The sequence below is a fragment of the Streptomyces endocoffeicus genome (assembly GCF_016741935.1).
Classification (GTDB): Bacteria; Actinomycetota; Actinomycetes; order Streptomycetales; family Streptomycetaceae; genus Streptomyces; species Streptomyces endocoffeicus.
The window spans coordinates 1-45,494 of the sequence record NZ_JAERRG010000052.1 but is presented as its reverse complement, the minus strand read 5'-3'; the positions used below and the strand labels follow the sequence as shown (position 1 = coordinate 45,494).

Below are 45,494 nucleotides of genomic sequence, written 5' to 3'. Positions count from 1 at the left end.
ACTCGCGCCGGTGCCCACCTTCCGGCTGTGGCGCCGGATGAAGCTGTGGGAGCTGCGCAGCTACGAAGAAGTCATCAGACTCGAGCAGGACCGGCTCGTCTACCAGACCCGGCTACGGGCCCGCTACGGGCGCTCCTGGCGCCGCAAGGCGCCCGTGGAGTCACTGATACCACTCCGGCTCACGCGGTACGGGGTACCACTGACCGACACCACACCCGCAGGCCTCACCGCCGCCGAACTGGAACCATCCGTGATGCCAGCAACCGCCCATTCCCCGGTCGCGAGGGACACGGCGGACGAGATGGTGGACGGGGCGGGCCTGAACAATGCGTCCCCGGGAGCGCGGCCGGACGCGTACGGCACACGAGAGACCATGCCCCAAGTCAACAGAACTGACCCCACCACCGCCCACCCTGCACCAGCCCCGCAACAGGCACCGTCGACCTCACAGCAAGACCAGCAAGCACCAGACCGGCAGGCCCAGGCGGTGCAGCCCAAACCCCAGCACCCCCAGCCGACGGAACCGATGGGGTCCGCCGGCCGGGTGCGGCCGCTCAGTGGCAAGGGCGTAGAAGGCCAGCGAGGCGCATACGTACCGAAACAGCGCGAACCCGAGAGGTACGCGTATGAGGAGCGCTCTGGGCAGCCGCTGAGCCAGATACCGGACGACGTGCCACGTGCGGAGGTCTACTACGCCACCTTCCGCCAATTCCTCGCCGACCACAACCACTACCCGTCGGCCTACCAGCTCGGCCAGCGACTGCGGGAAACCTACGGCCTGACCGACCTCAGCAACACCAAACTGACCACATACATCGAAGACTTCAAACAACGCCTGCCAGCCGGCGCCAACCCCTCTCGGACCGAATGGCACGGCATGAACGGCCACGACCACCCCATGGCCGTACCGGAACAGCGCGGGGAACCACGCACCAGCTACGGGGAGAAGCCGGGCCGGTGGGCCCCGGAGTTATCGCAACCTCGCCGACAGGATCCAGCAGGCGACGCACTGCCCGCCGGACACCACACACGCGGCGACTTCATCTCCACTCCCCCGGCCGACACAAGCACTCCTCTCCCAGGGCCGCCCCCGGGAGAGAAAGACCCGATGGCCAGCCCCGAGTCGGAGTTCGAAGAGGAGACCACCGAGCAACCCCCCGCCGTAGAGACCGTGGCCGACCGCTACTACACCGCCTGGCGCGCCTACCGCGTCCAGGAAGGTGCCCCACCCAACGGCGAACAACTCTCCTGGTGGCTCTTCCACCACGGCGTGACGGGCAGGAACGGCAACGCGATCAGCCCTAGCACGCTGCGACGCTACATCGCCTCATACCCCTGCTACGAAACCTGGGCCGAACACGCCGACAGCCACGGCCACGAGCCGACCGCAGCAGAACTGGTGAAACTGCTGGCCGACCGCGGCATCAAACGCAACAACGGCGGCACGCCATGGGAACTCACCGACCTGGAACAACTCCTCCCCCACTTCCAAAAACGACACCGACTGCACTCCCCCCACTGAGCGCTGCCCCGATCAGACAACACGCGCTGGACAGCACAGACCAGTACGGCACGGCGAACAACCCGCTCAACCCTTCACCAGGAGATGCCATGACAGACCAGAGAGGGCGACAGGAGGCTCCCGACCCGAAGACAGGCTGCCAGCCCTGCGATCAACCGGACCCATGGCGCCGCGATACGGAGGCTCCACAGCACACACAGGACCAATCCGCCGCAGTCCCGGACCGGCTCGGGCACCCTGACCCGCGCCCGACATACGCACGCGCCCTGCACATCGACCCCGATGCCACCTCCTCGCACCTCGACCTCCCCGAGGACGCCAATGCGCAACACGACATCCTCCGCAGTCTGATCGGGGACACCGTGGACCAGGCCGTATACCACCGGCAAGCACTCCTACACCTCCACGGCAACGGGGCCGGGATGCGGCTACCGGTGAATCCAGCGGCCTGGGCACTCGCCTGCGCCTGGCGCGGATTGAACCTCCCCTACCTCCTCTACGGCCCCGTCATCGTCACCGGACCAGACACCCACGGCATTCTCCAGACACTCAACGACAGCCTGCTGGGCGAAACCAAAGAGATCGCCCGCAAGGTGAAGGAACTGCGCTCGGAGTGGTCCACCCGACCCCCAATGTCCGAACCCGCCGCCCGCCAGGAACTACTCACATACACACGACGACCAACACACCCCACATGAACGCCCACCGGACACCGAAGAACACACGGGAGTGGCCGCAGCGAGCCCAGCCACACAATGGCTCACGCGCTCACCGATACCTCCACAGCCCACTACCCAACCAGCGCCCAGCCCTTGACGGTGCTCGGATCGATCCGAGCACCATCGATCTTGATGTCAGTCCGCCCACGCCAGGCGGTGATCGCAACGCACCAGGTGGTGTCCGTGTCGTTCGTCTGATCCATTCAGTCGACGATAGGGGGCTGTCGGGCAGTGCAGTCCGCTCGGGAGGAGCGGTCACTTGGACCGGGTGCAGGCTGCCTCGTCGGTCCTTCTACGCGAACGAGAGGACGACGCGGGAGTCTGTCTTTTCGATGACGTGGCCGGCCGGGAGGGCGCTGTCCGGCGTGCCCGCCGGGTAGATCGCCAGGTTGGGCGTGGCGGTGCGGTCGGCTCCCCATGCCGTGATGTGCGCGACGAGGCGCTTGGCCAGGTCGGCGCCGTCGGGGCCGAGGTGGGCGGCTCCGAGGAGCGACGGCCGTTCGGGGTCCCCGTCGTCGCGCTTGGAGATCAGGTACGCCAGGGAGCCCCCGGCAACCAGTGCGGGGCTTCGTCCGATGATCACGGGACGGCGCAGGCCGTTCTCCACAGCGGCGCGGGTGGCTTCGAGGCGGCAGACGGTGTCCTCGAACGCGGTCGCCCGCAGCCAGATTCCGTCGAACGACTCCTCCCCGCCGACTCGGACGTCCGACCACGTCTCGGCGGCCGACTGCGTGAGGGCATCGTTCAGCCGGGCGGGGTCCACGTCCTGGTCCTGGTCGTGGTGGAGGCGGACGGTGCTGTCGGCCAGGTCGAGGGTGTGCTCGCCGTCCTGGCCGACGATGGGAACGAAGCCGCACAACTCCATGTCGTGGCAGTACAGCGCCTCGCCCTGGCGGTTGAGGACGACGGAGCGGGTCTGTCCGCGCCAGCGCAGAGGGAGGACGAGCCGGCCGCCGTCGATGAGCTGGGCGCGCAGTGTGGCAGGGATGTCCCAGAAGCCCACGGTGCCGATCATGCGGGTGTAGGGGCCGTACTCGGGTGCGCCCTCCAGGCCGTCGCGCTCCATGACCCGTACGTGCTGGTATCCGGCCTTGTTGAGGGCGTCGCGGGCGTGCTGAGTGACGTCGGCGTCGATGTCGATGGTGGTGACCTCACCGTCCTCGCCGACGATCTCGGAGAGGAGAGCGGCGTTGTAGCCGGTGCCCGCGCCGATTTCCAGGATGCGGTCGCCGGACTGCGCATCGAGTTGGCCGAGCATCATCGCCACGGTAGAGGGCACGGAGGCGCAGGAGAGAGCAAGCGGCCCTTCCGGGTTCTCCTTGATGGTGATGGCCCGGTTGCTGTAGGCCACGGCCGGGTCCAGTCCGGGAAGGTGGACTTCCCTGTGAACTGTGCGCAGGGCTCGCTCGACGCGGGGAGGCAGCGGCTTCTTGGCCACAATCTGGTCAACGAGCGCATTGCGGAGGTCATCGACGGTCGGGGTGCTGTTCACGCTCAATTCCTTATCAGTTGAGGAGCAGGCATGTGGTCCACGTCGGTGAAACGCGCCGGGTGGGGCTGAGGGTGTGCAGGGTGAGGAGGGTGCCGTCCGAGCCGGTGAGCAGACCAGCTGTGTCCGTCATCGGATGCTGATCGAGGTGGGCGGCCAGCAGGCCACGCAGGAGAGGCACCTGCCCTGGGAGCGGGCTGCCGGCAGTGGCGTCGGCGGCCGCCGCGGCGACGACCAGAGCGAGCCCCGCCCAGCCGTGGCAGACAGTCGCGTCGTCCAGTGAGTCGAGTTGGCTGGAGTCGGTGAGGCAGGCGGCCAGAGCGTGTTCGGCGTGGCGTCGTCCGGAGGGGCGGTGACAGGCGAGGGCGGCCAGTTGCAGGGCGCGGGCGATGCCCGGGGTGCCGTAGCACCACGAGGGCCTACCCGGAGTCGTGGAGGACGACGGCCCCTGGTGCCACCGGTCAGCAGTGACGGTCTCGGGCCAGGCCGTGCCTCCGGCCGGGACGGAAGACGACCACTGCTCCAGCATCCGGCAGGCATACACCAACGCTTGCTGCTGGCGGGGCACCCGGAACCCGGCGCGGCTGCACAGGGCGAGGAGGGCGACGGGGCCCGCGACGCCGTGTGCGAGCCCGAAGTTGCCGTGGCCGTACGGCCACGCACGCTCGCGTTGGCCGTTGGGGCTGTCAGATGTCCACCAGCCCGGGAGCGTGCGGCCGTCGACCGTGACGGGCTGGAGGAGCAGCCGGACGATGTAGCGCAGCACGTACTCCAGCAGCTCTGGGCGCGTCCGACGGTGCAGGAGGTAGGCGCCGAACCCGGTGAGACCGCTGATCAGGTCGTACTCCCGCATCCGTGGCGGCTGACCGGCTGCCATGCGCTCGTGTGCCGCCGCGAGCTTCGTGCGGACCAGCCCGGCGACCGTCTCGTCCAGAGTTTCCAGGGCGGAGCGGTAGGCCGGGTGCCTGGCGGTGTGCAGGGCGTAGGCGAGGGCGGGTGCCCCGCGGTACAGGCTCGCTTCATCCGGGTGGGCGGTGGCGGGCTGTGTGGAGAGGTCGCGGGCGGTGCGGTGTGCCGCCTCCCACGCGCCGTCACTGTGGGCCAGCACGGCTCGACGCACAAGCGTCCCGGCCAGTCCGGTGCCCAGGTGGTGGGTGTGTGCGGTCACTGATCGGCCCTCCGTATCCACACGGTGCGGCACGCTTGGCGGGCGGCGTGACGGCATGAGGCTTCGGATTCGCGATCCAGTCCGATACACCGGTTGTGGTGCATGTGCAGAAGAGACTCCAGCACGGTGGTGATCTGCCCATCGGCGAGGTGCTTTCGGTAGCGGTGCAGGGCGCTGCGCCGTGCGGCGCTCGCGGCGTCGAGCCGTGGTGTCCAGCCGGACGGTCGTGTCTGGAGCCCGGTGCGCGTCTGCTGTGCGACGGCTCGGGTGACAGCTGGCAGGCCGATCCCTCGGGCGGGATTCGTGGCCATCCAGTGGGTGCCGTCGTGCTCGCCGAGGAGGCCGAGGGCTATGTCGATCATCCCGAGGGCGCACAGCACGCGCCGGTCGGTTCGCGGCAGGTCTGCCAGGGCGTAGCGGACGGCGCTGCTGTCGGCGGTGAAGACCTCCTCGGCGGCCGACATCGCGGCTCCGGTCCTGTACCGGCCTGTTTCAGGCCGGTAGCCGTCGAAGACGAGGCGCGAAACGAGGGCGTCGTCTTGGAGTTGCCGGGCCCAGCTCACGATGGTCTGGGTGATCGTGGCGTGGGCAGCGGAGTCAGCGGCGGCGATACGGAGCCGCAGGTGGTTCTCCTCCAGCAGCGAGCGGTAGCGGACGAACCAGATGTCGAGCTGTTCCAGGGAGTCGGGGAGGGTGCGGGCGAGGATTTGGTCCATGGCGGCGGGGGCGGTGAACAGCTTGGCCTGCACCCATGGCTGGTCGCTGCCGGGGTCGGGCAGTGTCCGGTTGGTGACCACAGGCGCGTCCTGGATGTCCGGGGCCGGCAGCGGCGGCCGGGTGGACGTAAGTGGCAGAACGATCTCGTGCGCGTGTCCGATCCAACCCAGATCCTCTTCCTCAGCGGGCTCGTACAGGTCGGCGCTCTCGTGCCGCCGTAGGTGGTCAAACAGCAGCCGCGCGTGCAGAGCCACGCGCAGGTCCAGGCGCAAGGTGCGGTCGCCTTCCCGCAGCTCGACGGACCGGGGGCACCTCCAGGTATGGGCCCAGTCGGTCAGGGCCGCGTGCCAGGCGCGGTCGAAGGATCCGGTCGGAAGGTCGCTCGCTGCCAGCCGCCAGCGGGCCGGGGTGAGCAGGGCTCTGCGGTACCGGACGCGTGGCAGGAACGGCATCCCGGCGGCGAGCGGGCCCCAGTCGAACTGGGTCCACGCGGTGGCGAAGCCCCGACCGAGTTGGGCGAGGAACCGGGCCAGTGGTGGTGCCTGTTTCTCCAGGGCGAGTGGGTGCAGGACGACGGGCTCCACGACCCGGCGGTGCGAGAGGCTGACCAGGTGCAGCCGCTTGCCGGTGGACAGCACAGCGAGGTCGTCCAGCGGGATGAGGTTTGCGCTGGGCGGGCGATGCTCACCCAACGGGATCACGTACGGCAGGACCGCCAACGTGCGCGCGACGTTCTCAGCGTGCGGGTAGACGGGGGTGAAGGACAGTTGGGCGGCGAGCGCCCCGTCGACCAGGGTGGGCAGCTTCCGGTACGCCTCGCGCAGTTCGTCATCGCGCAGGATGGCCGCGAACCGGCCGGTGAGGTTCCCGGTGCTCCACGCGGGGCGGAGGGACACGGTGAAGTCTCCGCGGTCCAGAGCCTGCTGGCTCTCGGCGTACACCCGCACGCCCATCTCGACGTGTGGCGCGATCGCTGCTTCGTCGGCGCCGCCGTGCGATGTGGGGCTCAATTCCTCGATGTCAGCGTCCGCGAGGCGGATCTCCTGCTCGCCGGTCATGGCCGCCTGCCAGGCCCGGCGCATCAGTAGCTCGTCCCGGGGCAGCGCCTTGGTCGACGGCTCGGGCCAGAGCGAGGTGGCGAAGCCGGCGGGAAGTCCCACTCCGGCGGCGATATCGATGGCGTCGCGGACGGGAACGAGGCTGCCTGCGCCGTACCGGTCCCAGAACACGCTGTGGTACGCGGCCCAGGCGGGCCGCTCGCCCTGGTGGCGGGTGAGCCGGAGCAGGGCATTGGCCGCGGCTTCGGCCTCGTCCAAGACAGGAGCGGGAATCTGAACGGTGGCATCGAGACGAAGGTCCACGCTCAGCCGCACGCGACCGGCATCGTTGATCGCGGTCATCCTGCATTCGGCCCGGTCCCGGATCTCCCGCGCTGTCGACTGGTCCCCGGCCGTGTTGTGCCTGTCCAGCAGCCGGTGTACGTCCCTGAGCTCACGCAGGACGTCAGCAGTCCCGGGCTCCAGTTGCGCCGTGACCGGCTCCAGCACTCGAAGAAGCTGGCCGAGCGGGTCCACGTCTGTGATCGGCGCGTGGAGTTGCGTGGTCAGTAACCCCGTTCCGAGTGCCGCGCCGAGGAGGCCCTCCGCCTGGGCAGCGGAACCGCCCATCGCGATAAGCCGCTCCACAACCTGCCGATACGGCACCGGCTCGGCGGCCATCTCCAGGATGACCGCCAGCGGCCGGGTGAGGCGGGCGGTCGCGGTACGGCCCCCGGGCAACGGCCGTTCGAGCGTGCTCCCTCGCCGTACTGTCAGCTCATCGGCTGCCACGATCAGGTGGGGCAGGACATCGGGGCGACACTGGAGATCGCGACGGACGTGGTCGAGCCAGAGGGTGTCCGGACGAGCTACCGGACGGTGCTCGACACCGAACCGGACCAGGGTGGGGCCGCAGTACGCCGTAGCCACCCCGGCGAAGAGGCCGAACGGAGTCGGGCGTCCGGTGGCCCGCAGCAGATAGCGGGCCGTGGCGGTGGCCGCTCTGCGGATATTCCTCGGCGGCTCCGTCGGATCATTCATAGCTTGCTCCACCGCGCGGACGAGGCGCGGCGTCGCGGCACGCACCGCGGTGGCGAACTCCGGTTCGGCCCAGACCTCGGCCAGCCACCGTCGGCAGTCAGCCGGGTCATCGGGCGAGGGCCATCGCACGTGCTGCATGTTGAAAGGAGCGACAGCGGCGCGCAGGAGGAGCACGTCGCCGCGCTGGAGAAGTCTGGTCCGCGTCATCATTGGTCCTCACTTGGCTGGGGCGGCCCCGCGGGCCGGGGAAACTCCCCCGACCCGCAGAGCACGTCAAACTGCCGGGCGTCAGATCAGTCGCTGGTGCAGGAGGAGGCGCACGACGACTCACAACCGTCGCTGGTGTCGCAGTCGTCCGTCGCCACAGGGTGCGGAGCGTCCGAAATCGACACCTCAAGCTCCCACTCCTCATCCGAGGACGGGGAGGTGGCGATGGTCGGCGCGATGGGCGGGGCGGCTTTCTCTTTCTCGGCTATCTGAACGCTCATCTCAGTGCCTCCGAGATGCTGGGCGGTACTGCTTGCGCGACGCGCGAGCAGGAGAGCACAGGGCCCCCGCATCCGGCTGCCGTCGTGCAGCATGCAGCCAGGTGCGGGAACACCGTGTTCACCGTCATCCACAGGCCGCGATGGTCCTCCTTATATGAGGTCTTCATCCCACACCTTTCGCAGTAACCTGCTATGGAAAACCGCCCCGCAGTCCATTCGGGATTTCCCTACGGGAGCGAGATAGGAATTTGGCAAGGTGAGTAAGCTGCTGAGCCTCGGTGCATTTGCCACGAGAGGGCTTCTGCCGGTAGTCGCCCCAGCCAGCCAGGGCTCGACCGGGGCGGCCAACCTGCTGGTGCCCGCCGAGTGTTAGCGGCCACCTAGCCTTTGGGGTGTCACACCGGTTCGTCCGTAATAGCAAACACCAGATGCACCGAATATCCCGGAGAGTCCGGAGTGCTCACCTCATGCTTCACCCCCTGCGGCAGGATCAGCACATCTCCAGCCCTGGTGACTATCTCCTCGGGTACACCGGTTGGCTCCGGCCAGACAAGCCAGCGTTTCGCACCGCGCATTTGGGTGATCACGCCGAGCCATTCGTCATCATGCGCGCCGAGGTTGCGGTCCCCCGCGTGTGACTCGTAGGCCGAGCAGACGACGTGACGGCGCATCATCCCAGTCAGTTGCAAAGTGACCGTGCTGAACCATCCGTCGCTGCGAACGTCCAAGCTCTCATAGACGCGTGTGCGTTGCCGCTCTTGATAAGCACGCGCAACCGCCTCCCTATGGGACCTTCGGTGGAAGTCCAGACCGTCAACGAGCGCAACTGTCTGACCTGCCGCCTTCTCCTCCGATAAGGGCAGGAAGACGCTCTCGATCCACGTAGCATCAAATACCTGCCCGACGTGTACCGGCTGGCTTGCCGTGAGCCTCGGCCAAACTGCCGGACCAAGGCCCCCGAGAAAGCTGAAAGCCACTTCCTGGTGTGCAAGAGCACCCATCGCGCCAGTACTCCTAAGTCGCGTACAGATGTCCCGTGCTGCCATTCGGCCTCGTGTACGACTTGCAGTCCCACCCAGACGAGTTGCCCGCATGGGCGATGAGCGATTCATCCAACGGATCGATGACCTGCGTTGCGTGGAGAACCTCCCCGAGACCGAGATCGGTCAGCTTGCGAGGACGAACCTCGACCACACGCTTCTCCAAATTCACATCCTGGACCAGGACCTCGTCGTCGGAGATCTCCAGCCCCGACGGCACGAACATGAGCCGGAAGGACCCGCCGATCTCATGCTTTTTGAGCACCTCGGCCAGGTGCCGCATCAGGTTCGCCTGCTGCTCCACCAGCGGTTCGGCGGCGAGAACTGTCACTTACTTCTCCTTCTGTGAGTGCCTGATCTCTTACATGAACCCAGCGCGATACGTCGTGCTCCACCTATTCCGCGCCGGGAGTGCGATACCGCTCGGGGCACCGGGACCGGTGTCGACCGGTGCCCCGAGCGGGGTCTATTCGACGGACTGTGGTCCGACTCCCCGGGCGCGCTCCTCCAGCCCCTTGACCGGACTGGTCGCTTCCCTGGTCCGGAGGCGGTTGGAGATGCGGGCGGCAGCCTCCATCGCGGCCGTGATCACCTCGCGGCCGTATGAGGCTTCGCGGCGTGTCCGCTGCAAGGGGCTGGACAGCGACAGGACAGCGGACAGGTCCCCATCGCCGCCTCCCACCGCCACCGCCAGAACCAGGCCCCCGTCGGCAACACCCTGCACCCAGCCGCGACACCGTGTCCCGGAGCACGCAGCGGCATCGCTCCACACTGCGTGGCCCTGGCTGAGCCCCCGCCATGCGAGGAAGACACGTGAGACGGGGTCTTCCCCCATCGCCACCGCCCTGGATGGATTGCGTCCACTGGCCGCCGACTTGAGTCGCTGAGCCTCGGCGATGCAGATCCGCTGATCGCCGCGACGCTGTTCAAGGCGGACGGCCCGTACGCCGGTTGTGGCCCGCAGTGCGCTGAGTTCCTGCCGCAGTTCAACGTCAGCGATCGCCCGTTGCGCCGCCATGACCAAGCGAATCAGCCTCGGCCCGACAATGAACTGCCCCTGAGGGTCGGCCTCGACCAGGCCGAGCTCCTCCATAGCGAGAACGAGTCGATGCACCGTGGAACGCTTCAGGCCGGTTTCTGAAATCACCGTGCCCAGACACGCCGGCTCCTCTTCCAGCACAGCGAGAATCGCGCAAGCCTTGTTGAGCACACCGACCCGGCTCTGCACTACACCCGGAGCAGTAATCGTCACCATCTCCCCTCGAAAGGCCAACCATTCGAATACGCGGAGCACCCCCGGTCTCATGACCGCATTGCTCTCGGCTTGCCGACGTTCTCAATCTCCAGCGGCTTTTCGCGAGGGGCGTGCTCCGCCGCGTGAGCGCAGCTTTATATTCGATTCAATGAGCAGCTTGTGAATAAACCCGAATGAGCGCCCTGTAACCTCACATATGTCCCGAATGGTCACGTCGGGGTTGCCCACATAGACGACACTGACGCTCACGCGGAAGCTTTCACGATCCTTCCCGAGAAGTATCTTCCTTCGCGGTACACGAGGGAGGTCTTCCAACTTGGCAGTCATAGCTGAATTCCTAAAATACGGAGGCTTGTGCTTAATGATGGTCGCCGAAGAGGCTCCGGCTGCGATCGTGATGTATGAACGGCTGAGGCCAGGCCTTGAGAGCCGAGGGTGAACTGCCTATGAGTAGCTGACCGGACTAGTCCCGTCCGGAGATCACCCTGAACTCCGGATAGTCGAGGGATTGGATACTTCATTCCGTGTCGGTCCGAGCAGGCCGAGCTCCCAGCCACGGCGAATGAGATGCACCGTGGTTCTGGCGTCCACCAGCGCCATCAGTGCACGCAGATCCCCACGCACGACGTCCACATGCACCCGTCTGTTCGCAGCGATCCATCCCAGATCCTGGCCGCCCGCCAAGCCGCGGAGAACCTCGTGCTGCCCCGTACTAGGCACGAGGTCCACACCGTCGTTCGTGTGCTCGGGCGGGGAGATTGCCCCCAGCAGGTAGACCCGGTGTACGGCACCCGGCCGTTCCGGCGAGTGGAGCTTGGCCGAGGCGTACCGCAGGCAGTCGTTCACCCTGGAGGTACACACACCCATCTCCGCGGCCGCTTCTGCCGGCGTCATACCGCTCGCCGTGAGCTGGAGGGCTTCCCGCTCGCGAGCGGACAGCCTCAAACGGCCCGGCGATGGGCGCGGTTGGCTGGTCACCATGACCCTTCCCGTTTCAATACGTATGGGCGTGATGGCACAGGGATGGACCGCTCAGGCGACGGTGCGTTCCCTCAGGTCCTCAAGGTCCACGGCAGTGCAGCCGTGGAGCGCGACGACTTCGCGGCAGGCGAGCGTCCAACGAAGCCGCGGGTCGCCGTACGCCACGAGCGTGAACCGCTCGCCGCGTTCGCCGGGCACCGGCCGGAGGGGCGCGGGGGCGTACACATCGCCAGCCACACCCCAGGCCGTGACCTCCTCCACCCACACCGCCACGCACTCCCTCCGCGCCGAGGGACGGCCCCACGCCTCGACGGCACAGCCATCGCATACAGGTGGCGTGGTGGTCCTCTCCCCATCTGTGACCGGCCTGCCGGTCCCCGCGTGCAGCAAGAACAGATGCCGCCCATCGGGTCGGTCGTCGGTGGGTCGGCCGCAGTACCGGCACAGCAGGTGGTTCATCGCCTGTCGCTGGCGCAGGGCGTGCACACGGTCGAGCAGTGGTGCGCCAGCCCCAGGCCTGACCGGCACCCGGATCCACAGTGCGCCCCGCCGGCGGTCGGCGATGCCGTATTCGTCCGCGTAGCCGATCCCCATACCGTCGCGGCCGTGTCGCGTCGTGATCGCGGCCGGGGGCGCGTTTTCTCCCGTCCAGGGAGCGATGTACGGCACGCGCATGGTGCCCGCGAAGTGCTGACGCGGTCGTGGACGCCGGAGGACAGCACTGGAGCAGTCCGGCAGCATCCCGCCGGCGGAGGAAAGGTGCTGGTCCCGACGCATGTTCAATCCTTCCGGGATGTGCTTTGCGAGTAGAGCCCCTCTTCGGCGGCCTTGTGACTCCGCGGGGGAACGGGAAGAAGGTGCCGAAGAGGGAGTAATGGGTCCGCATCACGCCTGGATTTGCCGCCGCCCCTCCCTTCCTGGCAGTTGGAGCAGGGGCGGCGGCCGGCCCTCCCCACCAGACGCGGGGTGGTCCAATTGACGCGACGGTCATGAAGCGACGTCGATGGGCCTGGTCCGGGGAAAGGCCCTCCGTCAGTTGCCGACTTCCTGGACGCTGACCGTCGGGGCCACCGCCATCACGGTCTGATGCCTGTCTCGCGGCGCGGGTAGAGACGCAGTGCCTCTTCCAGACAGGAGAGAAGGACGATCGCACTGGGCAGATTCAGCGGAGCTCGTTCGGTGAGGTGCCACGGCGGAGTGTCCCAGCGGACCCCGCTCGTCGGCGGCAGAGTGATCCGTGCGTCAGCGCCAGCCATGACCTGGACGCCAGCGAGCGCGGAGACGTGTACCCCGCTGCCGCGAGCAACCAGGAACGTGCCCGTCTCGCCGCACAAGAGGCATGGCAGGACCGTACTCCTACGATCGAGCCGGACCAGCGCAGATGTGGCGGCTTTGCGCGGGGTGGTCACCGCGTCGAACTCGGTGCAGGCGCCCAGCAACACGGCGCTGGAGTCGTGGGCGAAGGCGTTGTCCACCTCGCCCGGCTGCGTCAGCTCGGTGCCGATACACAAGGACCAGCCGAGAACCTCCGCGTACGCGTGCACGAGGGCAGACCTGTCGCGGGTTCTTGGCGGCCACGTAGAAGTCGTCGTCACCGGGTCCCCCAAAGGCTGTGCATTGCTCCAACGCGGAAGGCAGCGTCCGGAGCCAGTGGTTCGCCCGGGACAGCGAACTGGGGGCTGGCCTCCATCAGGTCGCGCTCGCGACGGATTCCCGGCCGGGCATCGCACTCGATCACTGAGGCGTTGACACGACGGCCCGACAAGGGATCAGCCACGTGACCAAGTCCGAGCCGCCTCGTGATCATGCATGCCGTCCACTTCACCTGATGGGCATCCATCCGTGGCTCCTCGTCACTCTTCGTGGCCTCACTCGGATACGAAGACGAACGTAGGTCTGGGTACGGCCAAGCCCCAAGAAGATTGCGCGAGTTTGCAGGACATGGATTGACTGGGTCGAACGACTCATCGAGCATCGTCATGCCGCGCAAATCTGCGCAAGACAGCGGACGGGAGAGCAACCATGCGACTACGGTTCCTTGGTAAGAACTCCACCCCGGGAGACAGCCCCACCCTGTACGCCAGCGACCAGAACAGCTACGTCGTCCAAGGCTGGAAGGTGTACGCCAACGATCTGCTCGCACAGCTCGACGTGCCGGAAGGACAGGCAATCATCGAGGTGCCAATCGAGCTGTTCGAGCATCTGACGAAGGACGGACACTCAAGCGGCAGGATCAAGGACTTCGCCGCCCCGATCATGCTCGTCACCGAACAGGGCACATGCATCTTGCAGGGCCCGGAAATGCATGACCCCGAAGCCCTGAGCCAGATGCGCATGCCCGACTATGAGACGTGCATCGAGGTCCCCAAGTCCTCGATCGTGGCCCTGTTGGAGGAACACCGTGGACCTGATCACGTCCGCCCAGCGTGACGAACTGTTCAACAGCTTCAAACGCGACGCCTTCCACCTGGAGTTGCGGGACGACTACGGATCTCCCATCGAGGACACGCCATACACCCGATGGAAGAGGGGCGAGCCGGACGATTACGTGTGGCTCGCTCCCTGGATGACCCTCATGAAGCGCATTACAGGCGAGGGGAAGACCGTCCGACGAGTCCGCGTCGTCAGTGAGCCCCATTCCCAGTACGTGGGATGGGAGCACTCACTGACCCATCTCAATATCGAGGCCGGCGAGGACGTCCGATGGCTACCGCGGCACCAGCTACCCGAAGGCATTACTTTCCCCGCGCAGGGGAACGACTGGTGGTTGTACGACGATCAGCTCCTTGCCGTGGGCCACTTCGACCGTGACGGGCGAGTGCTCGGGTCAGAGATCGTTGAGGACCCCGCCTTCGTGGCCGAGTGCGTCCGCCTGCGCGACCTCCTCTGGGCCGTCGCCATCCCCCACTTCGAGTACAAGCCCTGACCCCACCTGTGAGCACGCAAGTAGAAGAGGCACTGCATGCGCTGGGTGCCCGGCTGCGCGGCTTCCGCAAGGATGCCGGATTCGCAAGCGGCCGGGCATTCGCGCGTGCCACCGCCTGGCAGGAGTCAAAAGTCTCCCGCATCGAGAATGGCAAACAGCGCCCCACCGAGGAAGACATCCGTGTCTGGTGCGATAAAACAGGCCAGAACGACCACGTAGGCGACCTCATCGCCATCGTCCGCCACGTCGACGAACTGTGGCTGGAGTGGCGCCGCCTACTCCAGACCGGCGCAGAGCAGCGACAGAAACAGGGCCTTCAGGTCTACGCCAAGACCAAGGTCTTCCGCATCTGGCACCCTACGGTCGTGTGGGGGACTCTTCAGACGGCGGAGTACGCGTCTGAGACCTTCAAGCAGGTCGTCAGCTACTACGAGATCCCCGACGATGCGGAAGCCGCCACGGCCAAGCGGCTTGAACGTCAGCAGTATCTCTACCGGGGCGACCGGATCTTCACCGTGCTGCTCGGCGAGCAGGCGCTGTACACCAACTTCGGAGGCCCTGAGATCATGAAGGGGCAGCTTGACCGCCTCCTGGCTGTCATGAGGCTCCCCCGGCTGAGCCTGGGTATCCTCCCGAGGTCCGCGCCCACCTCCATATGGCCGGGCAACTCGTTCTCGATGTTCGATGACCGGCTGGTCCAGGTCGAGACCTATTCGGCAGAGTTCTCCGTCTCCCAACCCCGAGAGATCGAGCTCTACGCCAAGGCGTTCGCCCTCCTGAGACAGTCAGCCGTCTACGGAACCGCACTCCGGGACCTCATCCTCGCCGCAATTCAGCACTATGACCGGATGCCCACCGCCTAGGAGACTACGACCTTGACAACAAAGCCGAAGTGGCGAACCAGCTCCTACACAAAGTCCGACACTTGCGTCGAAGTATCCGACAACCAGCCCGACTTGGTACTCGTCCGAGACTCAAAAGACCCGGACCGCGGATGCCTGGCCCTTCGGCCAGCTGCCTGGTCATCCTTCTTGGACTTCCTCAGGGCAACGGAGGTACGGCCCGGCCGCGTGCGCTGATGGCTGAGACTCTCTCCGCTGTCCCCGCACGGCGGCGGCGAGCAGCGGGGCGATGCGTTTCCACTCCGCGAGTCCTGGGGTGCATCGAACCGGGTGTCCTCGAGGGCGCGTGCGACGGCGTCGGCGTCCATGCCCTTCGCACGGCGGCCGATGCGGGCGAGGTCGACCGGCTCGCGGGGCGCGGCGACGCGCGGGACGTCGGGGCGGCCAAGGCGTGGTCATCATCGGCCTCGCATTTGCGGTACGGAATCGGCGAACCCGCCTGCCGGGCAGCCAGGGAGGAACGGGACGGGCTGGCGGGCATTCCCGCCAGGTCTCCCCGACCACCGTGCTCAGTCGTCCATGGCCTCGTCGTGGAGGCGCCTAGCAAGATCGTCGACCCAGTCCCCGGCCCACGCCCGCAGAGCGGCCGTCTCTGCGGCGGTGAGACCGTAGCAGAGGGGACCGGGCGGCTGGGTATGGCCCCGTACGTCGATGCTGCGGTCGCCGAGATCCGCGTGGAGGCCCCGTCCGTCAGGACTTGTCCCCTGACCGATCATGGGTTTCGTTGCGGTGTCCTCGACGGGAGGGGCTTGATGGGGGACATGGAGATGAGCCGGGCCGAGGCGGTTGCGCTCGTGCAGCGGATCATGGATGCGGACTACGCCTCCGAAGACGAGGTGGACAGCTGGCTGGACCTGCTCGACCGGGCCCTGGGATGCCCGACTGGGCATACCAGCGGCTTGATCTTCTGGCCGCCGCCGGATGGAGAGCTCTCGGCTGATGAAGTAGTCGCTCAGGCCCTGGCGTATCGGCCGATCGCCTTGTGAGGTCCTGGTTCAGCTCCAGGCGCAGGTGACGAGGACTGCGGTGATGCCGGCGCTGGGAAGACGTAGCCGCGTTCGGCGATGGCAACGGCCATGGCCCCGGGCGGAGCTTGCGGATGGAGGGCCGATGAGCCAGTACTTCACCATGGGCGAGGAGTCGCTGTGGAATCCCTCCAACGGGGCGGCTCGGCTGTTCCTGCGGCAGACGGCCGTGTTCGAGGCAGAACTCGGTCTCCCGTCGGGCCTGGGTCCCATGGACAACGACGAGTGCCAGATCGACCCCGTTGCACTCGGTGCCTTCGCCCACGCTGTTCTGGAGTACCACCAACGCACGCCTCACGCCGTCATCCTGGCCCTGTCGGAGGGATTCACCGCCACGCTGCTGGTCCTTGCTCAGCGTGCAGGGGTAGAGGTGTGCTGGACGCCGCCCCACAGTGACCAGGACGGCCACCTGCGGGACGTGCAGGTCTCCACACGCCCGCCGGCATCCCTGGCAGCCGAGCCGAAGACACAGGGATTGAGAGTGAAGGTGCGAGAGCTGGACCAGCTCATGCCCCGGTGACAGCGCATCACCCGGACTGAGATATCGGTTTCAATCCCGCCCTGTACAGATCACACATACTGCTCTGGCCGACCTGCGTCCCACCCTCGACCCAGTTTGGGCTGACAGCACACTGGATCACCGAGGCAGCTAGAGTGAGCGGCGGAATTCTTCGAAGAAATCACCGGGGAAGATTCTTCACATGTCAGGTATCCGGCTCCGCAAGCATCAGGTGGAGACAAAATCCCGGATTCGACAGTGGGTTGGATTCCCTGCAAGGTCATCTGTTCCGGAGTGCGGTGCCCGTGCCACCGTGGTGTCGGCCACCGGGTCTGGGAAGACTTACACGGCCGCGGTCGCCGCGCTGGAGTACTTCCCCCGCGGCCGGATCCTGGTGATGGCGGACACGATCGACCTGCTGGTGCAGTCCGCCCAGGCGTGGCGCCGGGTGGGCCACAGCGGGCCCATGGTCGCGGTGTGTTCGCTGGAGAAGGACGAGGTCCTGGAGCGTCTGGGGGTTCGGGCGACCACGAATCCGATCCGGCTGGCGATGTGGGCCGGGACAGGGCCGGTGGTGGTGTTCGCTACCTACGCCTCTCTGGTGGACCGAGAGGACCCGGAGGACCTGACGAGTCAGGGACGCGTCCGCGGGCCGCTGGAGGCCGCCCTGGCGGGCGGAGAGCGGCTGTACGGACAGCGGATGGCACCGTTCGACCTCGCGGTAGTGGACGAGGCCCACGTGACCGCCGGGGACGCCGCCCGTCCCTGGGCGGCGATCCACGACAACGCGCGCATCCCGGCCGACTTCCGCCTCTACATGACCGCCACCCCTCGCATCCTCGCCTCCCCCCGGCCGCAGAAGGGCAAGGACGGCCAGGAGCCGGAGATCACGTCGATGATCTCCGATCCGGACGGCACGTACGGCGAACGGATTTTCGAGCTCGGGCTGGCGGAGGCGGTCGAGCGGAACATCCTCGCCGGCTTCGAGATCGACGTCCTGGAGATCCGCGACCCCCAGCCGGTTCTGGGGCTGTCGGAGGAGGCGCTGCGCGGGCGTCGGCTGGCGCTGCTGCAGGCCGCTCTCCTGGAGCACGCGGCCAGGTGGAACCTGAAGACGGTGATGACGTTCCACCAGCGGGTGGAGGAAGCATCGGCGTTCGCGGAGAAGCTGCCCGAGACCGCTGCCGAGCTGTACGCGACCGAGGCGTCCGGCCAAGCCCTGTCCGAGGCCGAGAAACTGCCGGAGTCGTCGATCGACGCGCAGCTGCATGAGCTGGAGGAAGGCCGTCACGTACCCCCGGACCGGGTGTGGTCGGCGTGGCTGTGCGGCGACCACTTGGTGGCCGAGCGGCGCGAGGCCATCCGCCAGTTCGCCAATGGCGTCGACGCATCCGGCCGCCGGGTGCACCGAGCGTTCCTCGCCTCCGTTCGGGTCCTGGGCCAGGGGGTCGACATCGTCGGCACACGGGGTGTGGAGGCCGTCTGCTTCGCCGACACCCGTAGCTCCCAGGTCGAGATCGTCCAGAACATCGGCCGCGCCCTCAGGCCGAACCCGGATGGCTCCACCAAGGTCGCGCGGATCATCGTGCCGGTCTTCCTCCAGCCCGGCGAGGACCCTCAGGACATGGTCGCCAGCGCCTCGTTCCGCCCCCTGGTCGCGGTGCTCCAGGGCCTGCGCTCACACTCCGAACAACTGGTCGAACAGCTCGCCTCCCGTGCCCTCACCCGGAGCCGCCAGGAGCGGCGCGTGCACATCCAGCGCGACGCACAGGGCCGGATCGTCGGGGCCGGCGGCCAGGGCGAGGACCAGGAGGACGAGGGCACCGGCGGTGCTGCCGAGTCCGCGCTGCTGCACTTCTCCAGCCCCCGCGACGCGGCCACCATCGCCGCGTTCCTGCGGACCCGGGTCTACCGGCCCGAGAGCCTGGTGTGGCTGGAAGGCCACCAGGCCAGACGGCGCTGGCGGGAAGAGAACACCATCACCGGACTCCACGCAACCCCCTACGACGCGGAAACAGCCATCGGCGGGGGCCGGTTCCCGGTGGGGCGCTGGGAAGCCCAGCAGCGCCGCACGGCCCGCGCCGGAGACCTCGACGCCTGGCGCCGCGAACTCCTGAACGAGGACGGCATGGTGTGGGAACCCGGAGAGGAGGCATGGGAGACCAAACTGGCCCTCTTCCGCTCCTACTGGCACGCCCACGGGCACCTCGCCCCCCGGCAGGACGCCATCTGGGGCGAAACCGATACCGAAACCCAGCCAATCGGCCAGCAAGCGGCCAACATCCGCAGAAAGAACAGCCTCGGCAAGAACCCCGAACGGGCCCAGACCCGCGCCGCACAGCTCACCGCGATCGACCCCGACTGGGACTGCTCCTGGCCACTGGACTGGCAACGCCACTACCGCGTCCTCGCCCAGCTCGCCGAGGACGAGCCCGGCGGCCGCCTGCCCGATATCCCACCCGGCGTGCTGTTCGAGGGTGACGACCTGGGAAAATGGCTCCTGCAGCAAGCGAACAACTGGACGGGCCTGTCCGACGAGCAGCAGCGGCGGCTGACCGCGCTGGGCGTGACGCCCGCGGAACGGCCCCGCCCCGAGGCCCACAGCGGCAGGAAGACGGCGGAGAAGCTGTCAGCGGCCTTCCAGCACAGTGTGGCAGCCCTCGCACAGTTCATCGCCCGCGAAGGACATCACCGCGTCCCCAGAAGCCACGTAGAAGAGATCACACTCGACGGCCACGACACCGCGGTGACTGTCCGGCTAGGGGTATTCATGAGCAACACCAAATCCAGACGGGACAAACTCACCGAACCGCAGCGCGCCGCTCTGACCGAACTGGGCGTGGAATGGGCCTGAGCCCGATCAGTTCGGAGGTCGGTCCACAGGGTACCGGCAGACCGTTCTCCTCGTCACCGTCCTCACCGGAGGTTGTACCGGGACCCCTGGGCGTGGACACCGGCCTCGCGCTGTCGGACGCCGCACCACGCAGTGTCCCCGGCCGGAGGCCCGGATCTGTGTCAGTGGTCACCGGGTGGTCGCCTTCATGGTGGCCATAGGAGCGGCGGCGGTCTCCGATCCGTGGTGCAGGAGCTGTCGCCTCCCGGCCGCACGGAAGTCTGGGAGCCACCATCACTGTCTCGAAGGCTTCCCGCCTGTCACCCGCCGAACGACACGGCCTTTACTTCCTCTGGTTTACGTGGACGACAGCCGGACGGTACGGCGTGCCGTTGGTGAAGTGCGGGGGGGGGGGGAACCAAGTGAACGAGGATGTGTTCCGCACGGAGGAGTTACCGCGGGCCGACCGCTTCGATGCGTGGCGTGAGCGTGCGGCTCACAGCCACGCGCCAGTGGAGATGAGCAGTGCCCGTTTCGCGCACTTCCGCGGTTTCCAGCAGGCGGTGCAACTGGGTGCCGTGCCCGTCTATGCGTCGGAGTGGCAGCCCGCGGTGGCACGCCGGACGCCGAGGCTGATTCGGCAGCCTGCCCCCGAGCGGTACCGCCTGTCGTTCATCCGGAGCGGCACCGTCGGAACAGCTGTCAACGGCCGGCACATCACCTACGGTGCGTACGGGCTGTTCAGCCACACCACCTGGGCTCCCTTTGAGCCGCGTATCGGCACCCGCGAGGACCGGGTCAAAGCCGTCAGCGTCGAGGTCCCCCGCGCGCTGCTGTCGCTGCCCGCGGCGCAGGTAGACCACGTGATCGGCCGCCCTCTGAGCGGACGGGACGGCACCGGTGCTCTGCTTGCCGCCTTTCTCAACACGCTGACCGCCGACGCCAGGTCCTGAACCACCGCCGACGCCGCCCGTTTGGAGACAGTCCTGCTCGACCTGGTCACCGCGGTCTTCGCAGCCATCTGCACCGCCTGTTCCAGCCTGAGCGGGACACCGTCGCGGCGTACATCCGGCACCAGCGGCTGGAGCGCGACTGATCGGCGTAGCGCTCCCGGGCGGGTGCGGGTGATCGCGCCGGTCACGCGTCGGCCCCCCTTTTTTCTATGTCTGGTGGGTGAGGTGAAAGGTGAGGTCGTCGTGCGTGAGGGTGAGGGTGAAATCGATCCCGCTCTCGAGGATGGTCAGGACATCGTTGTGGGCTTCGGCGGGGATCCGGGCAGCGTTCTCGCCGTTGTCGCTGATCATCAAGGGGACGGGCCGGGAGCTGTCGGCGCCGGTGATGCGGACTTCGTCCGCCCACCGTGAGGGGCCGGTGAGGGTAACCCGCAACGTGCAGGAGCCATGGTCGAGGAGGTCATTGATCAGTGACCGGCGGTGGCGCACGTACTCCAGGAGTTCGCCGATCTCATAAGGGCTGGCGCCGAAGTCGTCTCTCCAGCGTTCGATGTGGAGATCGCGCAGGTGGTCGCGCAGATCCTTGAGGCGGTAGAAGCCGCTGGCCTGGCCGATGCGGTGGGCCAGGCGGCGTGAGGTGATACCGCGGTTGAGCAGATGCAGGGCGTGGGGAGTGTCGACTCCGTGGCGTATGTGCCAGCCGAGCGCGGTGGGCAGGCGGAAGCCGGCCCCGGTCTCCTCCAGGCGGGCGTTGACGAGGTTGATGAGCGCGCCCAGCGTCCAGGCCAGGTAGTGCTCGAAGGTCACGCTGATGTTGCTGACGGTCTGTTCCAAAGCCCACTCCGACTCCAGGCCCGGCAGCCAGTCGGCGGCCAGGCGGGGGATGGAGTGTCCACCGATCCAGTCGCGTACGGCCTGGTTGACGTCGACGGTGACGGGCTCGCTTCTGCTTCCGGGCTTCTGCGTGAACCTCCAGGCGTCTTTGCCTTCGGGCTGGGTGAGCAGGAAGGGGAAAACTCCGTGGCGGGCCAGGACGTCCAAGGCGTATTCGAGGGGCCATTCGTCGGCTTGGTCGGTGCCGAAGACGGGCCCCCAGGCGTCGTCGACGATGTCCTCCCATGGGTCCGTTTCCGGCGCCCAGGGGTCCGGGGTGTCCTGCGGGGATGAGGGGCCGGCCGCGGGTGGGCTGTCCTCCCCCAGCAGTCTCCGGGCAAGGACGGCGGCGAAGGTGTCGAGGTTGCGGGCGGTGGCGATGCTGGTCCCGGGTGTCGTCCAGCGACGCCGCGCCTCGGTGTCCGTCGCGAGGTACTGGTTCGCGACGTGGTGGCCCAGTTGTTTCCACCGGGCCGCGAGCTCGGGTTTCAGCTGGCGCATGGCCAGGAGCCGGTCGAGGGCGTCGAGCGGATGGTGGTGAGTGAGGGTGGGGATGTTCTCGTAGCTGGCGAGGATGAACCACACGTAGGAGATGAAGTCGGCGGCCTGGCTCGCTGCCACTGTCAGGATCGCGTCGGCGCTGCGGGCGATGAGGTCCTCGGCCTGGGCGAGTGAGGCGAGGGCCTCTTGGGTGCCGAGGGCCGAGAGAACGGTCAGGCTGTCGGCCTTGGGGGCGAGGAGGCGGAAGTCCGCCGCCTTGGGGTTGTTGTTGCGGGCGAGGAGGACCCAGCCTTCGCTTTCGCGCCCTGCCCGGCCTGCACGGCCTATGGCGTTGAGGAGTTGAGCGGGCGACATGGGGTGCTTACCGGGGCGGGGGGTGGTGAAGCCGTCATCGACGTCCGCGTGGATGACCACCGACCGCACGGGGAGGTTGACGCCGTCGGTCAGGGTGCTGGTGCAGCAGATCACTTGCAGCTGGCCTGAGCGCAGGGCTTCTTCGACGGGGTGCAGGACCTCGGTGGGAAGCCGCGCGTGGTGGTAGGCCACACCGTGGCGAGCGCAGGCGACGAGGGGATGGTCTTCGCCGAGGGTCTGTGCCAGGAAGCCTGCCAGCGGCGCGGCGGGCGGATGCGGGTCAAGGTGCCGGGCGACATCCTCGGCCATGGCTTTGGCGTCGTTGCGGGTGCCGCAGACCACCAGGACGCTGCCGGCGTCGGCCAAGTGGGCCGCACCGTAGGCGAACAGGGCCCGGTTGGTCACGGATACAGGCAGTTTGCTGCTGATGTCGCCGGGTGTCTTCTCCCGGTAGATGCGCTCCCCCAGCGGCTCGCCGGCATCCGTCGTCATGTGGTGGAGCGTGCCGTCTGCGGTGGGGCGCACGCTGATGCGCAGGCCCATGGGGACACGGCGTTCGGTGTTGCGGGTCCGGTTGGCGCGCGGAGGCAGCACGATGCGGGTGGCCCGGTCTTCGAAGGCGTGCGGGGTCAGGACGCCGTGGAGGCGGCGCGGGCCTCGCCACTGCCGGGTGAACGCCACTTTCTCGGGTGGCTGAGTGTCGTCCAGCCAGGCGGCGAGGTGTCCGTGGTTGCCGACCGCGGCGGACAGCAGGACCAGGCGGGGCGGAGCGGGGTGGGACTGGCAGAAGGCGAGGAGGCCTTCGAGGAGGAAGCCGCGCCGGCCTTGCTGGATGTGGTGAGCTTCGTCCACCACGATCAGCCCGACGTCTTCGAGTGCCTCCGTGGGGTCCTGCCGCAGTGCGTGCGTCAGGCGTTCGGGCGTCATGATGTCCACGTCTCCGGCCGTGGGCCCGAGGAAGACGCCAGGGGCGGGAAAGTCGGGTTCTTCGGCGGCCAGAGTGCGTCCCAGCAGCCTGAGACGGGCACGCAGAGACTGCCGCATCTCACGGCCCAGGCTGCGCAGCGGGGACAGGTACAGCACGCGTTCGCCGGGGTGGGCGGCCAGGTGGCCGCAGATGATCAGCTGGGCCATGAGGGTCTTGCCCGCGCTGGTGGGGACACTGATCAGCAGTCTCCGGGTGGTGGGGTCGAGCGGGTTGAGCGTGGTGAGCAGGTCCCGCTGGGGCGGCCACAGTGTCATCACCGGCGGGTCGGAGAGGGCAAAAGCGCGGGCCAGCGCGAGCGGGCTGCCGTCCGGCAGGAGACTTTGCAGACTTCCCGCCTGAAGATCCTCGACGAGTTCGAGTAGATGGGCCGCTACCCAGCGGGCGGAGCGGTCCGAGCGGCCGGCCTCCCCGGTGATGACACTCCGCAGACGGCCCCGTGCCCGTTCCAGGGCGGCCGTGTCGGCGCGGGTGAGATACACCAGGAGGCCAGAGCAGGCGTCGACGACCGCCTCAGCCGGCCCGAACAGGGTCCCGTGCAGGCTCTCCGCGCTGGTCAGGGCCGCGATGCCTTGCAACTGCGTGCGCCATTGGCGCAGCACCCGGGAGGCGCGGCGGCGCTGCATGCCCAGGAAGGCGACGCCTGCTTCGACGGCGAGCGTGTCCAGGTGATCGGCCAGGTCCGTCTCGGTGACCAGCAGGTCATCGACCTGCCGGAAGACGGCTGTCGCATTGGGGTCCTGTTCGCAGCGGCGGTAGCCGATCTGCGCGCCGAAGGCCATGGCAAGGCGGCGGGCCCGTACGACCGGGCGCGGCTCTGCCGGGCCGGCGGTGCCGTCTTGGGCGTCAGGGGGGTCGTTGGTCTGGTGGCGGGGATCACTGAGGCCGAGCTCGAGAAGGTGCGCGCTGACGGCGAAAGCGTGGCGGCGGCGGACGGGGCCGTATTGCGGTCCGACGCGTGCTGCGGCGATCCCGTGCAGGAACCAGGCGGTGGCCAGCATCTGGTCGCCTATGTCGACGTGGCCGCGGATGCCGGCGACTTCGGCCTCGGCGATGAGTGTGGCCAGCGCCTCGGGGGTGGGCAGGATGCTGTTGTCGTGGATGCCCATGGCCTGGGCCAGGATCTGGGGGTCTACAGTGCGCTCCACACCAGCTCCTGTACGTGGCGGGCAAAGTCTTCGAAGTCGTCGATGGCGATGACGAGTCCTTCGAGCTGCCCGGAATGCTTGAGGTGGTCCAGATGCTGGTGGGCGGTGCTGAAGGCGCGCCGGGGCGGGTCGGGGACGGCGGCGGTATTGGTGGCCACGCTCACGCCGGCTCCGCTGGCCTGGTCGCCGTCGATCCACAGGTCGAGCATGGAGGCGACGAAGTCGCCCAGTTCGGGGTCGTTGGTCAGTGCTCTGTCGCCCCATCCTGAGATCGACATGACGTACAGGTCGCCGCTGGACTTCATCTGCTGGAAGGCACCGGTGACGGTGGCGGACAAGGAGTTGTCCTGGCCGGTGAACTTCTTCATCTCCCAGAGCCGGAAGACGAGTTCGGGCGTCTGTCCTGCCGTGGTGCGGTGGATGATCAGCCCGTCGGCTCCGCCGTCGTTGACGTTGACTTTGGGCACGCTCAGGTGCGCGTTCAGCCATCCCTGGGGGTGCGGGCTTTCCTCGTGCAGGAGGTACCAAAGCCATTCGCCGACGTGGCCTGCCACGCCGTGGTGTTTCTTGGCGCCGGCCGCCTGGGGTTTGAAGACAGGGGTGGCGAAGGTGGTCAGAAGCCTGCGCTGGCGGTCATCGAGTGTGGTGATCTGGCCGAGGGCGAAGCTGCGCCACAGGGCGAAGTCCTGGGTCCGCCTTCCGTAGCGGTCCCGCATGATCGCCTCTGCGACGATCCAGGCGACCGCGGCACGGGGCTCGGGGGCGAGTCCGGCCAAGGACACCAGTTCCCACGCGCACGGCTGGTCGGTTCCGCGGCGTTCCCTGGCCGTGGCGAACGCGGTGACTCTGTTGCCGTGTGCGGCGGCAAGGTCCGCCGCGGCCGGGGCCGGCGGGCGTATGGCGCGAGCGGTTGCCGTGCTCATCTGCCGGCCTTCGGAAGACCTCGGTGTCTTCGGGCTCCGGTCGGATCGCCTGTTGCCGTTGGTGACGGCTCTCGACGCCGCCCGAGATGGACGTCACGCCATCCAGGGATGCGGGCGGTGGGGGCCTGTTCCGGGTATCTGGTCAGGCTGTCGGCCAGTGTGGGGACTGGTACAGCGCCGGCCGTGTTCCAGCGGCTGCGGCGATGGCCTCGGGCACGTCCTTCGAGCTGAGCCATAGGGGTTTCCTCCCTCTTTCCTCGAAACCGCTGGGTCCTACGACAAGGAGAGACGTTCCTTTGCCGCTCGGGTGCCCGCCGGGCAGAGATCGCCGGCCACGGTCTCCCCCTCCGTGACGCGAACGGCCCTCCTGCGACGTTCATCAGGGTATGTCGCACCTCCGACACCCCACGCAGACGCCTGCGTTCGGTGGAGCGTGCGCCCCGTGTCCAGGGTCGGATCACACTGCAGACCGGTGTTCCGTCCACGCCGTGGGCAACCGCTGTGCGCCGGCAGAACGTGCAGGTCATCCCCCGTGCCCTGCCACCGACGGCATCCCGGAGCCGGCATCCGCCCGCTCCTCGGGGGGAATGTGTTCAGCGTCACGGCGCGGCACTCGCCTCCGGCGACCGCTTGGAGGGATGTGGCGGCAGGAAGACGGAGTTCTCTGCGCGGCCCGGTCCGCCCAGCTGGCCGCGGTCGGCCGGGTGTACCTGGCGAGCTGTGCCCGCTGACACCCGCATGTCCTGGGTATGCCGTGTCTCATCTGCCGTCAGTCTCCAGGCGGTAGCGGATCAGGGCTCGAGGAAGACCAGCCTCTGTGTGTCCAGGTCGAGTTCGAGGCGGCCGCCGCCGTGCTTGCGCAGCTGCCGCCAGGCCGCGTAGCCCGTCATGATGGCTTTCTCCCAGTCGGCGGCGCGCAGCACGCTGACCTCCAGGTGGGCGGTCATGTGGTCGATGGTGGTGAGCAGTTCCTGGTCGACGCGGCTGACGTCTTCGAAGTAGTGGTGGCGGCTGGCGTAGGCGAAGACCAGGGCGCTGATGCCTTCTTCGATGGCGATGGCCCGGCCGCCGTCTTCGGCTTCGTCGATGCCGGGGCGGCTGCGGCGTTTGCGGCCCAGTAGGAAGCGGCTGACGGGTGACCAGCCCAGCACGGCGGCGTGGGCGAGGTGGAAGGCGTCGTGGAAGCGGTAGCCGTCTTCGATGTGGCTGGCGCTGGTGAGTGGGTCGCCGGCTGGGGTGCCGTCTTCGCGGGTGAGGACGATGACGGTGCGGCCATCCGCCCTCGGGGTGGGGGTGAAGGTGACGGTGGTGCGGCGGGGCAGCTGCTCGTGGGGCGGGTAATCGGTGTCGAAGTGAGGGCGTTCGTCGTCGGGGGTGGCGCGTGAGCGGTCTTTGGTTTTTTCCAGGCTGGCGGCGGCGATGTCTTCGAGGTCCAGGCCGAGGAGGTGGGCGAGGGTGGCGGTGTACCACAGGACGTCGCCGAGCTCTTCGCGCAGCTGCTGTTTGGAAGGTCCGGCGCCGTCGCCGTCACGGAGGCGTTTTTTGTAGGCGGCGGCTACGGAGGCGGTCTCGCCGACCAGGCCGAGGAGGGGGATCAGGGCCGGGTCGGTGCCGTCGGCGGCAGGCTGGAGGGTCTTGAGGGCTGCTTGCTGATAGCGGGCGAGGTGCACGCACACTCCCATGAAGGATCTTCCAACAAGTCTGTCGGATTTCCCGACATCGCTCTACAGTAGGTCATACCGGGCAGCCCGTGCAGGAGTTGAGCGAGAGGACCAAAAGCGGAACATGCCGTCGCAGAGCGTCCAGGACATCGTGGACATCGTGATCGATTTCCTGGCCGAGCATCAGAACAGGCCAAGCCGGGACGTCTACGAGGAACTGGCCGCGCGAGGACAGGACTTGCAGATCGATTCCGTGTTGATCATGGAAATCCTGGTGCGCGTCGAGCAGCACTTCGAGGTATCCATTCCGGCCGACGCCAAGGCGGGACGCTCTCTGCGTTCGGTGTGGGCGTTCGCCGAGACCGTGTACGACACCATGCAGGCGAAGGAGCAACAGCGATGAACGGCAGTGCGCGGCCCGGCACCGACGCCGAGCAGCGGGTCCGCCTGGGCCAGCGGCTGAAGGCGACCCGCGAGTATCTGGGGCTGTCTCAGCAGCAGGTCGCCGAGCGCACCGGCATCGTCCGCTCGGCGGTCAGCGACATCGAGCGCGGCGTGCGCAAGGTAGAGGTGATGGAGCTGCAGAAGCTCGCCCGGCTGTACCGGCTCCCCGCGTCCTACTTCCTCGACGAGGAGGAGGCGGCCGACGCCGGCGAGCACGCGCTGGCCGGGCTTCCGCGCACCGGCCGACCGTTGAGCGAGGGTGACCGCATCGAGGTGGCGAAGTTCATCCAGTATCTGCGGGCCCGCCGCCAGGCGGAGGACGAGGAGGCGGACGGCCCGCGCCCCGCCCAGAGCCCGGGGCGGGGGGCGTGAGCTGGAACAGCGCCCACGGGGCCGCGATGATCGCTGCCGCCCAGGCGCACGAGGCATTCGGCTGCCCGGTCAGCGGCTACATCGATGTCTTCGGCACGCTGCGGCAGGCCGGTGTGGAAGTGATGGGGCAGGAGCTGGGCGGTCTGCTCGGGCTCTATGTGGCGGCCGCCGACGGCGGGCCGGCGGCCCTGGTCAACACCGGCCTGGAGGAGGTGAGCATGCGGCACACCGCCGCGCACGAACTGGGTCACCACCGCCTCGGCCACGGCACCAGCGTCGATCACCAGGAGCAGTCCAGCGGCCGCTGGGGCGAGGGGTGGCCCCAGCATGAGAAGGAGGCTGAAGCCTTCGCGTCCTGGTTCCTGATGCCCCGTCCCGCCGCCCGCACCGCCCTGGCCCGCTGCGGCCTCACACGCCCCGAATCCCCGCTGGACGTCTACCGGATGGCCCGCTGGCTGGGCACCCCGTACGCCACGACGGTACGCCACCTGGTGCGGCTGAAGATGATCGACCGGTCCACCGAGGCGGTCTGGCTCAAGCACTCCCCCGGCAGTATCAAAACGGAACTCGCCCACGGCCTCCCGCTCGGGCCCCGGGCACATGTCCACGTGCTGACGGCCGCCGCGCACGATGCCACACTGCACGTGGCAGCCGGCGACTGCCTGCTGCTGGACATTCCCGGCACCCGCTACGAGGGCCTGCCCGCGGGCCTGTCCCCCGCACCGCCGGACACGGCCGGCCAGATGCCGCTCGCGGTTCTGCCCGCCCCGCCGGAGCAGGACCGCACCGTATGGGTGAGCGAGGACCTGGCCACCGATACGACGGTCACCGCCACGGCCGACAGCACGGAGACCTTCCGCGTGCGCCTCCGGCGCACCCCCCGCCGCAAAGGCTCCGACGAGTTCTGGACTTGACGGCCCACACCACCGCACGGCGCCCTGCCCACCCGCCGATCAAGGAGCGAGCCGATGCACACGTTCACCGTCGACGCCCCTGACATCTCCCGTGCGTGGCTGGAGGCCTGCACCCGCCTCGCCGGACTGCCGGGAAACCGGGCCTTCCACACGGTCGTCCGCATCACCGATCCGCTGCAGGAGGATCCGCACCTGCGCGTCGAACTCGACCGGCTGCGCGCCGCGCGCACCAAACCGCTGCTCTACCCCGTCGACACAGTCGTCAACACCCTCTTTCCCGTCGAGCTCGCCGCGACATGTGCCACTCACCAGGAACTGACCAGCCGCTACCGGGCGCTGTATCCCCGGCTGTGTGAGGTACGGCGCAACGCGCGCGGAACCTACTTCGGACGGCTCGTCGCCTACCCGGGCACCCACGACAAGCCGGAACCGGTCGACCAGCTCGCCCGAGTCATCCGGCGGCTGGACAAGCTCCGCTCCTCGGCGAAGTGGAGCGCCGTCTACGAGGCCGGCACCGCCCATGTCACAGACGACGACGCCCCGCAGGAGGAAGAAATGGTGCCGACCAGCGCCGGCACCGAGGCCCCGATCAGGGCCGCGGCCCTGGACACCCAGACGCTGGACTTCCCCTGCCTGAGCCACTGCTCCTTCCAGTTCGACAGTGCCACCGACACCGTGCACCTGGCCGCCTACTACCGCAGCCACTACATGTTCGACCGCGCCTACGGCAACTACCTCGCCCTGGGGCACCTGTGCGCCTGGGTCGCCCGGCACACCCAGCTCACGCCGGGCACCCTGACCGTCATGGCCGGATGCGCACGCCTGGACTGCACCAAGTCCGAGCTCAGCACCCTCCAGCACACACTGACCACACCACTGTTCGACCTGGGGGCCTGACCAACCGCACCGCCGGGAACGAGCCAGACGGCCAGCGGCCGCCCGCAGTGCGATGGCACCGCGAGGGACTATGCGTTCAGGCCCCACTTCGGCGGGAACCAGGCCCGCAGCGGTGCGGCATCCAGGCGGTATGCCTGCTTGATCCGCGTGCGGCCGCTGATACCGGCGATCTCCGGGTGGGCAACTCGCGCGTACTTGTCGACCTCGCAGAACAGGTTCTGGCAATCGATCAGCTGCAACGGCCGCCCCTTCAGCCCGGCGAAGGACAGCTGCAGACGGTCGAAGTGGTCACGCTGGGAGTCGGCCATGTAGCGGATGAGGTCCGCCTCGATACCGTCAGCGGCAGAGCCGAAGCACTTCCGGATTCCATCGCGCGCACCGGGCCCGGGCACGACGAAGTCCATCTCAGAAAACGCGAGCTGCGGCGCGTAGTTGAGATCGATGGTGAACTGGTACGCCAGAAACGGGCCGATGGCCGGATAGCCGAGGAGCACCTCGTAGGCCTGGCGCATCGTCGCCGCTTGCCCAACGCGCTCCGCTGCCCCGGAGGTCATCATCATCTCCAGCAGCCGCAGATGGTTGCGGTGCTTGCGGTCCTCCCCCAACTGGGGCGGGGGCACGATGTAGGCCGCCGAGTACAGGCGTTCCCCCCGCGCGAACGCGGCTGACAGCACCCGGTCGTAGCTGCGGTAGTCGTAAGTCTCCCAGCGCACCTCCCCCATTTCGCGGGTCAGCAGCCGCCAGGTGGATTCCTTGTTGAAGATCTTGAACAGCAGGGTGCGGAAGAAGACATCCTCCCAGCCCTGGTGACCCTGGTAGATCACCTCTCCGATCACGGCCTGGCTGACCCGGTCAGCAGCGCGGTAACAGTTGGTGAACCGGTGCCCGGCCAGGATCGGATCATCGGTCCACGGCCGGCTCCGGCCCGCCAGACGGGCCTCGTATACGGCCTGCCGGGCCGAGGCGAAACGCCAATAGGTGTCGAACACCGGCGTCGGCTGCAGCACCCGGCCCGCCACCTGCACCGCGCTCGGCACGGACTCGAGGACGGTGGATGCCTGACGGTCTTGCAGCAGCCTCACCATACGCGCAATATATATTCGTTATGGGTAACTGTCACCGAGGGGGCGCCATGGAATTGCTGTGCCACCAAAAGCGCCGCACGACCTCGGTGACCTGGCCCGGGGACGTCGACCGCAGGCTGAACATCCTGGTCCGTGCCTGTGCGGCAGCCGGTGAACGCACCTCCCGCGCGGAACTGCTGGCCGCGCTGGTAGCCACAACCGTCGTCGAGCCCGAACGGCTGGCCGCCCTCCTGCACCGCTACCGCCGCCTGCCGGCCGACGCACTCGCCGACGACGAGGACCGCGACGACCTCCCCGTCGTCCGCCTTCCAGGCCCACGCCGCACTACCTCGCCCTAACGAACCATCGCCGCAGAAGTCACCAGGGCCGGCCACGCAGGTCACCGGAGCCGTCGCGCCGCCTGTGGCCAAGGGCAGCGGGCGCGTGCCCGCGGCGATGCGGCCAGACGTCGACCGCGCGAGCTCCGGCCACCTTGGGTCGCGGCCAGCGCCGGCCCGAGCGTTGCCTCCACAGGCAGTTCCTCCCGTCCACGCTCGCTCATCCGGCGAGGCCGTCGTCAGCAGACACATCACGCAGCGGGCTGACTCGAACGCGGCTGGGTCCCTGGACATCCCCGTTCCCCGCACCAGGCATAGGCCGCTTCAGGTGGCTGGGCATGATCTCCTGGTGGTCTGCTCGGCCCGGTGCGGCCGAAACGCAGGTGGCGGAGTGGCCATTCTCGATCTGCGGAGCAGGAGAGGCAGTCCCAGCCGCCCTGGTCGGCGATCACGGTGCCGCCCCTGTCCTTGGTACGCGCGAGGGAGGCCAGGCCGACACGAAGGGAGCACCCGGTCCAGGAACGGCGCCTCAAGGCCGAGCCGAGATCCGTTTGATGGCGCGGGTCGCGGAGTCGAGCAATGCTCGGAACCTGTGGATCGGTGCCGGAAGGAACGCGGAGGGCGTACCTTCCCGAATGATCCCTTGAAGGTCTCCGAGTAGGCCCGCGTTACAGCGCGGGTCGGGAAGGTACGCCCGTGCTCAGCGTAGTCACCGACGACGGCTCCACCCAGTCTGGCTCCCTGATCGACGAGATCGTCCGTGAAGGCGCCCGCCGCATGCTCGCCGCCGCTCTGGAGGTGGAAGTCAACCAGTACATAGCCGAGTTGGCCGCCGAGACCGACGAGCACGGGCGGCGCCTGGTCGTCCGCAACGGCCACCATCGGCCCCGCACCGTCGTCACTGCGGCCGGGCCGGTCGAGGTCACCGCGCCGCGCGTCAACGACCGCCGCGTTGACGAGGCCACCGGCGAGCGCAAGCGGTTCTCCCCCAAGATCCTCGCGCCGTGGTGCCGCAAGTCACCGAAGATCTCGGAGGTGCTGCCGCTGCTCTACCTGCACGGACTGTCGTCCGGGGACTTCGTCCCGGCGCTGGAGCAGTTCCTCGGCGGCACCGCCGGGCTCTCGCCCGCGACGGTGACCCGGCTGACGAAGCAGCGGTGCGACGACCACGCCGCCTTCCAGGACCGCGACCTGTCCGACCGCGACTTCGTCTACATCTGGGCCGACGGGGCCCACCCCAAGGTGCGGCTCGGGCAAGCGCACTCGTGCGTCCTGGTCCTGCTCGGCGTCCGCCTGGACGGCACCAAGGAACTGATAGCTCTGGCCGAGGGCCTGCGGGAGTCCACCGAGTCCTGGGCCGACCTGCTGCGCGACTGCCGCCACCGCGGCATGCGCGACCCCGAGCTGGTGGTCGGCGACGGCGCGATGGGCCTGTGGAAAGCGCTGGTTGAGGTGTTCCCGGCCGCACGGCACCAGCGCTACTGGGTCCACAAAGCCCGGAATGTCGCGAACTGTCTTCCGAAGTCCGCACAGCCGGGCGCGACGAAGGCGATGCAGGAGATGTACAACGCGGAGGACAGCGCTCACGCCGAGAAGGCGATCAAGGCGTTCGCCCGCACCTACGGCACGAAGTGGCCCAAGGCCGTCGCGAAGATCACCGAGGACCGGGACGAACTGCTGGCGTTCTACGACTTCCCGGCCGAGCACTGGGTCCACCTGCGGACCACGAATCCCATCGAGTCGACATTCTCAACCGTCAAGCTACGCACGAAGGTCACCCGAGGCGCCGGCAGCCCGGCAGCCGCGCTCGCGATGGTGTTCAGGCTCGTCGAATCCGCCCAGTCCCGCTGGCGCGCGATCACCGGAGCCCACCTGGTGTCCCTGGTCCGCGCCGGCGCACGATTCAAGAACGGCGTCCTGGTCGAACGCGAGGAGCAGGCCGCATGAACGTCCACGTTGTCTTATGTGGTGAGCGCGCCTACATGGGCGGCGTGAGACCGTAGTACGGCAGGGTCCTGACCGGGCGAAAGCCGAGCTTGGTTGCGAGGGCGACCGAGGCGTGGTTGCCCTCCCGGCAGGACCAGACGGGCATGACGCCCTGCGCCAGGAGGTCCTCGATCATGCGAGCCGCGGCGGCGGTGGCGAGACCTTGTCCCCGCGCATCGGGGTGGGTCTCGATCCCGAGTTCCAGCTCGTCGTCGAAGCGAAACGCTGCAAAGGCAAGGGCGCCCCGCAAACCGTCGTTCTCGACCCGCCAGCCGCCGCCGCGCTCGAGGAAGTCCTCAGCGTCGTCCCAGAACTCCGCCGGTACGACCGACCCCGGCCGCGCGAAGTCCGACGCGTCGGCCGGCACGACTGACCAGCCGTCCGGAACCGCGATGCGGTCTCGACCCGCCCGGAACAGGTTGGGATCGAATTCGAAGTTGACTCGCCGGTGGATGCTGACAGCGGATCTTCCGCCGGAAGCGGTGAGCTTCTCCTCCCAGGGCAGCGACACCCACCGCGGGTCGATCTGAAGCCACTCGTCGCGGGTGCGATACCGGCCCTCTCGCAAATGGGCGTTGATCTCGTCGAACGCGCGATCAACCCCGTCGCCCCAGATCAGCGACATGCCGTACGGATGCACGACGTAAAGTGCCGCGCTCCCCTCGGATTCCGACGTCCAGACCTGCCCGCCGACCAAGCCCTCGACCACCGCGCGCGCGAAGCCCACGTTCGCGTCGACCTGCAGGAGCTCACCCGCCAGCACTGAGCCGCTTTCCGCCAGCATCTGGGTTCCCGATCGCATCACCGGATACTAACGCCGTGCTCTGCAGGTTCGTAACAGGATCTTGCTGAGGCGCCCCGATCGGGCATGACCCTTGTGAGGCCTGATCGTTCGGCGGGTGTGGCGACTCGGTCGTGGAATGGGCCGAGGCCACCGTGGCCCGATCATGGATCGGGCGATCCACAACTCTTGACAATTGCCCCCGGAGTCGGGGCCCATGGCACTTGGCCGTGCCGGTGTCCAGCGGCTGACCGCTCTCGTCCTTGCAACGGCTGTGTGAGGGCACAGCCGTACTGGCAGGTGCCAGCACGTGCGACCGGCCGGGGATCGACAACCCGGACAACCCTTCATACAAACAGTTCAGAGCTGGCAGCTGCTCCTCTGCACTTCCGCCTTATGCAGGCCGCGGCTCACGAGACACCGGCGAGCGCCGGAGTGATGTCACAGAAGGTCAACCGTCGTCCTCAGCCGGCGGCCCATTGGCTTGCACACGTCGGGGCTGCTCTTCCGAGATGGCGAATCCGTAGTGCACGAAGGCCGTCCGGGCGCGCTCTGCGGCTGATAGGTGCAAAGAGCGCCCCAGCTGCTTTCCTGACCCGCTTTCCGCGCCCCCGCGCCGACCTCTGACCTGCTGGCTTGTCAAGCGATCTTTCGGATCTGCCTCCGATTTAGCTCTTTCCGGGGGTGGCGACGGCCGCGCCCGAAATCGGGCAGCTGTTCGTCAAGATCCCTCATTCCGGGGATTAGTCATCGCTGCATATCGGAATGCTGCGCGATCAACCGCTTATATGGCGGAAGATGGCATTGAGGGATTACGGTCCCTTGACACGAGGAACCCCGGGCGGGCTGACAACCAACACCGGGGCTCCCCATATGCCCTAGCCAAGAAAGGCAAACAAGTACCCATGCCTGACCGGTTTTCTGTCGCCGCTGCGCCGCAGTCGGCAACTTGCGACGACGTTAACATTCCGCGCCCCGGACCGAGTGAAACGCGCATCATGAGTGCGCGGACTGTCACGGCACAAGCCAGCGCGTTCCTGGCGATGCCAGTGCTCCTCGTCATCCTCATCAGTAGCTCCTGGACGGCTCCCGCCACAAGCAGTGTGGTGGCGCTGCTGCTTGCCACACGCAAGTCGTACTGCCGTTACCTGCGGATCCGCCTGAACTGACCGCCTCGTGCTGCCCGGGGGTGGTGACGGTTCCGTCACCGCCCCTGGGCGAGCCGAGCGGATCACACCAGTTGCGGTGGTACCGCATTCCTCTTCCCCGGTGCGCCAGAACCGGACGCACCCGGGGAGAAACGCGACATGCACTCATGGAGGAACGATGGGGGGCAACAGTCCCCGCTACGAAGATTGCCGCCACTGCCAGGAATCTTTTGTCCAGAAAGAGGGACCCGGGCGGAAGAAGGCCTACTGCAGCATCGCGTGCCGGCAGAAGGCGCAGCGGAAGCGGGATGGCCGGTCGACGCAGCGGGCGCGCGCCGATCACCCTCTGGGCCGGCATATTGCGGAGGAGCTCCAGGTCCTGGCCGCGTCCTTGCTCGAGGTGGAGTACGACGGGCAGCCGCTGGAGGTCTTGCTGCGCACCGCCGAGGAGGTGGCACGTGAGGTCGAGTACTACGTGGCAGCGGCAGTTCAGGATGCCCGGAGCAAGGGAGCGGGCTGGGGCAGCGTGGCAGATGCCGCGAACGTCAGCACAACGACGGCGCGGACCACGTGGGCTGAGAGCAAGGTCCGGCGGCAGCTTGAGCGCCGGGCAGCGGACCGGGCCGAGCGCCGCCCGCGCGCTGCGGCGCCTCACGCGGAAGGTCTGAGTCCTGAACAGGGCAAGGCTCTGTCACAGGCATCGGAGCGCGCATCGGCGAAGCTCGCATCAGCGCTGTTGTATCTGCACCAGGCCAGTGGGCTGACGATCAAATGCGTGGCCCAGCACACTTCGCTGTCGCCGTCCCACGTGTCGCGGCTGTTGTCGGGTGAACGGACGCCGACGTGGTCGGTGTTGTGCACGCTGGTCAGGTTGTGCGGCGGCGATCCCGCTGACCTGCGGGTGCTGTTCGAGAACGCGCACGGCCTGGTGCCGCTCACCCGGCATGCGGTTCCCGACGCGGCAGAACGGCTGTTGGCCGCGCTGCAAGGGCTGTATCTGGCTGCCGGACGCCCGGAATACGGGCGGGTCCGCCACGCGTCACACGGTGTGCTCACCACGCAGGACATCCGGGACATTCTCGAAGGGCAGATGGTTCCGACCTGGGAGGCGACCTCGGCGCTGGTCTCCGCCCTGGACGCCTGGCCTGCCGACATCCGGCCTCTGTGGGAGGCCGTTCACTACGCCTTCTTGGTGTGCCTCGATCCGGTTCCTCACGAGTCTGCGGTCCCCCGGCCTGACGGCGGCTGAGATGTGCCGGTCGCCCGACCCCGCGTACTGAGTTCAGCCGGTTGTCCAGCACCAGGAGTGACGTCATGATTCTGCCTTCACGCTGCCGCGAACAGGTCCCTGCGACGGCGTCGCGCCCGCAACCGCCCGACACTGCGCTTCCACGAGCGGTCGCTGTAGCGGTGCCGCGGGCGTACACCGCTTTTTGCCTGCTGCACCAAGATCGGTACCTCAGCTACGCACGAGAGCGGGTACAGGATGGGCGGGTGAGCCGGAAGGTGGTTGAGACGGCGCTGGGGGACCTGGCCACGATCTGGCCAGCGGTCATCAGCAGTTCTCGTCCGGCGGCTGTCGTGTGGGGGCTGCTGAATACGTTGATTTCTTCTGCGGTACACGCTCGGCAGGAAATCGCGACGATGCCGGTGGATGCGGTGCACCGGGTGCTGCCGGCCGCCCAGGCTGATTCGGTGATTCTGCTCTGCCGCCTGCGGCTGAGTGAAACGCAGGCGGCAGAGCTGATGGGCGTGGACGAGTGGGCGGTCACCAGCCATTTACGGATGGCACAGCGGAACATGCCCGGCGAGCTGACCTCGGCGCCAGCTACGTCACCGGCGCTGGCGCCTCCGCTGCTGCGGAGTGCCTGTCAGTGACACCGCTTGCGGCACGGCCCGGGTGTGCACGACTGGCCTGCGCTGGAGGAAGGGTGGGACGTTGCCGCCGCCGGCCGAGTCCAGTTCGGCGCTCTGCCGTCAGTAGCGGCGCGCGTTTTCCAGGAGGTGAAAGCTTTCTTTTGGCGATAGGGAAGCCATGCTGAGCGTGTCGAGCACGGAGCGGTAGTGTTCGACCTGTTCGGGCTTGTCCAGGTAGTCGGCGTTGCCCAGCTGTTCGAGGTAGATGATGTCGGGAAGGTCAGGGAGATCGAAACGCAGGTGCGTGATCGGGAACCCGGCAACGGCACAGCGGGGCTCGCTAAGGGGTGCGATTTGCACCCGGACATTCGGCAGGCGCGCCATGTCCACGAGGTGGCCTATTTGGGCGCGCATGACCTGCTCACCGCCGACGGGTCGGCTCAAGGCGGCTTCGTCGAGGATGGCCCACAGGTGGGGAGGTTCGCTGCGCGTGAGCAGAGCGCGCCGGTCCATCCGCAGCTCGACCCGGGCGTCTATCTCTTCCTGGGCAGCGACCGGATAGCCGAGGCGAGTCACAGCCCGGGCGTAGTCGGCGGTCTGCAGCAGCCCGGGCACCAGCTGCACCTCATAGGTGCGGATGACGGAGGCGGCCTCCTGGAGGCCGATCAGCTTGCCGAACCAGTCCGGGAGAACGCCGTCGTATCGCTGCCACCAGCCGGACCGCCGGGACAGATCGACCATTTGCGCGAAGCATGCGAGGACTTGCTCGTCGCATACACCGTACAGAGCGAGCAAGTCCATCACGTCTGGTTCCTTGCAGGCCACGTTGCCGCGTTCCAGACGGCTGATCTTGGCCTCTGAGCCACCGATGTGACGGCCCGCCGCTTCCGCCTCGATACCGGCTTGCTTACGCATCTTGCGCAGCAGATTTCCCAGCACTAGCCGCATTGCCGTGGGGCTGTGCGACGAAGCGGCGAGGTAGTGCTCCAGCGACTCTTTATCGACCGGTCTGGCAGAGACGGGCATGCGGGACTCCTGGAGAAGAACGCGATGACGAACATCAGTTTCTCAGGATGACCACCACCAAGGGCCGGAATAGACCATTCCGGCTCAGCCCTGGGTGCCGATTCGGTCAAACTCACCGTCCCTGGCCCCTGCAATGAATGCCGCGATCTCCTCCCGTGTGTACACCAGCGCAGGGCCCTGCGGGTCACGCGAGTTACGTACAGCCACCTCTCCCCCGGCCAGAGCAGCCAGCTCAACGCAGTTCCCGTCTGCAGCACTGTGCCGGCTCTTCACCCAGACCACACTCTGCAGGGCGTCTGCCGGGAGGCCGTTTACGTGTTCCAATGTACGTCTACTTTCGATTTTCCGTTCGATGCCATCGGGCTGATCGCTTGAAGCGAATCACGATAGGTACACGCGTTCCCATTCATCTCCCGGTCAGGGCAAATTCTCGATGCAATTGCATCCGGGTTGGAGCGGCGAGGATACTAGCCAGGGCAGGCAAGGGTTTCGACCCGCAACTGGACGTCTTTCGGGGGATTGAGTGCGCATACAGGCAGCAGTGGCGATCAGGGAGGCCATCGGGGTTCAGATCGCCCTCTCGTCGGCCGATACGCATCCACTCGAAATGACGACTTCCGCCCGGCCGGTGGCACCGGACTGGGGTTTGGCCCTCGGCATCAGCTCAGCCGGGTTCGCCGCCCGCGCCTTCACAGGTGATCGCCGCAGCCTGGAGGGCGTCCGCCGTTTCACACGCGAGGTTCTCAGCGCCTGGGGACTGACTGCCCTCGCCGACGACATGACGACGGTAGTCAGCGAGCTGGTCACCAACGCACTGCGGCATGCCCTCGAAGGATGCGAACAATCCCCAGGAAAAGCGTGGCTCGGCATGTTGCGCACTGGTGGGGCTCTGGTCTGCGCGGTTGCCGATCCAGACCCTTCCCCGCCGCTGCCCCAAGCTCCAGGCCCTCTCGCGGAAGATGGGTGGGGCCTGCGCATCGTCGATGCCCTCACCAGCCAGTGGGGCTACTGCGAGACCGACAGCTACGGGAAGGCCGTATGGGCGCGGATCGCTCTGCCTTCGGCGTGAAGCCATCACGCCCGGGCCCGCAGGCCCCGAGGGTATTGCCGCCTTTGCCATCCGGCCGGCGGCCAACCGCGTCCGCCCCGCCGTCGGCTGTCAGCTCCACCCAGAGGGCAGCCGGATTGCCCAGCGCTGTGGGCGCGGCCAGGAGGGCGTGTGCGAGGTGCTCCGCGGCGGCGCCGGGCGCGAGGCGTCACGCAGCGCTTTCAGGGGCTCGGCGGGGTCGAGGACAACGAGCGTCTGGCGCGGAATCCGATTCGCAAGCCCGCCCTTGGGCGCGGCCAGGGTGGCCATTGATGGTGATGCCGTCGATGCGGCTTCACTCGGGGGTGGGACCAGGGCCGGTGGACCGGCTCCCGTGACCGCGGTGATGACGGCTACCCCAAGCGGGTCTCCGCCCGCCTCGACACTCCTCTCGTCGCCCGGGTCATCGCCGCCTGCTGACGTATCTCCACCCCCGCATCACGCCCGGTACCAGCATGTGTAGGTGAGCAAGCCAGCTTGTGCTGGAAGGACTGGACACGGGTGCGAAACAGTACGCAGTCCCCGGTCCGGAGCTGCCCGCACGCGTCGTCACCGGCGCGGGGACCGGCAGCGGTCGATGGGCTCCGCGGCGAAGGTGCCGTCGTGCAACCGCACGTTGGTGAGTTCAAACCACTGTTCCTGGCCGTTGAGCGTCTGGGCGATAAGCGTCCCTACCGGACGGGTGGTGGTCACCGGTACGTTCCGTTCCCACATGTCGAGGCTGCGGTCGAAGCGCTGCGCGTTGCCGAGCTCGACCGTGACTACAGCAGGCTCCACGCGCTCGCCGACCGACTGGCGCTCCCCATCGATGGCTGGCTTGCTCCCGGCGAGCGAGAGCTCATCCGCGGCGTCGACTTCAACGCGCCGCCTGGCGCGTTCCTGCGGTTCCTGCGCGCGCAGGCCAAGAAGCGGGGGTACGCCTCAACGGCCGGGCGACCGCCGGGAGCGTGTGGGTTCGCCCGACGCTGTCGCCCGCCGAGAAGCAGAAGCGGGAGAGAGACCCCGAGCACTATCCCGGGTGGGTGGACCGCTGGACCGGGCACGTCGAACCGGAGGACGTCCTCCCCCGGCCCTGGGTGGGCGGCAGAGGCCGGGACCTCGGCCATGGCGCGACACCGGTGCAGTTCCACATCGTGAAGCCGCCGAGCGAGAACGAGTGCCCCTGCGGCATGAGCCTGCGAGAGCCCTTGGACGACGGCAGAGAGCACTCCGCCCACCACGCGGCGTGGGCGTTCGGCATCCGGGCACCCAGGAACCTGGACTGGCGGGGCGATCTCGCCGTCGTGACAGCGCAGTCGCCGATCGCGTGGCGGAAGCCGGCCTACCAGGTGGCGCGTATGCCGCAGAGGGAAAACCACGACGACCTCAACTCGTGGTCCCGCCTCGGCGAGTCTTGAGGAGACCTCGGACAACGTGCGGGCGTACCTGTTGGAGACGAACGGGTACGTCACCGGTTACCTGGCCGCCCACGACACCCGTGAGCACCGCCGCTGGGATCCGACCGGCGGGGCACTGCGCGGCGGCAAGGACAACACCCCGCGCCCCCGCATCATCCTGATCTGGGTAGCGGACGCCTGCCGCCGCCAGGGCGTCGGCGCCACGCTCGTGCAGGCACTCGCCGACGACTTCGGGTGCCAGGTCACCGATGGGTCCTGGTCCGCCCCGGTCAGTGATGCGGGCCGGCGCCTCGCGCGCCGGGTCTCACCCGCGGGCATCTGGGTCAGCTGACCCGCTGCCATCCCCCTGGCGGCTGTCCCGCATCACGGTTCTTCGCTCCCGCGGTGTTCCTGGCTTCGGGGACACAGGCAGGCGGCCGGGCATGCCTCGCATCCGCGGTAGTCGAGCAGGCCGCCGGCTTCCACGGCGGCGAACAGCTGGCGTGCGTGGTCGGGTCCGTTGACACCGTCGAGTTGCCCGAACTCCTCTGCATCGGGCTCCTCCAGGTCAGCCATCCGGCCCCGCATTCCATGGATCACCCGGGTTCTTGGGCCTTCCTGCGACGATGCGCAGCAGCGGAGTCCGCTCGTGGACCTCGACGAGCATGGCACCGCCTGCGTGCAGCCTGTGGATGGATTTCCGTACGTCCCCTGAGTCGCCGGTGCCGAGTCGGCCGGCGACTTCTTCGATGGTCAAGAGCGTGGCCGAGTCGTCTCCTGTGATCAGGCCCAGCTTGCCGGTGTCGATCGCCATGTCGAGATGACGTGCCGCCATCGGCACCCCGTAGTCGTAGAACCCGGCCGGTTTGGCCAGGCGGGTCAGCAGGTCACGTGCTTCGGTCTCCAGCCGTGGATCTGCGTGGTCGTAGGAGGTGTCCATGTCGGGTGATGTTTCGAACCACTCTTCGTCAAGTTCGCCAGGCGGATGGAGTTGCCGGAGAGTGTGATCAACGCGAGGCCGTCGCAGTCGGCGCGGCTTGCGCGGCTTGTGTCGTCCCGTACCTGGTGGCCGTGACGTTGTTCAGCGGCTCCACCATGACGACTTCACGTGGCCCCGTTGTGCGGATGTTCTGTGTATGCCGGACGTCCCGAAGTGGCCCCCGGGGGACGGCCCGGAGCGGGACCGTCAGGGATCTGGTTGTGGGGCCGTTCCGGGGTGGGGCTGAGCTGGAGCTTTGGCAGAACTCAAACCGCGGCGCCCAATCGTGCGAGATCATTCCCCGACTGCGTGCATAGTGCAATCATGCAGGCCTCCGGGCCCTCCGAAGCAGTGCCGTCCGCCGGCCTGACCGGCTGCAGCGTCATGGGTTTTGTCGTTACTCCACAGCGCGGCCGATGAGTTTGTGGCTCCCGGCCGGTCCAAGCTCGTGACACCCCAGGAAAGGACACCGCCATGCCGGAGCTTCTCGTCGACTTCATCACCTCCCTCGACGGCTACGCATCGGGAGAGGGATGGCCCGGGTTCTGGGGCCTCGAGGGCCCGGAGTACCTCGCATGGCTCGGCGGGCAGCCCGAGGCCACCTACCTGATGGGAGCGAACACCTACCGCCTGATGTCCGGCTTCGCCGCAGGCGGGGTCCCCAATGGCCAGGACGAGTTCAGGCCCGAGGAAGAGGCGTCTGTCGACGAGCTCACGCAAGCGTCCAAGGTGGTGTTCTCCTCCTCACTCCAGGAGCCGCTGACGTGGGCCAACTCCACGCTCGTCCGCGACGACGCCGTCGAGGCGGTCCGCGCCATGAAGTCGAGTGGCTCGGGACTCCTCAGCACGATCGGCAGCCTCAGCCTGTGCCGGTCCCTGCTACGAGCCGGACTCGTCGACCGCTTCCGGGTCGTGATGTTCCCGGTGATCACCGGGGCCACGGGCGAAGAACGCATCTACGACGGCTATCCGGACGTTGCCCTCGAGATGATCGGGCACCGCACCTTCGACGGCCGCATCCAGCTGGTCGAGTACAAGCCCCGCGTGCTCGAGCACCCGCCGCTCGGCGTCCCCGCATGACCTCGCCCCGGTCCGCCGGTCCGGACGGCCGCCAGGCCGGCGCCGGCGGGCGCGGAGCAAGACCTGACAGGGGGCGAACGGCCAACGTCAGGACGCCCGATCCAGGCCGTGGCCGCGTGAGGGTGTCGGCATGATGGCCGACACGCCGCCCATCGACGCTGAGGACACCCTCGACGACAAGATGTGCGCCCCGGTCGTCAACGAGGCGACTGGCGAGGTGCGGATGCTGGCCGAGCGGTGTGCGACGTGCATCTTCCGGCCGGGGAACCCATTCCGCGCCACGATTCCCGGGCTTTCCACACACCGATCCTCTCGTGCGAAAGCTGCCCAGGAGTCAGAAAGCAAGGCACTCACAGAACGTTACGGATCAGCGGGAAGCCGGACAGCTTCTCACCCGGGCATGCCTGCACGGGCTGCATGCCCGGCTGAGCGAAGACGCCGACTCGCTGCTCACGCCAAGGAGACGGACGAAGACCTTAAGGAAGAAGCCGGCCATCGTGCCCGGAAGCGCGCATTCTCGCGAGCCCGGCGAGCCCCGGCGAGCCCCGGGCGCACCTGGCGGCCGGAGGTCAACGACGTCCGCTCGTTGACTCCTCTTCGGTCGCGCGGCGCAGGCGCTCGTCGAGGCGTCGCCTGCGTGCTCCGTCTTCGTCGTGCGGGATCTGCGCAGCGGGCGGCGTCCGGTCCGCCGCCTGCCGGCGGAGGTGAGCGCCGCACCGGTCGGTCGCCTTCCACACGGTCTCGGGGACGGGCTGGTACGGCCAGGTGATGAGCAGGTAGTCCCCGACGGGCTCGTCGGTGCCCTCGTCGTACAGCAGGTCGCCTCCGCTGTTCACATTTCACGATCAGCACGCTCGGCCAGTGGCTTGTCACACAACGTTGGCCGGGTATTCGGTCCACCGCCGGGTGGGTGACTGGGGTGCGAAGCGGGTCGTCGGCTCGGCGCGGACGTTGTGCCAGCGGACAGGGGAGGCGTTTGAGCTGCCGGTTGCTTGATAGGGGCTGCCGTTGGATGGCCGCCCTCTTAATTCGAGTTCAAAGACGTGTTGCCACGCGGATCAGGTCAGCAACTGTACGAAGGCGGCTGTGCGGCGGCCAGGCGATCACCGTTGTCACGGGCGGAGCGTCCAGGACCGGCACGGCGGCGAGGTCTGGGCGCAGGCCGACGCCGGCCGACTCGGGAACGACCGCGGTGGTACGGCCGAGCGCGATCAGCTGGAAGAGCTCTGTCAGGTTCCGTACCTCTGCGCCGGGCCCTTCCGGGTAGTTGCCGCCGGGACCGGGCCAGCGGGCCATCGGGAGCTCCGGCAGTGCGGTGACGTCGGCCATCCGGACCGGGGAGCGGTCGGCGAGCGGGTGCGAGGCCGGCAGGATCGCGACCTGCCCCTCGGTGTACAGGGCTTCGGTGTCGAGCCCGGCTGCTGAGTCGCAGGGCAGGTTCAGCAGAGCCACATCGGCCTGCCCCTCGTGCAGCAACCGCTGGTGCTGGTGTGCCTCGCAGAGCAGCAGATCGACGGTGGCTGCGCCGGGTTCCGCGGCGTAGGCGTCGAGCAGTTTCGTCAGCAGCTCGCCGGCGGTGCCGGATTTGACGGCGAGGACGAGGCTGGGGTGCGCCGTCGCGGCCCGTTGCGTACGCCGCTCAGCCGCGGTTACCGCGCTGAGGATCGCGCGTCCTTCGGCCAGCAGCACGGCTCCGGCCGCGGTGAGCGTGACCTTGCGGCTGGTGCGTTCCAGCAGCGCGATGCCGAGCCGCCGTTCGAGCTGGGTGATCGTGCGCGACAGGGGCGGCTGGGCCATCCCAAGGCGCTGGGCAGCCTTGCCGAAATGCAGCTCCTCGGCGACGGCGACGAAGTACCGCAGCTCGCGTATTTCCATGAGCACAGGCTAATGACGGCCCACGGCAGATCGATACCGACCGGGTATCGCTGCACTACCGAGAGGGTGTTGGTGCCCGACCGCGGGGCGGGCATGCTCACTGTCGTGAGCGAGAAGACGATCGCGCTGGTCACCGGCGCGAACAAGGGAATCGGGTACGAGATCGCGGCCGGGCTCGGCGCGCGCGGCTGGAGTATCGGTGTCGGCGCCCGGGACGAGCAGCGCCGCCAGGACGCCGTGGCGAAGTTGCGCGCGACCGGTGCCGACGCGTTCGGCGTACCCCTGGACGTGACCGACGACGAGAGCGTGACCGCCGCGGTCCAACTGATCAAGGAGCGGGCAGGACGGCTCGACGTACTGGTCAACAACGCCGGCGCTGTCGGTAGCTGGCCGCAGGAACCCACGACCACCGACCTCGAGACCGTGCGGCGGCTGGTGGAGACCAACGTCATCGGCGTCATCAGGGTCACCAACACGATGCTTCCGCTGCTGCGCCGCTCGGCGCACCCGCGGATCGTCAACCAGTCCAGCCACGTCGGCTCCCTGACTCTGCAGACCACACCTGGTGTCGACCTCGGGGGGATCAGCGGGGGCTACGCACCGACCAAGACCTACCTCAACGCCATCACCATCCAGTACGCCAAGGAACTGAGCGGCACCAACATCTTGATCAACAATGCCTGCCCCGGTTACGTGGCCACCGACCTCAACGGATTCAGCGGGACCCGGACCCCCGAGCAGGGCGCGGCGATCGCCATCCGGCTGGCGACCCTGCCGGACGACGGCCCGACCGGCCAACTGTTCGATGACAACGGGGTCGTGCCCTGGTGACCTGACCCCTCGGATATGTCCTCGCCGATCAGGCCGCCGCCGGTCGGACCCACGCGCACTCGGCGAAGATCGCTGTCGCCGGGCTGGGCGACGTCCCATGGCTTTACGCAGCCTAGGCTGGGTATTCGGTCCAATGCCGGATGGGTGACTCAGGTACGAAGCCCGTCTTCTGCTCGGCGCGGGCGATGTGCCAGCGTATGTAGGCGGCGATGGCGGCGTTCTGCTCGTCGTGCGTGTGGTGGTCCGTGCCGTTGAGCGCGAAGTAGCGCAGCGCGGCGAACTCGGACTCGATCCAGTTCAGCCAGGAGCCGTAGGTCGGAAGGAAGACGAGCTCGATGTCGTTGTCGGCGGCCCAGGTGCGGACCTCGGCGAGCTTGCGCGGGGAGAAGTTGTCCAGCA

46 protein-coding genes and 2 pseudogenes are annotated in these 45,494 nt (G+C 67.9%); 24 read left to right on the top strand and 24 right to left on the bottom strand.

Going from position 1 to position 45,494, the window contains the following annotated elements:
* Positions 1-1,522 (top strand): annotated as a pseudogene (locus JK364_RS50715) (hypothetical protein); the annotation flags it as partial.
* 89 nt (positions 1,523-1,611) lie between these two features.
* A complete protein-coding gene (locus JK364_RS50710) occupies positions 1,612-2,220 on the top strand; it encodes a hypothetical protein (RefSeq protein ID WP_201858271.1) in 609 nt (202 codons plus the stop codon).
* A gap of 92 nt (positions 2,221-2,312) precedes the next feature.
* Here JK364_RS50710 and JK364_RS57385 read toward each other — a convergent pair whose 3' ends face one another.
* From JK364_RS57385 to JK364_RS50665, 11 genes are all read right to left on the bottom strand, one after another.
* A complete protein-coding gene (locus JK364_RS57385; RefSeq protein ID WP_269146448.1) occupies positions 2,313-2,444 on the bottom strand; it encodes a hypothetical protein in 132 nt (43 codons plus the stop codon).
* Positions 2,445-2,533: 89 nt separating this feature from the next.
* Positions 2,534-3,733, bottom strand: coding sequence for a methyltransferase, FxLD system (gene fxlM, locus JK364_RS50705; RefSeq protein WP_201858270.1), 1,200 nt, complete (start codon positions 3,731-3,733; stop codon positions 2,534-2,536).
* Between the two features lie 13 nt (positions 3,734-3,746).
* Positions 3,747-4,898 carry a lanthionine synthetase C family protein gene (locus JK364_RS50700; protein WP_201858269.1) on the bottom strand — a complete coding sequence of 384 codons (1,152 nt, stop codon included), beginning with the start codon at positions 4,896-4,898 and terminating at the stop codon, positions 3,747-3,749.
* A complete protein-coding gene (locus tag JK364_RS50695; protein ID WP_230993800.1) occupies positions 4,895-7,831 on the bottom strand; it encodes a lantibiotic dehydratase in 2,937 nt (978 codons plus the stop codon). The genes JK364_RS50700 and JK364_RS50695 overlap by 4 nt, the downstream gene beginning before the upstream one ends.
* Positions 7,832-7,986: 155 nt before the next feature.
* Positions 7,987-8,181: an FxLD family lanthipeptide gene (locus JK364_RS50690; RefSeq protein ID WP_201858267.1), complete on the bottom strand. Its 195-nt coding sequence runs from the start codon at positions 8,179-8,181 to the stop codon at positions 7,987-7,989.
* Between the two features lie 395 nt (positions 8,182-8,576).
* Positions 8,577-9,182 carry a JmjC domain-containing protein gene (locus JK364_RS50685; protein WP_201858266.1) on the bottom strand — a complete coding sequence of 202 codons (606 nt, stop codon included), beginning with the start codon at positions 9,180-9,182 and terminating at the stop codon, positions 8,577-8,579.
* Between the two features lie 13 nt (positions 9,183-9,195).
* On the bottom strand, positions 9,196-9,552 hold the full coding sequence (locus JK364_RS50680) for a hypothetical protein (protein WP_201858265.1): 357 nt from the start codon (positions 9,550-9,552) through the stop codon (positions 9,196-9,198).
* 135 nt (positions 9,553-9,687) lie between these two features.
* Positions 9,688-10,476: a helix-turn-helix domain-containing protein gene (locus JK364_RS50675; protein ID WP_201858264.1), complete on the bottom strand. Its 789-nt coding sequence runs from the start codon at positions 10,474-10,476 to the stop codon at positions 9,688-9,690.
* A gap of 81 nt (positions 10,477-10,557) precedes the next feature.
* Entirely contained in the window at positions 10,558-10,803 is a 246-nt protein-coding gene (locus JK364_RS58330; RefSeq protein ID WP_372462091.1) for a helix-turn-helix domain-containing protein, read from the bottom strand.
* Between the two features lie 705 nt (positions 10,804-11,508).
* Entirely contained in the window at positions 11,509-12,234 is a 726-nt protein-coding gene (locus JK364_RS50670) for a hypothetical protein (protein ID WP_201858263.1), read from the bottom strand.
* Between the two features lie 299 nt (positions 12,235-12,533).
* Positions 12,534-13,001 (bottom strand): hypothetical protein, encoded by a 468-nt coding sequence (locus JK364_RS50665; RefSeq protein ID WP_201858262.1) that lies wholly within the window; start codon positions 12,999-13,001, stop codon positions 12,534-12,536.
* A gap of 478 nt (positions 13,002-13,479) precedes the next feature.
* On the opposite strand from JK364_RS50665, the gene JK364_RS50660 reads away from it, so the two are divergent.
* From JK364_RS50660 to JK364_RS50625, 8 genes are all read left to right on the top strand, one after another.
* Positions 13,480-13,887 (top strand): hypothetical protein, encoded by a 408-nt coding sequence (locus JK364_RS50660; protein WP_201858261.1) that lies wholly within the window; start codon positions 13,480-13,482, stop codon positions 13,885-13,887.
* Positions 13,859-14,383 carry a DUF6879 family protein gene (locus JK364_RS50655; protein ID WP_201858260.1) on the top strand — a complete coding sequence of 175 codons (525 nt, stop codon included), beginning with the start codon at positions 13,859-13,861 and terminating at the stop codon, positions 14,381-14,383. Before JK364_RS50660 ends, JK364_RS50655 begins: the two co-directional genes overlap by 29 nt.
* Positions 14,384-14,391: 8 nt before the next feature.
* The gene (locus tag JK364_RS50650) at positions 14,392-15,246 is read left to right on the top strand and encodes a helix-turn-helix domain-containing protein (RefSeq protein ID WP_201858259.1); all 855 of its coding nucleotides are present in this window, start codon (positions 14,392-14,394) and stop codon (positions 15,244-15,246) included.
* Positions 15,247-15,258: 12 nt separating this feature from the next.
* Entirely contained in the window at positions 15,259-15,462 is a 204-nt protein-coding gene (locus JK364_RS50645; protein WP_201858258.1) for a DUF397 domain-containing protein, read from the top strand.
* 584 nt (positions 15,463-16,046) lie between these two features.
* Complete coding sequence (locus JK364_RS50640) at positions 16,047-16,271, top strand: bacteriocin immunity protein (protein ID WP_372462092.1); 225 nt, start codon at positions 16,047-16,049, stop codon at positions 16,269-16,271.
* A 124-nt stretch (positions 16,272-16,395) separates the two neighbouring features.
* On the top strand, positions 16,396-16,830 hold the full coding sequence (locus tag JK364_RS50635) for a DUF6086 family protein (RefSeq protein ID WP_201858256.1): 435 nt from the start codon (positions 16,396-16,398) through the stop codon (positions 16,828-16,830).
* 181 nt (positions 16,831-17,011) lie between these two features.
* Entirely contained in the window at positions 17,012-19,663 is a 2,652-nt protein-coding gene (locus tag JK364_RS50630) for a DEAD/DEAH box helicase (protein ID WP_201858255.1), read from the top strand.
* A 401-nt stretch (positions 19,664-20,064) separates the two neighbouring features.
* On the top strand, positions 20,065-20,595 hold the full coding sequence (locus JK364_RS50625) for an AraC-like ligand-binding domain-containing protein (RefSeq protein WP_201858254.1): 531 nt from the start codon (positions 20,065-20,067) through the stop codon (positions 20,593-20,595).
* 207 nt (positions 20,596-20,802) lie between these two features.
* Here the strand turns inward: JK364_RS50625 and JK364_RS50620 are convergent, their stop codons facing one another.
* From JK364_RS50620 to JK364_RS50610, 3 genes are all read right to left on the bottom strand, one after another.
* Positions 20,803-24,456 carry a DEAD/DEAH box helicase gene (locus JK364_RS50620; protein ID WP_201858253.1) on the bottom strand — a complete coding sequence of 1,218 codons (3,654 nt, stop codon included), beginning with the start codon at positions 24,454-24,456 and terminating at the stop codon, positions 20,803-20,805.
* The gene (locus tag JK364_RS50615) at positions 24,441-25,379 is read right to left on the bottom strand and encodes a hypothetical protein (RefSeq protein ID WP_201858252.1); all 939 of its coding nucleotides are present in this window, start codon (positions 25,377-25,379) and stop codon (positions 24,441-24,443) included. The genes JK364_RS50620 and JK364_RS50615 overlap by 16 nt, the downstream gene beginning before the upstream one ends.
* A 791-nt stretch (positions 25,380-26,170) precedes the next feature.
* A complete protein-coding gene (locus JK364_RS50610) occupies positions 26,171-27,061 on the bottom strand; it encodes a nucleoside triphosphate pyrophosphohydrolase family protein (RefSeq protein ID WP_201858251.1) in 891 nt (296 codons plus the stop codon).
* A 103-nt stretch (positions 27,062-27,164) separates the two neighbouring features.
* On the opposite strand from JK364_RS50610, the gene JK364_RS50605 reads away from it, so the two are divergent.
* Genes JK364_RS50605 through JK364_RS50590 form a run of 4 tightly spaced genes read left to right on the top strand, consistent with a single transcriptional unit; the run spans position 27,165 to position 29,667 of the window.
* Entirely contained in the window at positions 27,165-27,443 is a 279-nt protein-coding gene (locus tag JK364_RS50605) for a phosphopantetheine-binding protein (protein WP_201858250.1), read from the top strand.
* Complete coding sequence (locus tag JK364_RS50600) at positions 27,440-27,856, top strand: helix-turn-helix domain-containing protein (RefSeq protein WP_201858249.1); 417 nt, start codon at positions 27,440-27,442, stop codon at positions 27,854-27,856. The genes JK364_RS50605 and JK364_RS50600 overlap by 4 nt, the downstream gene beginning before the upstream one ends.
* Positions 27,853-28,770 (top strand): ImmA/IrrE family metallo-endopeptidase, encoded by a 918-nt coding sequence (locus JK364_RS50595; RefSeq protein WP_201858248.1) that lies wholly within the window; start codon positions 27,853-27,855, stop codon positions 28,768-28,770. Before JK364_RS50600 ends, JK364_RS50595 begins: the two co-directional genes overlap by 4 nt.
* Positions 28,771-28,824: 54 nt before the next feature.
* Positions 28,825-29,667, top strand: a complete 843-nt coding sequence (locus tag JK364_RS50590; RefSeq protein WP_201858247.1) for a thymidylate synthase family protein — start codon at positions 28,825-28,827, stop codon at positions 29,665-29,667.
* Positions 29,668-29,735: 68 nt separating this feature from the next.
* Here the strand turns inward: JK364_RS50590 and JK364_RS50585 are convergent, their stop codons facing one another.
* Positions 29,736-30,752: a nucleotide kinase domain-containing protein gene (locus JK364_RS50585; RefSeq protein ID WP_201858246.1), complete on the bottom strand. Its 1,017-nt coding sequence runs from the start codon at positions 30,750-30,752 to the stop codon at positions 29,736-29,738.
* 47 nt (positions 30,753-30,799) lie between these two features.
* On the opposite strand from JK364_RS50585, the gene JK364_RS50580 reads away from it, so the two are divergent.
* Positions 30,800-31,090, top strand: coding sequence for a hypothetical protein (locus JK364_RS50580; protein ID WP_201858245.1), 291 nt, complete (start codon positions 30,800-30,802; stop codon positions 31,088-31,090).
* Between the two features lie 675 nt (positions 31,091-31,765).
* Positions 31,766-33,016: an IS256 family transposase gene (locus tag JK364_RS50575; RefSeq protein ID WP_201858244.1), complete on the top strand. Its 1,251-nt coding sequence runs from the start codon at positions 31,766-31,768 to the stop codon at positions 33,014-33,016.
* A 31-nt stretch (positions 33,017-33,047) separates the two neighbouring features.
* On the opposite strand, the gene JK364_RS50570 is transcribed toward JK364_RS50575, so the two are convergent.
* Positions 33,048-33,857 carry a GNAT family N-acetyltransferase gene (locus JK364_RS50570; RefSeq protein WP_201858243.1) on the bottom strand — a complete coding sequence of 270 codons (810 nt, stop codon included), beginning with the start codon at positions 33,855-33,857 and terminating at the stop codon, positions 33,048-33,050.
* A gap of 884 nt (positions 33,858-34,741) precedes the next feature.
* Between JK364_RS50570 and JK364_RS50565 the strand changes: the two genes are divergently transcribed.
* From JK364_RS50565 to JK364_RS50555, 3 genes are all read left to right on the top strand, one after another.
* Positions 34,742-35,005 carry a hypothetical protein gene (locus JK364_RS50565; protein WP_201858242.1) on the top strand — a complete coding sequence of 88 codons (264 nt, stop codon included), beginning with the start codon at positions 34,742-34,744 and terminating at the stop codon, positions 35,003-35,005.
* Between the two features lie 157 nt (positions 35,006-35,162).
* Positions 35,163-36,233: a helix-turn-helix domain-containing protein gene (locus tag JK364_RS50560; protein WP_201858241.1), complete on the top strand. Its 1,071-nt coding sequence runs from the start codon at positions 35,163-35,165 to the stop codon at positions 36,231-36,233.
* A gap of 245 nt (positions 36,234-36,478) precedes the next feature.
* Positions 36,479-36,862, top strand: coding sequence for a hypothetical protein (locus tag JK364_RS50555; RefSeq protein WP_201858240.1), 384 nt, complete (start codon positions 36,479-36,481; stop codon positions 36,860-36,862).
* A gap of 99 nt (positions 36,863-36,961) precedes the next feature.
* On the opposite strand, the gene JK364_RS50550 is transcribed toward JK364_RS50555, so the two are convergent.
* Positions 36,962-37,867, bottom strand: coding sequence for a Sco1979 family transcriptional regulator (locus JK364_RS50550; protein ID WP_201858239.1), 906 nt, complete (start codon positions 37,865-37,867; stop codon positions 36,962-36,964).
* 84 nt (positions 37,868-37,951) lie between these two features.
* Positions 37,952-38,191: a DUF397 domain-containing protein gene (locus JK364_RS50545; protein WP_201858238.1), complete on the bottom strand. Its 240-nt coding sequence runs from the start codon at positions 38,189-38,191 to the stop codon at positions 37,952-37,954.
* Positions 38,192-38,408: 217 nt separating this feature from the next.
* Here JK364_RS50545 and JK364_RS50540 point away from each other — a divergent pair, with 217 nt between their 5' ends.
* The gene (locus JK364_RS50540) at positions 38,409-38,936 is read left to right on the top strand and encodes an ATP-binding protein (RefSeq protein ID WP_201858237.1); all 528 of its coding nucleotides are present in this window, start codon (positions 38,409-38,411) and stop codon (positions 38,934-38,936) included.
* Between the two features lie 567 nt (positions 38,937-39,503).
* On the opposite strand, the gene JK364_RS50535 is transcribed toward JK364_RS50540, so the two are convergent.
* Positions 39,504-39,731, bottom strand: coding sequence for a hypothetical protein (locus JK364_RS50535; protein WP_201858236.1), 228 nt, complete (start codon positions 39,729-39,731; stop codon positions 39,504-39,506).
* A gap of 170 nt (positions 39,732-39,901) precedes the next feature.
* Here JK364_RS50535 and JK364_RS50530 point away from each other — a divergent pair, with 170 nt between their 5' ends.
* The gene (locus tag JK364_RS50530; protein ID WP_201858235.1) at positions 39,902-40,351 is read left to right on the top strand and encodes a hypothetical protein; all 450 of its coding nucleotides are present in this window, start codon (positions 39,902-39,904) and stop codon (positions 40,349-40,351) included.
* Positions 40,352-40,364: 13 nt separating this feature from the next.
* Positions 40,365-40,682, top strand: a pseudogene (locus tag JK364_RS50525) (GNAT family N-acetyltransferase); the annotation flags it as partial.
* Positions 40,683-40,714: 32 nt separating this feature from the next.
* Here the strand turns inward: JK364_RS50525 and JK364_RS50520 are convergent.
* Both JK364_RS50520 and JK364_RS50515 read right to left on the bottom strand, forming a co-directional pair.
* Complete coding sequence (locus JK364_RS50520; RefSeq protein WP_201858233.1) at positions 40,715-40,906, bottom strand: hypothetical protein; 192 nt, start codon at positions 40,904-40,906, stop codon at positions 40,715-40,717.
* Positions 40,899-41,270: a hypothetical protein gene (locus JK364_RS50515; protein ID WP_201858232.1), complete on the bottom strand. Its 372-nt coding sequence runs from the start codon at positions 41,268-41,270 to the stop codon at positions 40,899-40,901. The genes JK364_RS50520 and JK364_RS50515 overlap by 8 nt, the downstream gene beginning before the upstream one ends.
* A 513-nt stretch (positions 41,271-41,783) precedes the next feature.
* Between JK364_RS50515 and JK364_RS50510 the strand changes: the two genes are divergently transcribed.
* Positions 41,784-42,389: a dihydrofolate reductase family protein gene (locus JK364_RS50510; protein ID WP_201858231.1), complete on the top strand. Its 606-nt coding sequence runs from the start codon at positions 41,784-41,786 to the stop codon at positions 42,387-42,389.
* Between the two features lie 569 nt (positions 42,390-42,958).
* Here the strand turns inward: JK364_RS50510 and JK364_RS50505 are convergent.
* Both JK364_RS50505 and JK364_RS50500 read right to left on the bottom strand, forming a co-directional pair.
* The gene (locus JK364_RS50505; RefSeq protein ID WP_201858230.1) at positions 42,959-43,225 is read right to left on the bottom strand and encodes a hypothetical protein; all 267 of its coding nucleotides are present in this window, start codon (positions 43,223-43,225) and stop codon (positions 42,959-42,961) included.
* Positions 43,226-43,424: 199 nt separating this feature from the next.
* A complete protein-coding gene (locus JK364_RS50500) occupies positions 43,425-44,264 on the bottom strand; it encodes a LysR family transcriptional regulator (protein ID WP_201858229.1) in 840 nt (279 codons plus the stop codon).
* Between the two features lie 93 nt (positions 44,265-44,357).
* Here JK364_RS50500 and JK364_RS50495 point away from each other — a divergent pair, with 93 nt between their 5' ends.
* Positions 44,358-45,095, top strand: coding sequence for an SDR family oxidoreductase (locus JK364_RS50495; RefSeq protein ID WP_201858228.1), 738 nt, complete (start codon positions 44,358-44,360; stop codon positions 45,093-45,095).
* Positions 45,096-45,207: 112 nt separating this feature from the next.
* On the opposite strand, the gene JK364_RS50490 is transcribed toward JK364_RS50495, so the two are convergent.
* The coding region (locus JK364_RS50490) for a transposase (RefSeq protein ID WP_201858227.1) at positions 45,208-45,494 on the bottom strand (287 nt) is incomplete at its 5' end.

What these genes read in the sequence shown, in the direction of transcription:
- JK364_RS50515 (WP_201858232.1), bottom strand. Translation starts at nt 41,270, where the DNA reads ATGGACACCTCCTACGACCACGCAGATCCACGGCTGGAGACCGAAGCA.
- JK364_RS50570 (WP_201858243.1), bottom strand. Translation starts at nt 33,857, where the DNA reads ATGCGATCGGGAACCCAGATGCTGGCGGAAAGCGGCTCAGTGCTGGCG.
- JK364_RS50580 (WP_201858245.1), top strand. Translation starts at nt 30,800, where the DNA reads ATGGAATTGCTGTGCCACCAAAAGCGCCGCACGACCTCGGTGACCTGG.
- JK364_RS50610 (WP_201858251.1), bottom strand. Translation starts at nt 27,061, where the DNA reads ATGGGAGTGTGCGTGCACCTCGCCCGCTATCAGCAAGCAGCCCTCAAG.
- JK364_RS57385 (WP_269146448.1), bottom strand. Translation starts at nt 2,444, where the DNA reads ATGGATCAGACGAACGACACGGACACCACCTGGTGCGTTGCGATCACC.
- JK364_RS50615 (WP_201858252.1), bottom strand. Translation starts at nt 25,379, where the DNA reads ATGAGCACGGCAACCGCTCGCGCCATACGCCCGCCGGCCCCGGCCGCG.
- JK364_RS50710 (WP_201858271.1), top strand. Translation starts at nt 1,612, where the DNA reads ATGACAGACCAGAGAGGGCGACAGGAGGCTCCCGACCCGAAGACAGGC.
- JK364_RS50660 (WP_201858261.1), top strand. Translation starts at nt 13,480, where the DNA reads ATGCGACTACGGTTCCTTGGTAAGAACTCCACCCCGGGAGACAGCCCC.
- JK364_RS50640 (WP_372462092.1), top strand. Translation starts at nt 16,047, where the DNA reads ATGGAGATGAGCCGGGCCGAGGCGGTTGCGCTCGTGCAGCGGATCATG.
- JK364_RS50630 (WP_201858255.1), top strand. Translation starts at nt 17,012, where the DNA reads ATGTCAGGTATCCGGCTCCGCAAGCATCAGGTGGAGACAAAATCCCGG.
- JK364_RS50560 (WP_201858241.1), top strand. Translation starts at nt 35,163, where the DNA reads ATGGGGGGCAACAGTCCCCGCTACGAAGATTGCCGCCACTGCCAGGAA.
- JK364_RS50495 (WP_201858228.1), top strand. Translation starts at nt 44,358, where the DNA reads ATGCTCACTGTCGTGAGCGAGAAGACGATCGCGCTGGTCACCGGCGCG.
- JK364_RS50690 (WP_201858267.1), bottom strand. Translation starts at nt 8,181, where the DNA reads ATGAGCGTTCAGATAGCCGAGAAAGAGAAAGCCGCCCCGCCCATCGCG.
- JK364_RS50590 (WP_201858247.1), top strand. Translation starts at nt 28,825, where the DNA reads ATGCACACGTTCACCGTCGACGCCCCTGACATCTCCCGTGCGTGGCTG.
- JK364_RS50670 (WP_201858263.1), bottom strand. Translation starts at nt 12,234, where the DNA reads ATGCGTCGGGACCAGCACCTTTCCTCCGCCGGCGGGATGCTGCCGGAC.
- JK364_RS50635 (WP_201858256.1), top strand. Translation starts at nt 16,396, where the DNA reads ATGAGCCAGTACTTCACCATGGGCGAGGAGTCGCTGTGGAATCCCTCC.
- JK364_RS50500 (WP_201858229.1), bottom strand. Translation starts at nt 44,264, where the DNA reads ATGGAAATACGCGAGCTGCGGTACTTCGTCGCCGTCGCCGAGGAGCTG.
- JK364_RS50675 (WP_201858264.1), bottom strand. Translation starts at nt 10,476, where the DNA reads ATGGTGACGATTACTGCTCCGGGTGTAGTGCAGAGCCGGGTCGGTGTG.
- JK364_RS50685 (WP_201858266.1), bottom strand. Translation starts at nt 9,182, where the DNA reads ATGGGTGCTCTTGCACACCAGGAAGTGGCTTTCAGCTTTCTCGGGGGC.
- JK364_RS50600 (WP_201858249.1), top strand. Translation starts at nt 27,440, where the DNA reads ATGAACGGCAGTGCGCGGCCCGGCACCGACGCCGAGCAGCGGGTCCGC.
- JK364_RS50550 (WP_201858239.1), bottom strand. Translation starts at nt 37,867, where the DNA reads ATGCCCGTCTCTGCCAGACCGGTCGATAAAGAGTCGCTGGAGCACTAC.
- JK364_RS50585 (WP_201858246.1), bottom strand. Translation starts at nt 30,752, where the DNA reads ATGGTGAGGCTGCTGCAAGACCGTCAGGCATCCACCGTCCTCGAGTCC.
- JK364_RS58330 (WP_372462091.1), bottom strand. Translation starts at nt 10,803, where the DNA reads ATGACTGCCAAGTTGGAAGACCTCCCTCGTGTACCGCGAAGGAAGATA.
- JK364_RS50520 (WP_201858233.1), bottom strand. Translation starts at nt 40,906, where the DNA reads ATGGCTGACCTGGAGGAGCCCGATGCAGAGGAGTTCGGGCAACTCGAC.
- JK364_RS50510 (WP_201858231.1), top strand. Translation starts at nt 41,784, where the DNA reads ATGCCGGAGCTTCTCGTCGACTTCATCACCTCCCTCGACGGCTACGCA.
- JK364_RS50565 (WP_201858242.1), top strand. Translation starts at nt 34,742, where the DNA reads ATGCCTGACCGGTTTTCTGTCGCCGCTGCGCCGCAGTCGGCAACTTGC.
- JK364_RS50695 (WP_230993800.1), bottom strand. Translation starts at nt 7,831, where the DNA reads ATGCAGCACGTGCGATGGCCCTCGCCCGATGACCCGGCTGACTGCCGA.
- JK364_RS50605 (WP_201858250.1), top strand. Translation starts at nt 27,165, where the DNA reads ATGCCGTCGCAGAGCGTCCAGGACATCGTGGACATCGTGATCGATTTC.